Origin of the sequence: Corallococcus sp. CA054B, assembly GCF_003611625.1 — a bacterium.
GTDB classification, from domain to species: Bacteria; Myxococcota; Myxococcia; order Myxococcales; family Myxococcaceae; genus Corallococcus; species Corallococcus coralloides.
The window spans coordinates 57,672-100,977 of record NZ_RAVY01000008.1; the positions used below are offsets into that span (position 1 = coordinate 57,672).

The 43,306-nt window shown below is 70.4% G+C and carries 29 protein-coding genes (1 of these 29 running past the window's edge); 14 read left to right on the plus strand and 15 right to left on the minus strand.

Annotated elements, in window-relative coordinates; translation table 11 throughout:
- Together D7V80_RS03725 and gltB are read right to left on the minus strand one after the other, a co-directional pair.
- Nucleotides 1-210, minus strand: the 5' end (the start) of a protein-coding gene (locus D7V80_RS03725; protein WP_120586840.1) for a glutamate synthase subunit beta. Its footprint begins 1,251 nt before the window's first position; 210 of the gene's 1,461 nt are visible here — the first part of the coding sequence; its start codon is at nt 208-210; its stop codon lies off the left edge, out of view.
- A gap of 3 nt (nt 211-213) precedes the next feature.
- Nucleotides 214-4,785: a glutamate synthase large subunit gene (gltB, locus tag D7V80_RS03730; RefSeq protein ID WP_120586841.1), complete on the minus strand. Its 4,572-nt coding sequence runs from the start codon at nt 4,783-4,785 to the stop codon at nt 214-216.
- A 286-nt stretch (nt 4,786-5,071) separates the two neighbouring features.
- Here gltB and D7V80_RS03735 point away from each other — a divergent pair, with 286 nt between their 5' ends.
- Genes D7V80_RS03735 through D7V80_RS03750 form a run of 4 tightly spaced genes read left to right on the plus strand, consistent with a single transcriptional unit; the run spans nt 5,072 to nt 9,543 of the window.
- Complete coding sequence (locus tag D7V80_RS03735) at nt 5,072-5,671, plus strand: biliverdin-producing heme oxygenase (protein ID WP_120586842.1); 600 nt, start codon at nt 5,072-5,074, stop codon at nt 5,669-5,671.
- Complete coding sequence (locus D7V80_RS03740; RefSeq protein WP_120586843.1) at nt 5,652-7,922, plus strand: ATP-binding protein; 2,271 nt, start codon at nt 5,652-5,654, stop codon at nt 7,920-7,922. Before D7V80_RS03735 ends, D7V80_RS03740 begins: the two co-directional genes overlap by 20 nt.
- Nucleotides 7,919-8,356 carry a response regulator gene (locus D7V80_RS03745; RefSeq protein WP_120586844.1) on the plus strand — a complete coding sequence of 146 codons (438 nt, stop codon included), beginning with the start codon at nt 7,919-7,921 and terminating at the stop codon, nt 8,354-8,356. Before D7V80_RS03740 ends, D7V80_RS03745 begins: the two co-directional genes overlap by 4 nt.
- Nucleotides 8,353-9,543: a hybrid sensor histidine kinase/response regulator gene (locus tag D7V80_RS03750; protein WP_120586845.1), complete on the plus strand. Its 1,191-nt coding sequence runs from the start codon at nt 8,353-8,355 to the stop codon at nt 9,541-9,543. Before D7V80_RS03745 ends, D7V80_RS03750 begins: the two co-directional genes overlap by 4 nt.
- 9 nt (nt 9,544-9,552) lie before the next feature.
- On the opposite strand, the gene D7V80_RS03755 is transcribed toward D7V80_RS03750, so the two are convergent.
- Nucleotides 9,553-10,116 (minus strand): DUF420 domain-containing protein, encoded by a 564-nt coding sequence (locus D7V80_RS03755; protein WP_120586846.1) that lies wholly within the window; start codon nt 10,114-10,116, stop codon nt 9,553-9,555.
- Between the two features lie 334 nt (nt 10,117-10,450).
- Between D7V80_RS03755 and D7V80_RS03760 the strand changes: the two genes are divergently transcribed.
- The 5 genes from D7V80_RS03760 (at nt 10,451) to D7V80_RS03780 (ending at nt 19,802) form a co-directional block, all read left to right on the plus strand.
- Nucleotides 10,451-12,274: a DUF1585 domain-containing protein gene (locus D7V80_RS03760; RefSeq protein ID WP_233585115.1), complete on the plus strand. Its 1,824-nt coding sequence runs from the start codon at nt 10,451-10,453 to the stop codon at nt 12,272-12,274.
- Nucleotides 12,274-12,945 carry a hypothetical protein gene (locus tag D7V80_RS03765; protein ID WP_120586848.1) on the plus strand — a complete coding sequence of 224 codons (672 nt, stop codon included), beginning with the start codon at nt 12,274-12,276 and terminating at the stop codon, nt 12,943-12,945. The genes D7V80_RS03760 and D7V80_RS03765 overlap by 1 nt, the downstream gene beginning before the upstream one ends.
- Nucleotides 12,946-12,962: 17 nt before the next feature.
- A complete protein-coding gene (locus D7V80_RS03770; RefSeq protein WP_120586849.1) occupies nt 12,963-14,381 on the plus strand; it encodes a DUF1501 domain-containing protein in 1,419 nt (472 codons plus the stop codon).
- Nucleotides 14,382-14,402: 21 nt separating this feature from the next.
- A complete protein-coding gene (locus D7V80_RS03775) occupies nt 14,403-15,950 on the plus strand; it encodes a hypothetical protein (RefSeq protein ID WP_120586850.1) in 1,548 nt (515 codons plus the stop codon).
- Between the two features lie 96 nt (nt 15,951-16,046).
- A complete protein-coding gene (locus D7V80_RS03780; protein WP_120586851.1) occupies nt 16,047-19,802 on the plus strand; it encodes a VCBS repeat-containing protein in 3,756 nt (1,251 codons plus the stop codon).
- 1 nt (nt 19,803) lies between these two features.
- On the opposite strand, the gene D7V80_RS03785 is transcribed toward D7V80_RS03780, so the two are convergent.
- Both D7V80_RS03785 and ligD read right to left on the minus strand, forming a co-directional pair.
- A complete protein-coding gene (locus D7V80_RS03785) occupies nt 19,804-20,757 on the minus strand; it encodes a DMT family transporter (RefSeq protein WP_120586852.1) in 954 nt (317 codons plus the stop codon).
- A 72-nt stretch (nt 20,758-20,829) separates the two neighbouring features.
- The gene (gene ligD, locus D7V80_RS03790) at nt 20,830-23,388 is read right to left on the minus strand and encodes a DNA ligase D (RefSeq protein ID WP_199738360.1); all 2,559 of its coding nucleotides are present in this window, start codon (nt 23,386-23,388) and stop codon (nt 20,830-20,832) included.
- Between the two features lie 252 nt (nt 23,389-23,640).
- Between ligD and D7V80_RS03795 the strand changes: the two genes are divergently transcribed.
- The 5 genes from D7V80_RS03795 (at nt 23,641) to argE (ending at nt 29,845) form a co-directional block, all read left to right on the plus strand.
- Nucleotides 23,641-24,129, plus strand: a complete 489-nt coding sequence (locus tag D7V80_RS03795) for a ferritin-like domain-containing protein (protein WP_120586854.1) — start codon at nt 23,641-23,643, stop codon at nt 24,127-24,129.
- Between the two features lie 44 nt (nt 24,130-24,173).
- Complete coding sequence (gene hutF / locus D7V80_RS03800; protein ID WP_120586868.1) at nt 24,174-25,556, plus strand: formimidoylglutamate deiminase; 1,383 nt, start codon at nt 24,174-24,176, stop codon at nt 25,554-25,556.
- 63 nt (nt 25,557-25,619) lie between these two features.
- Nucleotides 25,620-27,083: a hypothetical protein gene (locus D7V80_RS03805; protein WP_120586855.1), complete on the plus strand. Its 1,464-nt coding sequence runs from the start codon at nt 25,620-25,622 to the stop codon at nt 27,081-27,083.
- Nucleotides 27,084-27,171: 88 nt separating this feature from the next.
- A complete protein-coding gene (locus D7V80_RS03810) occupies nt 27,172-28,608 on the plus strand; it encodes a hypothetical protein (RefSeq protein ID WP_120586869.1) in 1,437 nt (478 codons plus the stop codon).
- A 94-nt stretch (nt 28,609-28,702) separates the two neighbouring features.
- Complete coding sequence (gene argE / locus D7V80_RS03815; RefSeq protein WP_120586856.1) at nt 28,703-29,845, plus strand: acetylornithine deacetylase; 1,143 nt, start codon at nt 28,703-28,705, stop codon at nt 29,843-29,845.
- Between the two features lie 12 nt (nt 29,846-29,857).
- On the opposite strand, the gene D7V80_RS03820 is transcribed toward argE, so the two are convergent.
- From D7V80_RS03820 to D7V80_RS03865, 10 genes are all read right to left on the minus strand, one after another.
- Complete coding sequence (locus D7V80_RS03820; RefSeq protein WP_120586857.1) at nt 29,858-30,589, minus strand: DUF2652 domain-containing protein; 732 nt, start codon at nt 30,587-30,589, stop codon at nt 29,858-29,860.
- Between the two features lie 36 nt (nt 30,590-30,625).
- Entirely contained in the window at nt 30,626-34,210 is a 3,585-nt protein-coding gene (mfd, locus tag D7V80_RS03825; protein WP_120586858.1) for a transcription-repair coupling factor, read from the minus strand.
- Between the two features lie 167 nt (nt 34,211-34,377).
- Complete coding sequence (locus D7V80_RS03830; RefSeq protein ID WP_120586859.1) at nt 34,378-35,073, minus strand: Tfp pilus assembly protein FimT/FimU; 696 nt, start codon at nt 35,071-35,073, stop codon at nt 34,378-34,380.
- On the minus strand, nt 35,070-36,296 hold the full coding sequence (locus D7V80_RS03835; protein ID WP_120586860.1) for a PilW family protein: 1,227 nt from the start codon (nt 36,294-36,296) through the stop codon (nt 35,070-35,072). The genes D7V80_RS03830 and D7V80_RS03835 overlap by 4 nt, the downstream gene beginning before the upstream one ends.
- Nucleotides 36,293-36,802, minus strand: a complete 510-nt coding sequence (locus D7V80_RS03840; RefSeq protein ID WP_120586861.1) for a prepilin-type N-terminal cleavage/methylation domain-containing protein — start codon at nt 36,800-36,802, stop codon at nt 36,293-36,295. The genes D7V80_RS03835 and D7V80_RS03840 overlap by 4 nt, the downstream gene beginning before the upstream one ends.
- Entirely contained in the window at nt 36,799-41,190 is a 4,392-nt protein-coding gene (locus tag D7V80_RS03845; RefSeq protein WP_120586862.1) for a DUF4114 domain-containing protein, read from the minus strand. The genes D7V80_RS03840 and D7V80_RS03845 overlap by 4 nt, the downstream gene beginning before the upstream one ends.
- Complete coding sequence (locus D7V80_RS03850; protein WP_158616546.1) at nt 41,190-41,642, minus strand: c-type cytochrome; 453 nt, start codon at nt 41,640-41,642, stop codon at nt 41,190-41,192. Before D7V80_RS03850 ends, D7V80_RS03845 begins: the two co-directional genes overlap by 1 nt.
- Nucleotides 41,643-41,667: 25 nt before the next feature.
- A complete protein-coding gene (locus D7V80_RS03855) occupies nt 41,668-42,369 on the minus strand; it encodes a hypothetical protein (protein WP_120586864.1) in 702 nt (233 codons plus the stop codon).
- A gap of 192 nt (nt 42,370-42,561) precedes the next feature.
- Entirely contained in the window at nt 42,562-42,879 is a 318-nt protein-coding gene (locus D7V80_RS03860) for a hypothetical protein (protein WP_120562061.1), read from the minus strand.
- Between the two features lie 59 nt (nt 42,880-42,938).
- Complete coding sequence (locus D7V80_RS03865; protein WP_120586865.1) at nt 42,939-43,268, minus strand: cytochrome c; 330 nt, start codon at nt 43,266-43,268, stop codon at nt 42,939-42,941.
- Nucleotides 43,269-43,306 lie beyond the last annotated feature (38 nt).

Consider the following 43,306-nt stretch of genomic DNA (forward strand, 5'->3'; position numbering starts at 1 on the left):
CGCGTCGTTGAAGTCCGGGATGAGGTTCCCCAGGGGACACCCCTGGTGGCAGAAGGGGATGCCGCAGTCCATGCAGCGCCCCGCCTGGCGCTTCGCCTCGTCCGCCGCCAGCGGCAGGTGCAGTTCGCGCCAGTCCTCCAGGCGCTCCACCTTGTCCCGCTTGGGGGCGTGGACGCGCTGCCACTCCATGAAACCCGTGGGCTTGCCCATGGTTCAGGTCCCCCCGCCAACGACGTGGAGCTGCTGGACGCTCGTGGCCGGTGGCGGCCTGCGCGCCGCCCTGCGCGCCTGGAGCACGCGCTTGTAGTCGGACGGCATCACCTTCATGAACTGCGGCACCATCAGCTCCCAGTTGTCGAGCACCCGCCGCGCCAGCGCGCTGCCGGTGTGGTGCAGGTGGCGCTCAATCATCCCGTGCACGAGCCAGATTTCGGACTCGTCCACCAGCGACTCCAGCTCCACCATCTCCAGGTTGCAGCGCTCGCGGAAGTTGCGCTCGCGGTCCAGCACGTACGCGGTGCCGCCGCTCATGCCGGCCGCGAAGTTGCGGCCCGTCTGGCCCAGCACCACCACCACGCCGCCCGTCATGTACTCGCAGCCGTGGTCGCCCACGCCCTCCACCACCGCCTGCGCGCCGCTGTTGCGCACCGCGAAGCGCTCACCCGCGAGTCCCCGCAGGTACACCTCGCCGGCCGTGGCGCCGTAGAGCACCGTGTTGCCCACCAGCACATTCTCCTCGGGCGTGAAGCGGCTGCCCTCCGGCGGGTAGACGATGATGCGTCCGCCGGACAGCCCCTTGCCCAGGTAGTCGTTGGTGTCGCCCTCCAACTCCAGCGTCACGCCGGACGCGAGGAACGCGCCGAAGCTCTGGCCCGCGGAGCCCTTCAGCTTCACCCGCAGCTTCCCGTCCGGAAGCCCCTGCGAGCCGTGGCGGCGGGCAATCTCGCCGGACAGCATGGCGCCCACCGCGCGGTGTGTGTTCGCCACCGGCAGCGACAGCATCAGCGGCGGCCCGCCCGCGAGCACGGACTGCGCCTTCGCGAGCAGCTCGTGGTCCAGGTGGTCCGCCACGTCCTTGCGGTGCGGCGTCTGGCAGTGGCGCGGCTCGGTGGCCGGCGCGGCCGGCGCGGTGAGCAGCGCGGACAGGTCCACCTTGCGCGCCTTCCAGTGGTCCACCGCCGCGCGCTGGCGCAAGAGGTCCACCCGGCCCACCAGCTCATCCAGCTTGCGCGCGCCCAGCTTCGCCATGTGCCGGCGCAGGTCCTCCGCCAGCAGCAGGAAGAAGCTGACCACGTTCTCCGGCGTGCCCTGGTAGCGCTCGCGCAAGCTGGGGTCCTGCGTGGCGATGCCCGCCGAGCAGGTGTTGAGGTGGCACTTGCGCAGCATGATGCAGCCCACGGACACGAGGCTCGCGGTGGCCAGGCCGAACTCCTCCGCGCCCAGGAGCGCCGCCACCAGCACGTCGCGCGCGGTGCGCAGGCCGCCGTCCACCTGCACGCGGATGCGCGAGCGCAGGCCGTTGTGCACCAGCACCTGCTGCGTCTCCGCCAGCCCCAGCTCCCACGGCAGGCCCGCGTGCTGGAGGCTGGAGAGGGGAGAGGCGCCCGTGCCGCCCTCGTAGCCCGCCACCACCACGCAGCCCGCGCCCGCCTTGGCCACGCCCGCGGCGATGGTGCCCACGCCCACCTCGCTCACCAGCTTCACGCTCACGCGCGCCTTCGCGTTCACGGACTGGAGGTCGTAGATGAGCTGCGCCAGGTCCTCGATGGAGTAGATGTCGTGGTGCGGCGGCGGCGAAATCAGCGTCACGCCCGGCGTGCTCCAGCGCACGCGGGCAATCCGCTCATCGACCTTGTGGCCCGGAAGCTGGCCGCCCTCGCCGGGCTTGGCGCCCTGGGCCATCTTGATTTGAAGCTCGTCCGCGTTGACCAGGTACTCCGCGGTGACGCCGAAGCGGGCGCTCGCCACCTGCTTGATGGCGCTGCGGCGCGAGTCGCCGTTGGGGTCCAGGGTGTAGCGGCGGGACTCCTCGCCGCCCTCGCCGCTGTTGGACCGGCCGCCCAGCCGGTTCATCGCGATGGCCAGCGTCTCGTGCGCCTCCGCGCTGATGGAGCCGAAGGACATGGCCCCGGTGACGAACCGCCGCGCCAGCTCCAGCGCGGGCTCCACCTCCTCCAGCGGCACCGGCGTGCAGCCGTCCGTCACCACGTCCAGCAGGCCGCGCAGGTTGCTGTGCTCGCGCGTCTCGTCGTCCGCCAGCTTCGAGTACTCCTGGAACCGAGCCGCGTCGTTCGTCCGCACCGCCTCCTGGAGCTTCGCCACGGTGGCCGGGTTCCACTTGTGCCGCTCACCCTGCCGGCGCCAGCGGAACTGCCCGCCCACGGGCAGCAGGTCCTCCTCTCCGTCCGCGCCGGCGCCGAAGCCGCGCGCGTGCCGCTCCGCCACCTCGCGGCCCAGTTCCGGCAGGCCCACGCCCTCCACGCGCGACGACGTGCCGGTGAAGTGCTTCTCGATGAGGCTTCGCTGCAGGCCCACCGCCTCGAAGAGCTGCGAGCCGCGGTAGGACTGGAGCGTGGAGATGCCCATCTTGGACATCACCTTGAGCAGGCCCTCCTCCAGGCCGTGGAGGTACTGCGCCTGCGCCTTGTCCGCGTCCACCTTGAGCTCGCCCGCGTCCGCCAGCGCGCGCAGCGTGTCCAGCGCCAGGTACGGGTTCACCGCGGACACGCCGTAGGCGAACAGGCACGCGAAGTGGTGCACCTCGCGCGCCTCCGCCGTCTCCAGCACGATGCCCGTGTACATGCGCGTGCCGTCGCGCACCAGCCGCTGGTGCACCGCGGACACGGCCAGGAGCGCGGGGATGGCCGCGTGCGCCGAGTCCACGCCCCGGTCGCTCAGCACCAGGATGCTCGCGCCCGCGTCCACCGCGTCCACCGCCGCCGTGCACAGCCGCTCCACCGCGACCTCCAGCGCCGTGGCCGCGCCGCCCGCGTGCGGGTACAGCAGGCTCAAGGGACGCGGCTCGAAGAGGCCGGTGTCTCCGCGCTGGTCCGCCAGTCGCGCCAGCTGCCCGTTGGTGAGGATGGGGCCGGGCAGGGACAGCCGGTGGCACTGCTCCGGCGTCTCCTCGAAGGTGTTGCCCTCCGGGCCCAGCGCGGTGGCCAGCGTCATCACCAGCGCCTCGCGCAGCGGGTCGATGGGCGGGTTGGTCACCTGCGCGAAGAGCTGGTGGAAGTAGTTGAAGAGGGTGGGGGCCTGGTCGCTCAGCACGGCGAGCGGCGTGTCCGTGCCCATGGAGCCCGTGGGCTCCTTGCCCGTCTCCGCCATGGGGACCAGCGTGGTGCGCACGTCCTCGTCCGTGTAGCCAAACGCGCGCTGCAGCCGCCACAGCGTCTCGCCCTTCAGGCGCGCGGGGGCGGAGGCGGCGGGCAGGTCCTCGAAGGTGAAGACGTTGCGCTGGAGCCAGCGGCGGTAGGGCCAGCGCGAGGTGATGTCGTGCTTCACCTCCTCGTCCTCCAGGATGCGCCCCTCCGTGGTGTCCACCAGCAGCATGCGGCCCGGCGTCAGCCGGCCCTTGCGGCGCACCTGCGACGCAGGCACGTCGATGACGCCCGTCTCCGACGCCAGGATGATGCGGTCGTCCTCCGTCACCAGGTAGCGCGCGGGGCGCAGGCCGTTGCGGTCCAGCGTCGCGCCAATGAGCTGCCCGTCCGTGAACGCGATGGCCGCGGGCCCGTCCCACGGCTCCAGCAGGGACGCGGAGTACTCGTAGAAGGCGCGGCGCTCGTCGCCCATCTCCTTGTGACCCTCCCACGCCTCCGGGATCATCATCATCATCGCGTGGGGCAGGGTGCGGCCGCCCAGGTAGAGCAGCTCCACCATGTTGTCGAACTGCGCGGAGTCGCTCTTGCCCGGGATGATGATGGGCCACAGCGGCTCCAGGCTCCCGCCCAGCTTCGCCGTCTGGAGCAGCCCGCGCCGCGCCGTCATCCAGTTGCGGTTGCCACGCAGGGTGTTGATTTCACCGTTGTGCGCGATGAAGCGGAACGGCTGCGCCAGCTCCCACGTGGGGAAGGTGTTGGTGGAGAAGCGCGAGTGCACCAGCGCCAGCGCGCTGACGAACTCCGGGTGCCGCAGGTCCGCGTAGAAGCGCGGCAGCTGCCGGGGCAAGAGGAGCCCCTTGTAGATGAGCGTCTCCGACGAACAGCTGGCCACGTGGAAGCGCCCCTGCGGATCCACGCCGCGCGCCAGCACGCGGTTCTCCACCAGCTTGCGGATGCGGTAGAGCTTGCGCTCGAAGGCGCTGGGCACCACGCGCCTGCGCGCGATGAAGAGCTGCCGGATGACCGGCGCGGCCTCCCGGGCAAGCGGCCCCAGCTCCTCCGGCGCCACCGGCACGTCCCGCCAGCCGAGCAGCCGCTGCCCCTCCTCCTCCACCACGTCCTCGAACAGCGCCTCGCACGCGCGCCGCGCCTCCGGCTCCGACGGCAGGAACACCTGCGCCACGCCGTACTGGCGGCGCGGCGGCAGCTCGAAACCCAGCCGCGGCGCTTCGTGGTTGAAGAAGCGGTGCGGCAGCTGCACCAGGATGCCGGCACCGTCGCCCGTCTCCGGGTCGCGCCCCGCCGCGGCGCGGTGGCTCAGCCGGTTGAGCAGCTCCAGCGCGTCCTCCACGATGCCCCGCGAACGCTGTCCCCGGATGTGGGCCACGAATCCCACGCCGCAGGCGTCGTGCTCGGTCTCCGGCTCATACAGCCCGTAGCGCGGAGGGAGGGTGAACGGCATCGTCGGGACCCCTTTCCCGCATGACGCGGGAAGCCAAGCTGTTGAGCATTCAGGCTAACGCGGCGTGTCGCGGCCCGTAAAGACAGGGTGGTTCAGGGGGTCGAGTCACCGTGCGGAGTGGTGCCGGGGAAACAGGCACTCCGTGGAACCTCACGCTCCGTGCGCCCTCCGCCGCATGCGGGGACGAGCGGACAACAGTCGCCTGCGATGAACGGCTGACATTCAGCGCAATTGGTTCTTTCCAGCCGCCGCGCCGATCCCGATCCTCACGGGCACCTTGGAACTGATGCAGCGGCTGAAGACGGAGACGCGCCCCCACCATGAGCGCACGGAGGGCGTGGTGCGTCTGATGGACGCGCACCTGACGCCCGCGGACTACCAGCGCCAGCTGGAGGACTTCCACGGTCTCTACCTGCCCCTGGAAGCGCTGCTCGCCGGGCCACTGGCGGCCCTGGAGCCGGCGCTGGATTTGAGGGCGCGCTGGAAGACGCCGCTGCTGGAAGCGGACCTGCGCGCCATGGGGCATGACTCGGCCTCGCTCGCGCGGCTGCCGCGCGCCTCCCCGCTGCCGGCGCTGCCGGGGCTGGCGGAGGCGCTGGGCTGCGCATACGTGCTGGAGGGCTCCACGCTGGGGGGCCAGCTCATCCTGCGCCACCTGACGCGCCACTTCGGTCCGGACGCGCGCGTGGGGAACTTCGCCTTCTTCCGGGCCTATGGCGACAAGGTGGGCCCCATGTGGCGTGCGTTCGGTGTAGCCCTCACCCGGGCGTCAGAACAGGCGGCCTCCGAGACCTTCGACGCGGCCGTCGTGCAGGGCGCCCGCGATACCTTCGACACCTTCGCCGCCTGGTTGATGCGAGAGCACGATGTCTCCGCCCGTCTCTGATGCCGACCTCAGCGTCTGTGACCGCGAGCCCATCCACCTGCTGGGCGGCATCCAGCCCCGGGGTGTGCTCGTCGCCTTCCACCCGGACACGGAGGCCGTCGCGCTCGTGAGCGCGAACGTCCAGGCGCTGCTCGGCGCCGGGCCGGACTCGCTCGTGGGCAAGCCCCTCTTGAGCGTGCTGCCGCACGGGCTGCTCGCGCGCGTGGAGGCGGGCACGGGGCCGGGGCCTGTCACCGTGGAGGTGTCGGGACAGCGCTGCTCCGCGCTCCTGCACGACAGTGACGGCCTGCGCGTGCTGGAGCTGGAGCCGCTGGCGGACGAGGACGTGGGCGCGGAGGAGACCGCGCTGGGCGCGGTGCAGCGGCTGGTGTCGCCGCTGTCGCGCGCGAAGGGGACGGCCGCGCTGCTCCAGGAGGCCGCGGACTCGGTGCGGGAGCTCATCGGCTACGACCGGGTGATGGTCTACCGCTTCCACGCGGACTTCCACGGCGAGGTCGTGGCGGAGAGCGTGCGCGAGGGCGTGGACTCCTTCATGGGCCTGCACTTCCCCGCGAGCGACATCCCCGCGCAGGCGCGCGCCCTCTACGCGCGCAACCCCGTGCGCCTCATCGCGGACGTGGACGCGAAGGTCGTGGGCCTGGTGCCTCCGCTGCTGCCGGGCACCCAGCGCCCGTTGGACCTGTCCGGCTCCGCGCTCCGCAGCGTGTCGGAAATCCATCTGGAGTACCTGCGCAACATGGGCGTGGGCGCGTCCTTCAGCGTGTCGCTCCTGAAGGACGGACAGCTCTGGGGGCTCATGGCCTGCCACCACCTGACGCCCCGCACGGTGTCCGCCGCGCGGCGGCAGGCGTGCGAGGTGCTGGCGCGGCTGTTGTCGCTCCAGCTCTCCTCGGAGGAGCGGAGCCTGGAGTCCGCCGCCCAGGCGCGCCGCGCGGCGCTGCTCAACGCGCTGGTCCTGCCGAACCTGGGCGAGCGCAGCCCCGCGAAGGCGCTGGAGGCGCAGGCCCCGCTGCTGATGGAGCTCACGGGCTCCCACGGCGTGGCGCTGGTGCTGGGCGCGAGCGCGGGCCCGGAGGCATCGCCCCTCTTGCTCGGCACCACGCCGTCCGCGGAGGAGGTGCGCGCCCTGGTGGCGTGGCTCTCCGCGCGCGAGCCGCGGGAGGACGCCTTCCATGTGGACCGGCTGGGGGACGTGTACCCGCCGCTGGCCTCGCGCCCGGACGTGGCCGCGGGCCTGCTGGCGATGCGCCTGGACCCTTCCGTGCCGCACTTCGCGCTGTGGTTCCGCCCGGAGGTGGCGCGCACCGTGGCGTGGGCCGGCAACCCGAACAAGCCCGTGCGTCCGGAGCCGGGCCATGCGCGGCTGCGTCCCCGCGCGTCCTTCGACGTGTGGCGTGAGGAGATGAAGGGCGCCTCCGCCCCGTGGTCCACGCAGGACCAGGAGGCGGCGCGCGCGCTCAAGGGCGCGCTGGTGGGCGTGGTGCTGCGGCACGCGGAGGAGCTGGCCCGGCTGTCGCGGGAGCTGGCCCGCTCCAACGCGGAGCTGGAAGCGTTCGGCGGCACCGTGGCGCACGACCTCAAGGAGCCCCTGCGCGGCATCCTCCAGTACAGCTCCTTCCTCCAGGAGGACTTCGGTCCCACGCTGGGCGCGGACGGACGCCAGCAGCTGGAGGCCCTAGCCTGGCTGGCGAAGCGCACGCACGACCTGCTCGACAGCCTCTTCGAGTACAGCCGCCTGGGCCGGCTGGATCTGTCGTGGGTGGAGACGGATCAGAATGTCCTGCTGGAAGATGTGCTGTCGACGCTGGGCGCAAGGCTGGAGGAGGGCAGGGTGGAGGTCCGCCTGCCCCGCCGCCTGCCCTCGGTGGCGTGTGACGCCGTCCGCATCCGCCAGGTGTGGGCCAACCTCATCAGCAACGCGGCCAAGTACCAGACAGCCGAGCCGCGCTGGGTGGAGGTGGGCTTCGTGGGGCCGGGAGAAGCGCGCCCGGAGGCGGCGCGGCACGCCGCCGCGCCCTACCTTTTCTACGTGAAGGACCCGGGCATCGGTATCGCGCCGCAATTCCACGAAGCCATCTTCGAGCTGTTCCGCCGCCTGCATCCCGCGCAGGCCTATGGCGGCGGCACGGGGGCGGGGCTGGCCATCGCGCGCCGGCTGGTGTCGCTGCACGGCGGCGCGCTCTGGGTGGACTCCGCGCCGGGACAGGGCTCCACCTTCTTCTTCACGCTGGGCGAGGGACCGCGACCATGAAGCCGCTGCTGCTGGTGGAGGACAGTGATCCGGACGCGGAGGCGCTGATGCGCATCGCGAAGCGGCTGCCCCTGCCCGTGCCGGTGGTGCGCGTGCGCGACGGCGAGAACGCCCTGGACTACCTCTACCGGCGCGGGGCCCATGCGAACGCGGAGCGCCCGGTGCTCATCCTGCTGGACCTGCACATGCCCGGCATCGGCGGGCGCGAGGTGCTGGCCACGCTGAAGGCGGACCCGGACCTGCGCTCCATCCCCGTCATCATCTTCTCCTCCTCCGTGGTGGAGGGGGACGTGGAGGGCGCGTACGCGAACGGCGCCAACAGCTACCTCTTCAAGCCGGAGGTCGGTCCCCAGCTGCAGGCCACCGCGGAGGCGCTCCATGCCTTCTGGTTCAAGGCCGCGCGCCTGCCCGAGGCGCAGGAGCCGGAAGCATGAGCCTGCGCGTGCTGCTGGTGGACGACGGCATGGCGGACCGCCTCGCGGTCAGCCGCGCGCTGGCGCGCGACCCGGACATGCAGTGGGAAGTGGTGCCCATGTCCAACGCGGAGGACGCGCTGGCGTACCTGTCCGGCAACTCGGTGGACGCGATGCTGCTCGACTACCACCTGCCCGGCATGAACGGCGTCAGCCTGCTCCAGAAGCTCACGGCGCTGGGCCTGCCCAGGGTGCCCGCCGTGGTGGTGCTCACCGGCAGCGGCAACGAGCGCGTGGCGGTGGACGCCATGAAGGCCGGCGCCCAGGACTACCTGGTGAAGGAGGCCTTCAGCCCGGAGCGCCTGCGCCGCAGCCTGCGCGCCGCGGTGGACACGGTGCTGATGACGCGCGAGCTGGAGGAGCGCCGCCTGCGCGCCGAGCGCGCCGAGGCCGCCGCCCGCGAGGCCCTGGCCGTGCGCGACGAGCTCTTCTCGCTGGCCACGCACGACTTGAAGGGCCCGCTTCAAATCATGACGCTCAACGCCCAGGTGCTGCGCCGGCAGATTCCCGCCGCCGCGATGACGCCCTCCCTGGAGACGCGCCTGGGCCACATCGTGCGCGCGGCGCACCGCATGGGCGAGCTCATCGACCACTTCCTGGAGGTGACGCGCGGCCAGGAGCGCCCGCTCCAGCGCGAGCCCCTGGACCTGCTGGCCATGGTGCGCGGCAAGGTGCGCGAGCTGGAGGCCAACGCGTCACGCCACCACTTCGTCCTGGAGGTGCCGGACGGGCGCGACTTCACCGGCGATTGGGACGCGCACGCCCTGGAGCGCGTGCTGGAGAACCTGATGGGCAACGCGGTGAAGTACAGCGCCGCGGGCTCCACCGTCACCGTGCACCTGACGGTGGAGGAGGCGGGCGCGCAGCAGTTCGTGCTGCTCGCCGTGACGGACCAGGGCATCGGCATTCCGGCGGAGGACCTGCCCTTCGTCTTCGAGCGCTTCCACCGCGGACGCAACGTGTCCCGGGACGTGTCCGGCAGCGGCGTGGGCCTGGCCAGCGCGCGCCGCATGGTGGAACTGCACGGCGGCACGCTCGCCGTGCGCAGCGTGGAGGGGCAGGGCTCCACCTTCACCGTGCGCCTGCCCCGGGGCATCGTGCTCCCCGCGGGGCCCGCGCGGTCCTCGTCCGAGCACACCGCGCCGTAGCGCGGCGCTTCAGGACACCGCGGGCACGCCGCCGCGCAGCATGAAGAACACCACCACGCCCGTCACCGACACGTAGAGCCAGATGGGCGCCAGCCACCGCGTCACCTTGCGGTGCCGGGCGAACTGCTGCCGCCAGGAGAAGTAGAAGGCCACCAGCGCCATGGGCAGCACCGGCATGGACAGCAGCACGTGGCTGGCCAGCAGCGTCAGGTACAGCCCGCGGAAGTCGCCCACGTAGCGCGTGTCCCCGTGCACGTAGTGGTAGGCGAGGTAGCCCACCAGGAACAGCGCGGACGCGGCGAACGCGCTCACCATCAGGTTCTGGTGCGCCTTCCGCGCGCCGCGCTTGATGGCCACCCAGCCGCCCAGAAGCAGCGCCGCCGCCGTCGCGTTGAGCCCCGCGTTCACCGCCGGCATGAAGCGCAGGTCCACGCCCATGCCCGCGCCTCCGCGCCGGATGAGCAGCAGCCACGCCAGCAGCGCCAGCGCGCCGGCTGACACCACGCCGATCGCGATGAAGAAGGAGCGGTCGTTGGTGGACGACGGGGAGAGCCCGGAAGCGGCGTTGGACATGTCCCCCTTGTGGACCGCGTCCGGACGGCTTGCAACAGGGGCTCCCAGTGGAATTCCGCTAGCGCCTACATGTCGGTTGAATGGAATCGGTTAGCCCAACTGGATCTCAAACCGGAAATTCCTTCATACTTCTGTTCACTGCGTCACCCCCGACCCCCCCTCTCGGAGGTTCCCCGTGTTCAGCGTGCGTTGCCTTGCCCCCCTGGCGAGCGCCGCCCTCCTGCTCGCCCTGCCCGCAGCCGCTGAAGAAGCGGTGTGCGCGCCTGTGGCAAAAGTTCCCCTGGAGCGGCACCTCCGTCAGCTTTCTCTTGATTTGCTGGGACGTCCTCCGACCATGGAGGAGTACAAGGCGTTCCAGGCCAAGGGCTCCGTCACCGCGGAAGATGTCCGCGCGATGATGAAGGACGAGTCCTTCTACGCGCGGATGCGCAACTACCACCGCGCGCTGCTGCGCTCGAACATCAGCTCGAGCGTGCAGGGCAACGGCGACTACCGCGTGTCCGGCACGCCGCTGAGCTTCGCGGGCAACAACTCCAACAACCTGCGCGGTGGCCAGAGCCAGCGCTGTGATGGGGAGATTGCCCAGGACAGCTGCAAGGCCAACCCGCAGGACGCGCACCAGAGCAACTCCACGGCCCCCGCCTGCCGCGACGAGCAGGGCATCCCGCTGCCGGTCAGCTACGACTACGACACGAACTTCTACCAGTGCCGCCAGCTGGACGTGGCCGCCACGGAGCCGGAGCTGAAGTTCGCGGACTGCAACGCGCTGAAGGCCGACGCGACGTACGGCAAGTACGTGAACTTCTGCGACAACCGCTATCTGGCCTCCGCGGGCAAGTCCGTGGGCTACCTCTGCCTGCCGGACCCGAACAAGAACACCACCAACGTGCTGGTGGCTTCGCCGGCCACGGGCGTCATCACCGCCTGGGTGAATCCGGATCAGAGCGCGAACCTGAAGCGGCTGGACCGCTGCGGGTTCGACATCAAGACGGACGTCAACGGCAGGCCGACCCGGGACGGCGTCTGGGCGACGCAGCGCGGCTGTGTGCAGCGCGAGGGCTACGTCACCACCACGGTGCAGCCCTACTGGTCCACCACCACGGAGACCGTGAAGGTGTGCGCCGTGGAGGCGCAGGACCGCGCGATGAACCCGTACACGGGCGAGTCCTGTGAGACGTCGCGCTTCAACAGCGACCGCAGCTGCGGCTGCGGCGACAAGATGCGCCGCTGCGAAATCACGGACGTGCACACCGCGCGCGTCGCCGCCTTCAACGAGGAGCCGCTCTACATCACGGACTCCGTGGTGCGGAACGACGAGCCCTACTTCAACATCCTCACCACCCGCCGCTCCTTCGTGAACGGCCCGCTGTCGGAGTTCTACAAGCAGCGCCAGGGCGCGGGCGTCTTCAGCATCAAGTCCCCCGCGGACGCGGCCACGCTGCCCGCCGTGACGTACGCGAACGCCACCCAGTGGAGCGAGTACGTCCGTGACAGCACCCACTCCGGCGTGCTCACCACGCCCGCGTTCCTCTACCGCTTCCCCACGCAGCGCGCCCGCGTGAACGAGTTCTACGAGGCGTTCCTCTGCAAGCACTTCGCCCCGGCCGCGGACGCGAACCTGCCGCCCCCGGACGACGCCTGCAACCGCGAGAACAACCTGGCCAGGCGCTGCGGCTGCAACTACTGCCACGCCACCATCGAGCCCACGGGCGCGCACTGGGGCCGCTACGCGGAGCGCTCCGCGCTGTTCCTGTCCCCGGACCAGTTCCCCCGCCTGGACGTGAAGTGCCGCGACTGCGCCATCAACGGTGACACCAGCTGCGGCGGCGAGTGCAGCCAGTACGTGATGCAGGCCTTCGACGGCGACGGCGCCAACTCGCTGGGCCTCCTGAAGACCTACCTCTACCGCAGCGCGGACGAGGAGAAGAACATCGAGGGCGGTCCGCAGGCGCTGGTGAAGCGGATGATGGAGACGGGCGACCTGGAGCGCTGCACCGTCAAGCGCGTCTGGAACGAGTTCCTGGGCCGCGCGATGACGGCCGAGGAGCAGCGGATGTACCTGCAGACGCTGTCGCAGGACTTCGCCAAGAACAACCACAGCCTCAAGGGCCTCATCGAGCAGGTGGTGATGTCCGACGCGTACCGGAGGATCGACTGATGCGCCGCCTTCTGCTGACCGCGCTGCTCGCGCTCGCCACGGGCTGCACCCAGGGCTCCGTGGACGCCCCCTCCAAGCCCGTTCCGTTGGACGCCCAACTGGACCCCGTGCCCAACCCGCACGGGAACACGGACCAAATCGACCCGCTGCCGGACCCGGAGGCCCAGGGTGGCAGCGTGGGCCGCGCGCCCCGCCGCCTCACCGTCGCGCAGCTCAAGGAGTCCATCCGCATCGCCGTGGGCATGGAGTGGGATGAGCTGGAGTCGCGCGCCCAGTCGCTGGGCCGCGCCGACTACGCGCTCATCACCTCCGAGAACACGGAGCCCAACCTCGTCTTCGCCCGCTTCCTGGACGACGGCGCGCGCAAGGTCTGCATCGCCCAGGCGCAGAAGGACATCGCGCAGGTGGACGTGAGCCTGCGCACCCTGGGGCGCACGCTGCCTTCGCCCATGAGCGACCTGACCAAGCTCACGGACGCGCAGGTGAATGAGACGCTCGTGTACCTCTCCACCCGGTTCTGGGGCGCGCCCCTCTCCGGAGAGGAGCTCACGCGCTACGCGACGTTCTTCCGCAAGGCCGCGGCCCGGGCCGAAACCCTCAAGAAGCGCGACCAGGCGCTGGCGGTGGTGTGCATCGCCATGCTGACGGACTCGCGCTTCATCACCTACTGACCTTGACGGTGCCTGCGATGAAGAAGACACGCCAAGACGACCTCAGCAGCCCCGAGCGCCGCACCTTCCTCAAGGCCGGAGCCGGCTTCATGGGCTCCCTGCTCCTGGGAGGCATCCCCTTCAAGGCCGTGGCCCAGGCCACGAACATGGCCCCGCCCGACCGCTGCTTCGTGTTCGTGTATTTCAGCGGAGGGTGGGATCAGCTGCTCGCGTTCGACCCGCGTGACCCGGCGGTGTTCACCGCCGACCGCGTCTCCGAGACGCGCATCATGCCGGGCTACAGCCTGCTCACCGACGGGGCCTTCGCGCAGACTCCCGTCGTCCCCAAGACGCGGGCGGGGGCGGCCCCGTCGAACATCGCGTTCGGGCCGGCCATCGGCGACCCGCGCGTGGCCAACCTGTCGGACCACTACGACCTGATGACGGTGGTGCGCGGCATCAACATGAGCACGCTCACCCACGAGGTGGGCTACCGCTACTTCCTCACCGGGAAGATGCCCATCGGCAGCGCGGCGCGCGGCTCCTCCACCGCCACGGAGATCGTGGGCCAGATGAAGCCCACGGTGCCCATCCCGTCCATCGCCCAGGGCGTGGAGTCCTACAACGACCGCTACGGCGGCTACGCCAACGCGCTGCGCGTCAGCGGCCTGGCGGACCTGGTGCTCACGCTGGATCCGCCGGTCGCCTCGCGCCAACTGGACAGCGAAATCGAGAAGAGCCTCATCGACCTCAACGGCCAGCCCATCACCTGCGAGGAGCAGGCGCTCACCGCGCGGGGCGTGGGCACGGCCTATGAGAGCAGCCGCGGTCAGATGCAGACCGTGATGGAGAACAAGCTGTCGGACTCGTTCCGCTTCCAGCTGGCGGCCAATGAGTCCGTGCGCGCCTTCTACGGGCTCAACGGCCAGTCCTACCCGTACAACAGCGCCGCGGGCCGCGCGGCCATGGTGGCCACCGCCCTGAAGAAGGGCATCAGCCAGTGCGTGTCCATCAACCTGGCGGGCGGCCTGGACACCCACTTCGGCACGCAGCAGACGCACGCGACCAACCAGCGCGCGGGCTTCAACGCGCTGAACCTGCTGGTGACGGACCTGCGCGCCACCCCGCACCCGGGCGGCGGCAACTTCATGGACCACACCACCATCCTGGTGTTCAGCGAGTTCGCTCGCACGCCCACCATCAACGCCACGGGCGGCCGCGACCACCACCTGTCCAACAGCTGCCTGCTGATGGGCGCGGGCATCAAGCACAACCAGGTGGTGGGCCGCAGCGGTGACATCGGCATGTCGCCGGGCCTGGTGGACCTGCGCACGGGCGCCAATGATCCAAACGGCTCCAACATCTTCCCCGAGCACATCATCGCCACGGTGCTGGCCTCGGCGAAGCTGGACTACAGCATCACGCGGGTGGACCCGCTGCGGTTCATCCTTGCCTGAACCTTGATGAGCACTCCCCTCATGCGTCCCCGTCCGCGCCACGGTTCCCCCGCCGTGGCGCGCTTCCTCCCCACCTCGCTCCTGCTGATGTCCGCGGTGCTGTCCGCCGCGTGCGGCGAGGACGCACCGCCGGGCAGCGACCCGGCGAAGCCCGCGGTCTTCACGGCCACCCAGGTCACCACGGCGCAGTCCCTGGCCGCGGTGCCCGGCTTCGCGGACCAGTCCGGCGGCGGCATCTTCGCCACCGCGACGGGTGAGGCCGTGCGCCTGCGCCTGGATGGCACCAAGGCCGCGCTCGCCGCCCACCCGCAGAACACGGCGGCGTTGGGCGCCGTGCGCGCCACCTTCCGCCTGGGGCCGCACAGCGCCCTGGTGGAGACCGACCGTGGCCTGTTCCTCGCGGACCAGGGCTGGCTCATCGAACCGCTGTGGCAGGAGGTGCTGGGCACCGGCATCGTCGCCACCGCGCAGACCGCGGACGGCGCCGCGTGGATTGCCCACCCCAAGGGCCTGTTCCAGATTCAAGGCGGCGTGCTCGCGTCGCTGAAGCTGTCCGGGCAGGCGCTCACCGGCATCACCACCATGACGGCCGCGCCCGCGGAGGACGGCCTCGCGGGGCTGTGGTTCGCGCGCGAGGGCAAGCTGAACGTGGTGGTGGCGTCCGCGCCGGGCGTCTACCAGGTGCGCGGCACGGACGCGCCGCTCGCGGGCGGTGAGACGGTGCGCGCGCTCGCGGGGCTGGGCGCGGGCACGGGCGCGGCGGGGGAGGTCTGGGTGCTCACCAGCACCCGCCTGCTGCGCCGGAACACGGACGGCTGGAGCACGGTGTCGCTGCCGGCCCTGCCCGAGCAGCTCTTGAGCGCGGGGCGCTACCTCTGGGCCCGCGCCGGGGACCGGCTCTTCACCTACGACGCGGACGCGAAGGTCTGGGGCTCCGCGGAGGGGCTGCCGTCCGGCGCGGTGGTGCTGCTGGCCGCGGACGAGAGCGGCTGCGCGTGGGTGCGCGTGGGCGAGCAGTCCCTGGCCATCAGCCAGACGCCGGCGCCGCGCGTGACGGGCATGCACCAGGGCATGCTGGTGGTGGAGGACGGGCTGGTGGTCCAGGCCCGCCTGCCGCCGGGCACTCCGCCCAAGAGCGTCCACTTCCAGCTGGAGGGCCAGGAGGTCCAGGCCGCCGGGCCCGCGTTCAGCATGGGCGGCCTGGAGGCGGACGGCGAGACGCTCAAGGCGTTCTCCTTCTCCGCCCTGGCGCCGGGCGGCCACACGCTGAGCGTCGTGTCCCGCTTCGACGACGGCTCGGAGGCGCGCCGGCAGCTGCCCTTCGTCTACCAGCCGCTCACCACGGTCCCCAGCTGGGCGCGCGACATCCGCCCGGTGCACGAGGCCCGCTGCGCCAAGTGCCACACCACCAGCCCTGGCCGGCCGCTGAACACCTACGAGTTGTGGAAGTCCAACGCCCAGCTCATCAACGCGGCGGTGCGCGACCTGCGCATGCCCGCGGACGGGCCGTTGGATCAGCAGGGCATCGCGCTCATCCAGCGTTGGGTGTCTTCCGGCGCGCTGCCCTGAAGTCCCTGCTTCAAGACTGCTTCTTCGTCCGTTGCATGCGCCCGTCTTCCTTTCGTCCCGCAAGGAGGACGGGCGCCCCCTTCCGAGGCACCCCCCATGAAACGTCTCCTCCGCGCGACCCCCCTCGCCGCGCTGCTGACCCTGGCCTGTGACGGTGAGCTCAAGCCCGCCGACCAGCTTCCCTACGTGGGCCCCTGCGAGGGCCTGGCCCCGCTGACGCTGTCGGCGGAGCCCACGACGGTGCGCTCCGGCAGCGTGGCCACGCTGACGGCCGGCGGCGGCAGCGGCCACTACTCCTTCCGCGCGGAGGCGGGCGGCTCCTCCGGCGACATGCGCGGCAACCGCTTCGTCGCGGGCGCCACGCCGGGCGAGGACACGCTGACGGTGGTGGACGAGCAGTGCGGCGGCGCCACCAGCGTGCGGGTGAAGGTGATTGCCGGCTTCGGCGTCGCGCCCGCGCGCGCGGTGCTGCGGCCGGGCACGTCCTTTCAAATCCGCATCGACGGGCTGGTGGGCACGGCGGCCTTCACGCTCACCACCAACGGCTCCGGCGCCACGCTCACCGACGCGGGCGTCTACACGGCGGGGCAGGTGGAGGCGCAGGACGTCATCACGGTGCGCGACACGAAGTCCGGCGACACGGTGGCGCTCCAGTACACCGTGAGCAAGGCCGCGAAGCTGGTGGGCGACCCGCTGTACCTGGGCGTGCCGTCCGGCAGCTCCGCGCCGCTGGGCACGGCGGGCGGCTCGGATACCGTGACGTGGACGAAGAAGTCCGGTCCCGGCTCCGTGGTGAACGGCCGCGTCGTGGTGGAGGCGGGCGCGGCCGGCACCATCGTGCTGGAGGCGAAGGACACCTTCACCGGCGACGTGGCCCCGGTGTCGGTGCGCGTGCTGGATGAGCTGACGCGGCCCCTGCTGGCGCACGGCAAGCTGTCGGACGTGGCCACGCTGGTGACCGCGGACTTCGACGGCGACGGCATCCAGGACCTGGCGGTGGGCCAGCGCGAGAGTGAGCTGGCGCGCCCCACGGGCGGCGCGGTGTTCATCTACAAGGGCAGCATGTCCGGCCTGCCCGTGAAGCCCACCTGGGTGCTGACGGGAGAGACGGAAGGCGCGCTCTTCGGCGACATGATGGCCGCGGGTGACCTGGACGGCGACGGCATCGCGGACCTGGCGGTGTCCTCGCCGGCCGCGGACGTCACCATCGGTGACTCGGGCGCGGTGTACCTCTACACGTTCAAGCCGGGGCAGGCGCCCGCGCTGCTGAGGCCCGCGCTCACCGGCCTGGGCCGCGGCGGGTTCGGCACGGGCCTGGCCATCGCGGACGCGGATGGCGATGGGGACATGGACCTGTTCGTGGGCTCGCCCGGCGCGGACCTGTCCACCCTCTCCGGCATCAGCCGGCGCGGCGTCATCGACATCTTCATCCTCACCAAGGGACAGGCCGTTCCGGACCTGCCGGTGGTGCGCCTGGGCGGCCAGGACCTGGAGGCGAGCGGCAAGTTCCTGTTGAAGAGCACCACGGAGCTGGGCCGGGCGCTCGTGGTGGCGGACCTCAACGACGACGGCCGCCCGGACCTGGCGGCGCTGCACCGGCTGACCCGCTACAACGCGGACGGCACCACCAACGGGCAGCAGATGGCCGTGGCGGTGTACTTCGCGCGCGACACGGCGCCTCGCTACCGCTCCGCGGCGGACCTGTACGTGCTGGTGTCCAACACCGCCGTGGAGACGATGGCCAACGAGGGCACCTTCCGCCTGGGCGCCATCCCCGGTGAGGGCAACCGGCCCCCGTTCCTCCTGGTGATGGCGGACAAGGCGGACGCGCCGGACCTGCGCACGTCGGGGGGCGTGGCGGCGGCGCAGGACGCGGGCGGCGCGTACCTGTTCGACCTGCGCGGCGCGACGCTGGCGGCGGATCCGTCGATGGTGAATCCGCCGACGGTGCCGCTGGCGAACGCCTACGCCCGCTTCTACGGCGACACGCGAAGCATGACCGCGACCCGGAGCTGGGCGGTGATGGACGTGGACGGCACGGCGGGGCCGGAGCTGCTCCTGGGCGCGCCCTACGCGTCGGTGACGTCGGGCACGACGACGCTGGGCAACGCGGGCAAGGTGCTGGTGTATCCGCTCACCGGCCTGTCGAAGGACACGGTGATGAACAAGCCGCTCGCGGCGCTGGGCGGCGCGGCGAAGGCGGAGGTGCTGGGCGCGGGCCTCGCGGCGTGGAACCTGCCGTCCGGCCCGGTGCTGGCGGGCTTCTCCGGCCGCGCGTCCTCCGCCGCGGGGGCGTTCGTCGGACGCGTGGATGTCTTCTCCAAGGCCGGCGCGTCCATCGCGGAGTGGTCGCGCAGCGGCATGGACGTCACGGCGAAGGCCAGCGTGGAGCGCTTCGGTGAGACCGTGGCGGTTTCACGCCTCAACGGCAAGGTGATGGCCCTGGTGGGCTCGCCGGGCTTCTCCGGCCCGGGCCCCAACAACGACGGCGCGGACATGACCGTGGGCCGCGCGTACACCTTCGACACCGCGGAGCCGGGGAAGGCCATCGTGTCGGGGGAGGGCGCCAGCTCCCCGTGGTACGGCGGCCGCAACGTGGGCGTGGACGTGGCGTTCACGGACTTCAACGGCGACGGCCGGCCGGACATGGTGGCCGCCGCCACGGCGCTCACCATCCCGGCCACGAGCTCCGCCGCGACGGAGCGGGACCCCTACGTGGCGAACGCCTGCATGACGACGGCCACGCAGTCGCTGGGCGGACTGCTGGTGTCGCTGGGCCAGGCGGACGGCACCTTCAAGCAGGCCTACCGCGTGTTCGCGCCGTCCGTGGTCACCGACTGCCACGACGCGGCGAACACCCGCTGCAAGCGCACCACCATCGGGCGGGGCGTGGTGGGCGGCTTCGACTTCAACGGCGACGGCAAGCAGGACCTGGCCGTGCTGCGCGACCGCGGCATGGACGTGTTCCTGGGCCGCGCGCCCGAGGACGCTTCGCTCGCGAAGATGACGCTGGCCTGCGACCCGGTCTGGTCCTGGCCGACCGACCCCATGCCCGCCACACCTCCAGCGGACCAGGGCGGTTGGGCCAATACGACGATGCCGGCGACCTCCGCCCTCGCCACGGTGGGCGACATCAATGGGGACGGCTGTGACGAGGTGGCGTGGCGCTACTCGGACAACGCGCACTCGGGCATCGTGATTGCCTACGGCTTCGACGCGAGCGGCTCGAAGTGTGGTGGCCGCACGACGTCCTCCATGGTGCGCATCGCGGGGGATCCGGAGAAGAAGATCGCGCTGATGAACCTGGGCATCGCTACCACGCGCGCCGGGAAGTTCCTGGGGGACTCGCGCGACTTCCTCGCGGTGACGGCCAACAACTACCTGTTCGAGGGCGTGAACCAGCCCACGGTGCTGCTCTTCGACGTGGCCGCCATCAACGCGAAGCGCCCGGCCTCCGGCGAGACCGTGGTGGGCGCCATCAACGACGGACTGACGCCCATCCCCGTGACGTACCGCGCCCGCGCGGTGAGCTTCGGCACGTCGCTGTCGGGCGGTAGGGACCTCAACGGCGACGGCGTGCCGGACCTGTGGGTGGGCGCGCCCAACGCGTCGGTGGCCTCGGACGGCGACGGCGCGGCGTTCCTCTTCGCCGGTGGCGCGAAGTCCACCGGCGCGCTGTCGCCCTTCCTGCTGGTGGTGGGCGACGGCGCGGAGCGCTCCTACCTGGGCCAGTCCATCGCCGTCGTCCTGGGCTCCGGAGGCTCGCCGCCGTCGGTCGTCATCGGCGCGCCGAGGAGCTACCGCACCGGCACGCAGAACGGCACGGCGTACTCGCTGCCCCTGCCGTTCTGATTCACCCCGCGGCCGGGGCTTCCGGAGGCGCCTTCGCCTCCGGGGCCTCGTCGCGGTTGGCGAGCGCCGCCGCCGTGAGGATGAGCGCGCCGCCCGCGAGCAGCGACGGCGTGAGCGGCTCCCCCAGGAGCGCCACGCCCAGCGTCACCGCCACCAGCGTGTCCAGCAGCGCCATGGCGCCCAGCGCCGCCAGCGAGATGCGCGGCAGGAGCCAGTACAGGCACTGGTAGGTGAGCACCGTCCCGCCCAGCGCCAGGTACAGGAGCGCGCCAATCGCCTTGGGTGTCCAGTGCGTCGGCTGGTTCCACTCGAACACCGCGGACGCGGAGAGCAGCAGCACCGCGCTGCTCAACGTCTGCACCAGCGTCAGCAGGTGCGGCGGCACGTGCGTCATGTGCCTGCGCACCAGCACGTTGGCCACCGCCACCACCGACGCCGCGAACAGCGTCATCGCGCAGCCCAGCAGCACCTGCCCGGAGAAGCTGAGCGACACCAGCTCCTGGTGCTGGAGCGCCACCACACCCGTCAGGCCCAGCGCCGCGGCGAAGAGCTTGCGCCCGGTGAGCGGCTGGTCCGGGAAGACGAAGCGCCCCACCAGCAGCAGCCACACGGGGAAGGTGGAGAAGAGCAGCGCGGACCAGCTGGAGGGAATCCACTGCTGCGCCACGAAGAGCAGCCCGAAGGGCACCGCCAGCTGGAGCACGCCCAGCCCCGCGATGCGCCACCCGGTGCCGCCCCCCAGCGCCGTCCCGCGCGAGCGCGCGAAGGGCAGCAGCGCCACCCCGGCCAGAAGCATGCGCGCACCCACGAAGCGCAGGGGCGGCAGATCCTCCAGCCCCACCTTCACGGCGGCCCACGTGGAGCCCCAGAGGATGAAGCAGGTGGCGTAGGCGAGGGACACCTTCCACCGCGGCGCGGGCAACGCGGCCGGGGTCACGACGGTCACGGACGACATGGCGGCGCCGCACTAGCACGCGCCGCCCCTTCGGGAAACATCCGTTCAGGGCGCGGCGCGTCAGCCGCATGCTCACTCGTCTGGCAGCACCTGCTTCACCCGGAGCACGGGCGCGAACAGGTCACCCACGGCATCCAGGCGCTTCTTCAGCGTCTTCAGGCGGAAGCGGTGCGGGTCCAGGCGGCCGTTCACCTCGCTCCATTCGAGCGGCGCGGAGAAGGGCGCGCCCTCCACGGCGCGCAGGGAGTAGGGCGCCACCACCGTCTTGCCGCGCGCGTTCTGGCCCGCGTCGATGTAGAGCCGCCCGCCGCGCTCGCGGATGGAGCGCTCCGTGGTGGCGATGTCGCCCAGCTCCTCCTCCAGTTCGCGGGCCCGCGCGTCCGCGAACGCCTGGGTGCGCGCGTAGGTGTGGCCCGGCGCCAGGGGCACCAGCACGTGCAGGCCGCGCTTGCCGGACGTCTTCGGGAAGGACTTGAGCCCCAGCTCGTCCAGGCGCGCGTGCAGCAGGGTGGCCACCTTCACCACGTCCTTCCAGCCGCCCTCGCCAGGGTCCAGGTCGAACACCACGAAGTCCGGCTGCGCCAGCCGGGGCGCGTGGGACAGCCACATGTGCAGCGTGAGCGCGGACTGGTTGGCGAGCCACAGGAGCGCGGACGTGTCCTTCACGTTCACGTGGCGCAGCGTCTTGTCCTCGTGGCGCACGCGCAACGTGGGCATCCACGCGGGGATGCCGGACAGCTCGTGCCGGAAGAAGCCCGGGGCCTGGATGCCCGCGGGCCACTGCTGGTGGGCCAGGGGCCGGTCCGCGAGCACGGGCAGCAGCAGCGGCGCCGCCTGCTCGTAGTACGCGAACACGTCCGCCTTCGTCAGGCCGGCCTCGGGGAACAGCACGCGGTCGCCGTGCGTGAGGGCCACCTCCGGCGCGTGTTTGGATTTCCCGCGCGGCGTCTTCACGGCGGGCGCCTTCGCGGTGCGGGCGGCGGCCTGCACCGGCGCGCGCCGCGAGCCCCGGCGCGCGGCGCCTTCGATGGGGGCCGGGCGTTCGCGCACGACCTCCTGCGGCACCTTGTCGCTGCGCAGGCCCTGGAACACGGGGTGGCGCAGGCGGCCGTCCTTGGTCCATTCGGTGAAGTTCACCTGGGCCACGTACTTCGGCTTCACCCAGACGGTGTCCGTGTTCGTGGGCGCGTCCACGGCGGCGGGCTTCTTCACGCGCGTGGCGTCCAGCAGCCAGCGCAGCTCGCGGCGGTCCTTCGACGTGTAGCCCGTGCCCACCTTGCCCACGTCGCGGAAGCCTTCCTTGCCGCGCACGCCCACGCGCAGCGCGCCAATCTCCGACTTCGCCTTCTCGTTCTTGATGGGCAGGTAGCCCAGGATGACGACCTCCTGGCCCGCGACCACCTTCAGCTTCAGCCAGTCCCCGGAGCGCGTGCCCGTGTACGGCGAGTCCTTGCGCTTGGCGATGAGCCCCTCCCATCCCTTGCGCCGCGCCTCCAGCAGGCCTCGCGACAGCGGCAGGTCCACCTTCTCGGAGAGCTGGAGGGGCAGCTGCGCCCCGGCCATCAGCTTCTCCAGCCGCGCGCGGCGCTCCTCGTAGGGAAGCTCGCGCAGGTCCTCGCCGTCCAGCCACAGCAGGTCGAACACCATGAAGCGCTGCTCCGCGCCCTCTTCCGTGTTCTGCAAAATCTGGAAGCGCGAGCGGCCCTTCGCGTCGAGCGCGACAATCTCTCCATCCACGACGACGTCCTTCACGGGCAGCTCCCGCAGCGCGGCGGTGAGCCGGGCGAAGCGGCCCGACAGGTCGTTGCCCCGGCGGCTCTGGAAGGCGATTTTTCCGTGCGTGAGCGCGCACACGGCGCGGAAGCCGTCGTACTTCACCTCGTAGGCGTGCGTTTCGTCGTGCACCTCGTCGGACACGGCCAGCCGCGCCAGCATGGGCGGCCACACGCGCTCCAGCAGCTTCTCCGGCGTCGAGGGGAGACGGGCCGGCTTCTTCGCGGCCTTGCGCACGGGCGCCGCGGGCTTCTTGTTGCGCAGCACGCCGGGCTTGCGAGGCCCTTGCGTCTCCACCTGTCCGCTCTTCACGGACTCGGGGCGCTCCACGGTGACGTCGTAGCCGGCCTTGGCGTACTCGTCCTTCGCCTTGAAGAAGAGCCACTGCGCCTTGCCGCCGCGCGGCCGCGTGCGGATGAGGTGCCAGCGCCCCTTGAGCTTCGCGCCGTGCAGCACGACCTCCAGGTGCCCGCGCTTCAGCTGCGCCGCTGCGTCGCCGGGAGGCACGACCTCGAAGGTGCCGGACTCCCAGAGCAGCGAATCCCCGCCGCCGTACTGGTCATCCGGGATGTGGCCCTCGAAGTCCGCGTAGGAGCGAGGGTGGTCCTCCGTCTGGACCGCGAGCCGCTTCACGGAAGGGTCGTGGCTGGGGCCCTTGGGGATGGCCCAGCTCACCAGCACGCCGCCAATCTCCAGGCGCAGGTCGTAGTGCAGCCGCGTGGCGTCATGTTTGTGGATGACGAAGACGGGCGCGCCGGACTTCGGGGCCTTCGCGTCCGGCGACGGTTCGGGCGTGAGCTGGAAGTCGCGCTTCGTCCGGTAGCGGCGCAGCCGCCTCTGGGTGTCGGAGGTCTTCACCCTCCAACGCTCTGCACAGGAGGGCGGGCGCGCAATTCCTCCCATCGGCTGGTGGGCAGGCAGGAGGGCAGGCGCTCCCCGCGGACCCGGTCCGTGATTTTTCGGCCACAGCCTCCGACGGAGGCCCAGTCCGTCCGCCCGCCCTGGGTGCGGCAGCGGGAGGGAGCGGGGAAGGGCGGTTGGAACCGGGAGGAGGAATCCCCACATTGTTCGGGCCCGAGCACTCGCCGTACCCGGTTGAAGGAGGCACCCATGGCCGACAAGTCCGAAGTGGCTCGCCTGCACAGCCTGGCCCAGCTCGATGCCGACGCCGTGGGCGCGTATGACGTGGCCATCGCTCGCATCGGGCCTGCCCTGGTGCGCGAGCGCCTCAACAGCTTCCGCGCGGACCACCTGCGCCACGTGCAGGACCTCAACGCGCTCATCCAGCACTTCGGGGGCGAGCCGGTGACGCTGCGCCCGGACTTGAAGGGCTCCGCGATGAAGGGCCTGACGGCCATGACGGGGCTGATGGGGACGGAGGCCACGCTGTGGGCCATGCTGGGCAACGAGGAGCTGTTCGACCGGGCCTATGAGCTGGCGCTCCAGTTCGAGTGGACCCCGGAGGTGAAGGTCCTCATCCGTCAGCACCGCGAGGACGAACGGCGCCACGGCACGTGGATCCGCGACGCGGTGCGCACCCGCCCCTGGGCGGACAGCCGTCTGCCCTTCATGGGCGGCCTCGCCGAAATGGGCGCCTGAAGCCGCTACCGCGCGCCGGAGTGAAGTGGCATACGCTGCCGCGCGTGAGCGACATCACTGTCTACCAACCCGACTTCCTCTTCACGGAAGGGCGTTTCCACGAAGGCCGTGCGCTGGCGGTGAGCGCGGAGGGCCGGGTCCTCGGCGCGGTGCCTGAAGGCGCGCGCGTGGAGCGGCTCGCGGGGCGGGCGCTGTTGCCGGGGCTCGTCAACGGCCACTCGCACGCGTTCCAGCGGCTCATCCGCGGGCGCACCGAATACGTGGCGTCCGCTGGCGGGCAGGACGACTTCTGGTCCTGGCGCGAGGCGATGTACCGCGCCGCGGAGGTGCTCACGCCGGAGGAGATCCACGTCGCCTCCCGGCAGGTGTTCCTGGAGATGGTGCTCGCGGGCATCACCACGGTGGGCGAGTTCCACTACCTGCACCACCAGCCGGACGGGACGCCCTACGCGGACCGCAACGCGCTGGCGCACGCGGTCATCCGCGCGGCCACGGACGTGGGGCTGCGCATCTGCCTGCTGCGGGTGGGCTACGCGCGCGCGGGCTTCAACGTGGCAGCGAACCCGCGCCAGCGCCGCTTCATCGACGCGGACGTGGACACGTTCCTGTCCACCACGCAGTCGCTGGCCCAATCGGTTCGCGGCGACGCGCGGGTGAGCGTGGGGTTCGCGCCGCACAGCGTGCGCGCGGTGTCGCGGGACTGGCTGACGCAGGTGGCTCGCGCCGCGCCCGCCGGCATGCCCATCCACATGCACGTGGCGGAGCAGCCGAAGGAGATTGAGGCGTGCCTCGCGGAGCACGGCCGCCGTCCGGTGGAGCTGGTGTCGGACGTGGGCCTGCTGGGGCCGCGCTTCACGGCCGTGCACGGCGTGCACCTGACGGAAGAAGAGGTGGCGCTGCTGGGCCGCGCGGAGGCCACGGTGTGCGCGTGCCCGTCCACGGAGCGCAACCTGGGGGACGGCATCGTGCCGGCGGACGCGCTGGTGAAGGCCGGGGCGCGCGTGAGCTTCGGCTCGGACAGCCAGACGGTGGTGGACCTGCTGGACGAGGCGCGGCAGCTGGAGCAGCACCTGCGGCTGGTGCGGCTGCGCCGCGCGGTGCTGGACCCGGGAACGGGGACCCTGGACGGACTGGCGGCGCGGCTCTTCGACATGGCCACGGTGCAGGGCGCGCGAAGCCTGGGGATGGGCACGGGCACGCTGTCGCCGGGGTCGCCCGCGGACTTCTTCACGGTGGACGTGAATCACCCGTCGCTGGTGGGCGCGGGAGCGGCGTCGCTCCTGCCGGGCATCGTCTTCGGTGCGGCGGGAGGCGCGGTGCGCGAGGTGGCCGTGGCGGGCAGGCTCGTGGTCCGGGACGGCCGCCATCCGCTGACGGAGCAGAGCGGCAGGGCGTTCCAGCAGCTCGCCCGGCGCCTCTATCCATAGAGGCGGGGACCCGGTTCGATATGGGGGCGCCGTCGGCGCGTTGTGGGTGCGGGAGGAATGCGGATGCGTTCTGGTATCTGGTTGTCGCTGGTGGTGCTGATGGGACTGGCCGTGGGGGGCTGTGCCGGGCGGCAGGACCTGGAGACGCCGGACTACGAGGCCATCTACGACATGCCCCTGGAGGAGATGTGGCCGTCGGTCCGTGAGTACTTCACGGCAGCAAACCTGCCCTACCGGGAGGACCGGGGCAGCCTGGTGCTGGAGACCGAGTGGAAGCAGGAGTTCGGCGGCTCGAAGATCGCCGGCTACTGGCACCGGTACATGGTCATCGGCAAGCGGGAGACGCCGACCAAGAGCAAGCTGTGGATCATCCGCATCACCAAGTCGGTGAACAAGGCGCTGGCCCTGCCCGGCAGGCAGCTGGATTGGGGCGCCAGCCGCGGGCTCGGCGGACCTGACGGTGAGGTGGGTTCGGGAGCCCCAAACGATGCGTCCGCGAGCGTCGCGTACGGTGTCTCCGTGGAGGACGACGCGGACCGGTTCGCCTTCCCGGTGGGAGAGAACGCCTTCTATGTGGACTCGGGGCAGGGGACTCGCGACCTGACCATGGAGTGGCGGGTCTTCCGGGGCATCATGCCGAAGCTGGCCAAGAAGCAGGCGGTGCGCGCGGAGCAGCAGGTGGCGAAGGCGCCGGGCGCGAAGGAGGCACCGACGTTCACCGAGTGCGGCCAGTCCATCCTCGGCCTGAAGAAGCTGGCGAAGGCGGGCGGGGTGCTGTTGCTGGGCGAGCTGCACGGCACGCAGGAGGTGCCGCGCTTCATCGCGCAGTCGGTGTGCCAGTTGGTCACGGCGGGCATGCCGGTGACGGTGGGCCTGGAGCTGCCGGTGGAGAACGAGGGGCGCATCGCCACGTTCCTCCAGAGCCAGGGCGGCGAGGTGGACTGGCTCAAGCTGATGGAGGCCCCCTTCTGGCGCAGCCCGTATCCGGATGGCCGCGGCAGCGAGGCGGTGGCCAACATGCTGGAGCAGCTGCGTCACCTGCGAGCGCAGGGCCTGGACGTGGCGGTGTTCGTCTATGACCACCCGAAGCTCTCCGGCCAGCAGCGTGAGGACGCACTGACGAAGACGGTGCTGGCGCGCGTGAAGGAGTCCCCGCAGCGCTTCCACCTGGTGGTGAGTGGCAACGTCCATCCGCGCACGGCGAAGGGGCTGCCCTGGGACAAGCAGTACAAGCCCATGGGCTATCTGCTGAAGGACCAACTCGACGACGTCACGGCGTTGGACATGGCCTACGACAGCGGCACGGCGTGGATCTGCGCGGCGGATACGCAGGGACGCAAGCTGGACTGCGGCGTGAAGGAAGCGAAGGGGAAGGACAACGGCGACCGCTTCTTCGTGCACACCTGGAACTCGGCCAACAACGAGGGCTACCACGGCGTCTTCTACGTGGGCCACGTGACGGCGTCCGAACCCGCCATCAACAAGGGCCTGGGGAACCCGGACGCGGCGCCCGCGTCCGCTCCGTAATCCGTATCCGAGGGAGCAACCCAGGGGCTCCGATATGCCCACCGCTCCCGCGACGTTGTTCAGCGCATCGGAGAAGGAGGCACTGCGGATGCGCTCGATGGTGAAAGTGGGATGGCTGGCGTTGCTCCTGGCGGTGGGTTGCGCCGGACGGCAGGACCTGGAGACGCCGGACTACGAAGCCATCTACGACATGCCGCTGGAGGAGATGTGGCCGTCGGTCCGTGAGTACTTCACGGCAGCGAACCTGCCCTACCGGGAGGACCAGGGCAGCCTGGTGCTGGAGACCGAGTGGAAGCAGGAGTTCGGTGGCTCGAAGATCGCCGGCTACTGGCACCGGTACATGGTCATCGGCAAGCGGGAGACGCCGACCAAGAGCAAGCTGTGGATCATCCGCATCACCAAGTCGGTGAACAGGGCGTTGTCCCGGCCGGGCAAGGAGCTGGACTGGGGCATCGCCGCTGCCCGGACCCCTGACTCTGAAGGTAGCGGTTCCTTGAACCTGAGCCCTGAGGACGATGCGGACCGGCTGTCCTTCCCGATGGGAGAGAACGCCTTCTACATGGAGTCGGGGCAGGGCACGCGCGACCTGACCATGGAGTGGCGGGTCTTCCGGGGCATCATGCCGAAGCTCGCGAAGAAGCAGGCGGTGCGCGCTGAGCAGCAGGTGGCGAAGGCGCCGGGCGCGAAGGAGGCACCGACGTTCACCGAGTGCGGCCAGTCCATCCTCGGGCTGAAGAAGCTGGCGAAGGCGGGCGGGGTGCTGTTGCTGGGCGAGCTGCACGGCACGCAGGAGGTGCCGCGCTTCATCGCGCAGTTGGTGTGCCAGCTCGTCACGGCGGGCATGCCGGTGACGGTGGGCCTGGAGCTGCCGGTGGAGAACGAGGAGCGCATCACCACGTTCCTCCAGAGCCAGGGCGGCGAGGTGGACTGGCTCAAGCTGATGGAGGCCCCCTTCTGGCGCAGCCCGTATCCGGACGGCCGCGGCAGCGAGGCGGTGGCCAACATGCTGGAGCAGCTGCGCCATCTGCGAGCGCAGGGCCTGGACGTGGCGGTGTTCGTCTATGACCACCCGAAGCTCTCCGGCCAGCAGCGTGAGGACGCACTGACGAAGACGGTGCTGGCACAGGTGAAGGCAAAGCCGGAGCGCTTCCACCTGGTGGTGAGCGGCAACGTCCATCCGCGCACGGCGAAGGGGCTGCCGTGGGACAAGCAGTACAAGCCCATGGGCCATCTGCTGAAGGCGCAGCTCGAGGACGTCACGGCACTCGACATGGCCTACGACAGCGGCACGGCGTGGATCTGCGCGGCGAACAAGCAAAGCAGCAAGCTGGACTGCGGCGTGAAGGAAGCGAAGGGGAAGGACAACGGCGACCGCTTCTTCGTGCACACCTGGAGCTCGGCCAACAACGAGGGCTACCACGGGGTCTTCTACGTGGGCCACGTGACAGCGTCCGAACCCGCCATCAACAAGGGCCTGGGGAACCCGAACGCGTCGGCCGCGCCGTCGCCCGGGTCGGGTCTGTAACCCGCGGTGGCCTCCGCGCGACGCTGAGGGCACGGGCCCACTGGCGTCGCGGCGCGGGCGGTGGCATGGAGGTGGCCTGACTGGAGGCCGTCCCATGAGCGACACGCTGCCCGCGCTGCGGGCCACCCTGGCGGAACTGGTGGCACTGGACACCACGTCCTCGCGCCCCAACGCGCCCCTCATCGACTACGCCCAGGCGCGCCTGGAGGCCGCGGGCTTCACCGCCGAGCGCCAGCACTACACCGACGACGCGGGCGTGGCGAAGGTGAACCTCGTCGCGCGCAAGGGTGACGCGGACCGCGCCGCGCTGGCCCTGGTGGGCCACTCCGACTGCGTGCCCTATGACGCAGCCTGGACGGACGCGCTGCGCCTCACGGAGCGCGACGGCAAGCTGTACGGCCGCGGCGCCTGTGACACCAAGGGCTTCATCGCCTGCGCGCTGCACACCGCCACGCGCAAGGACCTGCCGAAGCTGGACTCGCCCCTGCTCGTCATCCTCACCGCCGATGAAGAGGTCGGCCTCGTGGGCGCGAAGAAGCTGGTGTCCGCCGGCCTGGGCCGCGCGAGGCACGCCATCGTCGGCGAGCCCACGCGCCTCATCCCCGTGCGCGCCAACAAGGGCTACTGCCTGGCGGAGGTGGAGGTGCTGGGCAAGGAAGGGCACAGCGCGTACCCGGAGCTGGGCGCGTCCGCCATCTTCCGCGCCGGCCGCTTCCTGCACCGGCTGGAGACGCTGGCGAACACCGTCCTGCGCGAGGACCGCGACGAGGGCTTCCAGCCGCCCTTCACCACCGTGAACGTGGGCCTCATCCAGGGCGGCAAGGCGAAGAACGTCCTGCCCGGCTCCTGCCGCTTCACCGTGGAGTGGCGCCCCATCCCCGGACAGGCCGCGGAGCGCGTCCCGGAGATGATGGAGCACATCCGCCAGGAACTCACGCGCGACGAGCCCGCCTACGAGGCGCGCATCAAGGTCCTGCGCATGGACCGCGGCGTCCACACGCGCGGCGACGCGGACGTGGTGCGCTTCCTGGAGCAGGTCAGCGGCAACGCGTCCGAAACGGTGTCCTTCGGCACGGAGGCCCCGCAGCTCACGGAGCTGGGCGCGGAGGCCGTGGTGTTCGGCCCCGGTGACATCCGCGTCGCGCACCAGACGGGCGAGTTCGTCCCCATGGAGGACCTGGTGCGCTGCGAGGCCGCGCTCACGCAGGCCGTCGCGCGCTTCTGCACGGGAGGCTGAGCGCGCGGCGCTTCAGGGCTTACCGGGTGCGGCGTCTTCAATGACCTCCACGTTGCGGAAGCCCTGGCACGCCTCCTTGAAGCCGAGCACGTACTTCAGCGAGCGCAGCTCCATCGTCAGCTTGTTCCACAGCTTGCGCAGCAGGTTGGGGCGCGGCGCGGGCACGCTCGTCACCAGCGAGCTCAGCTCGATGTAGTGCGTCGGCGTGCGGCCCATGCCCTCGAAGTCGTGCTCCAGCCCCTGGCTGAGCTGGCGCAGCTCCGGCTCCAGGCGCTGGTGCACCGCGTCCGTCATCAGGACGTACTCGGACACGGGCACGTCGTTCTTCAGCATCCGGTGCAGGAGGATGACGTCCACCCCCGCCAGCTCCGTGAGGTGCTTCACCTTCTGGAAGGCGACCTCCCCGGCGTGGGCCACGAACTTGAGCGTCAGGTTGCCCACCTGCGTGCACCCGTCGCACTTGCACATGCGGTCGATGACCAGCTGTTCCCGGCGCTCCAGGAAGGCACGGCGGATGGCCGCGACCTGCTTCGCGACCGGCGAGGTGTCCTCGCCCACGGCGTAGAAGAAGGCCGCGTCGCCTTCGAGCTTCGCCAGCTTGAACCGGCCGGACGCGTCGATGACGGCTTCCAGCAGCTGGGCCACCGTGTCCTGCGCGTGCGCGAGACCGAAGCGGTGCTGCCGCATGAAGCGGGTGTAGCCGCCGATGTCCGCGATGAGCAGCAGCGCCTTCTCAATCGCCATTCGGCGGCCAGCCTATCTCAAGTCCCCGGACGTGCGTCAGTGCCGGGGCAGCGCGCAGGTGCCCACGTCACGCAGCAGCTTGTGCGCCTCCGCCAGCAGGGCATGCCCCTTCACCTCCGGGGGCACGCGGGCGATGAGCTTCATGTCCGGCGTCAGCCGGTAGAAGCCCTTGGAGCGCTGCACCAGCGCCGCCACCTTCGCGCCGTCCAGGAGCGCGTCGCCGCCCAGCGCCAGCGACAGCCGGGCCGGGCCTCCCTCCAGCGCGCGCAGCCGCAGCTCGCGCATGTCGATCTTGAGGAGCGTCACCTCGGAGAGGGCGTCCACCTCGTCGGGCGCCTCGCCGTAGCGGTCCACCAGCTCCGCGCGCAGGTCCGTCACCTCGTCCGGGTGGCTGGCCTGGCTGAAGCGCTTGTAGAACACCAGCCGCTGGTGCACGTCCGCCACGTAGTCGTCGGGGATGAGCGCCGGCATGGGCAGGTTGATGTCCGGCTCCACGTGCACCTTGGGCGGCTGGCCCTGGAGCTCCGCGACGGCCTCCTCCATCAGCTGCGCGTACAGGTCGAAGCCGATCTCCGCGATGGCGCCGGACTGCTTCTCGCCCAGCAGGTTGCCCGCGCCGCGGATCTCCAGGTCGTGGCTGGCGATGGAGAAGCCCGCGCCCAGCTCCGTGAAGTTCTGGAGCACCTCCAGGCGCCGCTGCGCGTCCTTCGTCACCGGACGGCGGGTGGGCACCAGCAGGTACGCGTACGCGCGCTCCTTGCTGCGGCCCACGCGTCCGCGCAGCTGGTAGAGCTGCGCCAGACCGAACTGGTCCGCGCGGTTGACGATCATCGTGTTGGCGCTGGAGATGTCGATGCCGCTCTCGATGATGCTGGTGCACAGGAGCACCTGGAACTTGTGCTCCGTGAACTGGAGCATCACCTTCTCCAGCTGTCCTTCACCCATCTGGCCGTGCGCCACGCCGATGGAGACGTTCGGCAGGAGCTTCTTCAGCTCCTGCTCCATGGACGGCAGGGACTCCACGCGGTTGTGCACGAAGAAGACCTGGCCACCGCGGGCGATTTCACGGTCCACGGCCTCCTTGATGACGGCCTCGTCGTACTTCATCACGAAGGTGCGGATGGCCCGGCGGTCCTGCGGCGGCGTGGCGATGATGCTCATGTCGCGCACGCCGGACATGCTCATGTGCAGCGTGCGGGGGATGGGCGTCGCCGTCAGCGTCAGCACGTCCACCTGCGTGCGCAGCCGCTTGAGCGCCTCCTTCTGCTTCACGCCGAAGCGCTGCTCCTCGTCCACCACCAGGAGCCCCAGGTCCTTGAAGGCCACCTCGCCCGCCAGGAGCTTGTGCGTGCCGATGACGATGTCGACCTTGCCCTCCTTGGCGCGGCGGAGGATGTCGCGGATCTCCGGCGGCTTGCGGATGCCGGAAACCACCTCCACCGTGACGGGGTAGTCCTTGAAGCGCTTCTTGAAGGAGTGGAAGTGCTGCTGCGCCAGCACCGTGGTGGGCACCAGCACCGCCACCTGCTTGCGGTCCAACGTGGCCTTGAAGGCGGCGCGCATCGCCACCTCCGTCTTGCCGTAGCCCACGTCGCCGCAGACGAGCCGGTCCATCGGCTGCGCCTTCTGCATGTCCGCGAGCACGTCCTCGATGGCCTTCGCCTGGTCCGGCGTCTCGTCGAACTCGAAGTCCGCCTCGAACTGGGCGAAGTAGCGGTCCGGCGGCGCGAACGCATAGCCCGGGTGCGCCTTGCGCGCGGCGGCCATCTGCAGGAGCTCCGCCGCCATCTTGAGCAGCTGCTCCTTGACGCGCTTCTTCGTCTTCTCCCAGCTCGTCGTGCCCAGCTTGTCCAGCTGGACCTTCTCCGGGTCGCCGCCGGTGAACTTCTGGATGAGCCGCATGCGGCCCACCGGCAGATAGATTTTGTCCCGCCCCGCGTACTCCAGGACGAGGAAGTCCCCCGGCACGCCCTGCACCTCCATCTTCGTCAGGCCCGCGTAGCGCCCGATGCCGAAGTCGGTGTGGACGATGAGGTCGCCTTCCTTCAGGTCCTTGAAGCCCGCGGCGAACGCATCCAGCTTCTTGCTGCGCTTGACGCGGCGGCGGGAGCGGACGCCGAAGATCTCCTCGTCCGCGAGCACCGCCAGCCGGCCTTCCGGGTCGATGAAGCCGTGGCTCACCTCGCCGGTGAACAGGTGCGCCCACACCGCCGGCTCGTAGAGCTTCGCCGCGTCCTGCAGGGGCTCCGTGTGCACCTTCACCATCACGGAGCGGTCCAGCAGCAGCCGCTTCAGCCGGTCCGCCTGGCTGAGCGTGCCGCACGCCACCGCGCACGCCACGCCGGTGTCGCGCCAGCGCTGGAGCCGCTCCACCAGCGGGGTGAGCGCGCCCTCCTCACCGTGGTGCGCGAGGATGGCCTCGCGCAGGTCCTGCGTCGTGCCGAAGGTGAAGGCCACGGGCACTTCGGACTGCGTGAGCGACAGGCCTCCGCCCTCCACCACGCGCAGGGCCTTGAGCCCCTCCACCACGCCCTCGCGCGTGAGGAAGTGGTGCTCCGGCGGATAGGTGAGGTCCTGGCGCGCGTCCGCCTCCTCCACGCCCTTCGCCAGCTCCGCCGACAGTTCCTCCAGCGCGCGGTCCAGGCCCACCGGGTCGTCCAGGTAGACGACGGGCTCCGGGGCCCACGCGCGCAGGTAGTCGAACACTGACGCGAGCCCGCCCTCGAAGAAGCCGGGCAGCAGCCCCTCCAGGCCGAAGCCGGGCAGCCCTTCACGGAGCGCGTCCAGCCGCTCGCGCAGCTTGATGGTGGGCAGGTTGATGCGGTCCGCGACCGCGCGGGCGGCGGCCTCGGCGCGCGGGCGGGTGTCGTCGGTGAGCAGCAGCTCGCGCGCGGGCACCAGGTCCACCGTCTTGAGCGCGTCCACGGTGCGCTGCGACTCCGGGTCGAAGACGCGGATGGACTCGATGGTGTCCCCGAAGAACTCCAGGCGCACCGGCCGCTCGTACAGCGGGCTGAAGACGTCCAGCAGGCCGCCGCGCACGCTGAAGGTGCCCTTGTCCTCCACCAGCGGGCTGTTCTGGTAGCCCATCAGCGCCAGCTTCCGCGCCAGCGAGTCGCGGTCGAAGTCCTGGCCCACCTCCACGCGCTGGGCCAGCCCCTCCATCACCCCCAGCGGCAGCACGCGGCGGTGCAGCGCGCGCAGGGACAGCACCAGCGCGGGGAACGGCGTGCCGCGCGCCAGGTGGAACAGCGCGCCCAGGCGCTCCGTGATGGGGCCCGCCTCCGGCGACAGCTCGTCGTACGGGAGCACCTCGTCCGCGGGCAGCCGCAGCACGCGGGGCTCCAGCAGGCTGCCGGTGCCTCCCAGGAAGAAGGCCAGGTCGTGCGCGAGCGCGTCCGCCGCTTCTTCGTCCACGGCCACGCACACCAGGGGCGCGCGCAGCTCGCGGTGCAGGCGGGCGAGCAGGTGGCCGCGCGCCGCGCCCTTCACCCCCTGCGTCCGCGCGCGGTGCCCCACGCGCAGGGAGGAGAGGAGCCGGGCGAAGGCATCACCGGAGGGAGGGGGAGCGCCGCCGGGCCAGGACGTGCCGTCGGTCTTCGGGGGGAGAGAGGTATCCATTCGAGGGCCCGGGTGGGGCCCTCGGCTAATTAGGGTGCGCCTTCTCCCAAATCAACGCTGGATGCGGACACCTGTCGTGTCCATGGGAACAGCGGGACGGCCGCTGGGCGGGGAGGCTCACGCGCGCCCGGGACACGGAAGGGTCCCCGGGCGCGCGGCAGGCCCACTCAGGGCTCGTTGCAGGCGTCCGCCAGCCGGACGTCCTTCCGGGTGACGTCCGTGGTGGTGGCGGCCACCGAGTCGCAATCCATCACGTTGGACAGGCCCGTCAGCGGCTCCACCATCAGCACGCTCTTGGGGCGGCCGGAGGTGAACCGGAACTGGATCTGGTGGTCCTTCGGCGCCGCGGCGGCGACGAGGGCGGCCTGGCCCAGCTGCCCCTGCATGCAGTCCATCTTGTTCAACACCGGCCGGCCGGAACCCGGCAGGAAGCACAGGTTGTTGATGTCCGTCGCGGTCATGCTGTCCGGGATGACGATGTCCGGCCCCGTGGTGCTGCAGCAGTCGGGCGTGGTGCGGCAGGTCTTGTCCACGCAGGCCGTGCTGGGACACTCATCCATGGACCACTCGTCCGGGTTGGCCAGGTCACTGCCGCACTTCAGCTGTTCCCAGCGGGCCACGGTGCGCCGGGTGCCATCCGGCAGCTCGACGTCGTTCTCCACCACGATGCGCACGGGCTGGTTGGTGCTGATGGCCAGCTGGCGCGCTCGCAGCGCGCCCGACCACAGCTCGCGCGTGGCCATGCTCTCGCGCTGTCCGCCAATGCGCCCCTGCAGCCCCCCCACCGCCAGGGCGATGAAGACGGACACCACCGCCAGCGCGGTCAGCACCTCCAACAACGTCATGCCACGCGTCTGCTTCATGGAGTCACCGAAGCCGTAACGGGCCGGGTCAGGCCCACGGTCATGTTGCGCGCCGCGACGCGGAACGTGTAGCGACGGCGCGTGTAGCCATCCTTCGCCTGGCCCTCTTCATCCGTGCCCGTGGTGTCCGCGTCGCGGTTGATGCGCCGCGTGCGGATGACCAGCGTCACCTCCAGCTCACGCACCCGCTGGCGGAGGCGCTTGATGACCTCTTCCTTCGTGGTCGCGGCCGGAAGGGGACCTCCCCCGAAGGCGATGTCGTCCGTCTTGCAGGAGCCCAGGGTGTACTTGGCCACGTCGCAGTCGGAGATGGCCGGACGCGGGGTGCCCGAGGGATCGTCGTTGGGGTACCAGTCCAGCGTGTTCAGGGGATTGGCGAGATTGACGACGCCCTCGCGCACGGTGAGCTGCTCCACGTCACGGCTCAACACCGACCAGTCCTCCTGGTTCGGGGCGCGGTACTCCAGCGTGGGGATGCCGCCCTTCCAGTTCACCCGGTAGGCCGCGCCGTTCAGCCGCAGGGCCACCCAGTTCTCGACGTCGCCGGACGCCTTCGTCCACAGGTCCTTGCCGGCGCAGACATCCGAGCGCGGGAACTCGGGGGTCGGCCCCTTGATGACGAGCTTCCCGGAGGCCTCCTGCACGCTGTCCACCAGGACGGGACAGGCCTTCTTGTTGCCCCCGCTGGCGATCACGGCCAGCGTGGGGACGGCGGGATCCGCCAGCGCCGTCGGGGGGTTCGGGCGCGTGCAGAAGGTGCCCGCCGTGGTGGTCTCCTCCTCGCGGATCCGCGACAGCGTGTCGCAGGTCCTCAGGGTGATCATCCCGTTCGTGTCCCCCCAGTAGAGCTGGAGGGCGTCCGACGCCGGGAACCCCACGGGCGGCGGCGCGTAGTCCGTCGTGTCCGCGCCCAGCGTGGTCCCGATGCCCGTCGTCAGGTCCGGCTTGGACCAGACCGTGATGGCCGAGCGCTCGTCGTCGTTCGCGAAGGAGATGGGCGTGTTGCCCATGCCGGTGCCCGCGCGGGACACGTCCAGCGTGATCTGGTCCTTCACGGCCCGCCCGGTGACCTGGGCGGTCATCGTCTGTTCCTCGAACAGGGCGCGCTTCTGCATCTGGGCGCCCACCACCAGCCCCGTGGTGAGCACGATGACCCCGATGGCGCTGGCGATCATCACTTCAAGGAGCGTGAAGCCCCGGTTGCGGAGGGAGGACGGTTTCATGGCGCCATTCGACTCTGGAGGACCACCATCTGCCGGCCCTCGCGGATGCCCGGTTCATCCCAGGACACGGAGACCCGCACGTTCACGAGCGTGCCCGTCGTGGTCCCCACGAGCGGGCGGGTGATGGCCGGCTCGCCCGCCTTGCCATCCTCGATGCTGCCGGGGACCACGGAGTTGTCCACGTCCACGGTCACCGTGTACTTGCGCGCGACGACGTCCGGATCCGTGGGGGCCGTAGCCCGCTGGAACCCCTCCGACGTCTGGTACACGTCGAAGGTCTCGCTCGACGCCGTCTCGCACGTCACCGAACCCTGGCAGCCCACCTGGAGGATGTTCTCCAGGGTCTGCTCCGCGATGATCTGCGCCTGGTTGGCGGTCAGGGTCCGGCGATTGGAGCGGGTCGTCTGGCTCACCACGGTCATCGCCGCCGCGACTCCCAGCAGCATGACGGCCATGGTGGCCATGACTTCCAGCAGGGTGACACCCCGTGAGGCGCGCTGCTTCATTGCGGCAGTCTCCCGTCAGGCAGCGGTTCCCACAACATGATCTGCGAGCGAGGCACTCCGCTCGTGCCCGCCTTGTTGTTCCAGTCCTCACCGCCCTTGACCTTCATCTTACCCGTGGCCGTGAGCACGAAGAGGTGCTCGTCGTGGACCACCGGCGCGGAGATGGCGTGTCCCTCCAACTCGCTCGCCCCGCCGCCGACGAGCGCGCCGCTCGACTGGCTGGCCATGTAGGCCTCACCCTTCGCGTCCGCGTTCAGGCTGCAGATGTCCGCCGCCGTGCCCACCGCGGTCGCCGCGTAGATGTTGTCCGAGCTGAGCGCCACGCCGCCCCACAGCTTCTGACCCGGGCTCATCTTCTGCACCCACAGGGGCTTGAGCTCCTTGCACCCGTTCTTGTTCGTGGGGTCCGGGTCCTCGAAGGCGAGCAGGTGGTACTGGTACGTGGGGTTCAGGGGATTCTGGACATCCGGGAGGTAGCCGTCCGTGTACTTGTCGGGGCTGTCGCTGGTGCCGAAGTAGAAGCGCACCGCCGGGCCCGCATCCGTCGCGACCAGCTTCACCGCGATGTTGGAGTAGAGTTCCTGCAGGTCCAGCTGCGTCTGGCTCGCATCCGCGCGGCCCTCCAGCGCGGACGCCGCGTGGGCCACCATGCACTTCTGCACCTGGCTGCCCAGCTTCCGCGAGGTGTTCACGTCCTTGAGGTTGACGCGCCACACGCTGCCGGCCGTGGTGGGCACGTACAGGACGTCGTAGGAGCCGTCCTGGTCCAGGTCCAGCATCGCCGTCTCCGCCGCGATGCCCGAGCCCTGCTCGAAGGTGACGACGCCCGCGTACTTGCCAGGGTCGCCGCTTCCGTACTCGAGCGGCTTACCCGTCTTCATGTCGAGGATGTAGATGGCGCCCGCGCGCGCCTCGCCCGGGTCGTAGTCGGTGCCCACCACCGCCACCCAGCGCCGGTCCTTGTCCTGCGCGGAGCCCCAGGAGATGCGTCCCACCGAAGGCGCGTGCCGGGAGCCCGAGTTGTCCGGCAGCTTCACGGTGCCGGTGCTGTCGTCCTTCACGGCCTTGGTGAAGGCGGACGCCACATCCATGTCCGCCAGGCTGAACTCCCACATCGGCAGCGGGTAGCGGTCCGTCTTCTTGGGATCCGTGATGTCCAGCGCGAAGACCACCGGGCTGGTCTTGCCCGTGGCGGAGACGAGCACCGTCTTGGCGCCCTGCTGCTTCTGCGCCGTGGTCGCGGGCGTCCAGGTGTACTTGATGTTGTCGTTCCAGTCGTTGCGGTCACCCAGGTCCACGTTGGCGATGCTGGGCGAAGCGTCCATCTGCGGCTTGGGCAGGGTGCCCGAGCCGCGGAAGCGCACGTACTGGTTGCGGTACTGCTCCAGCATCAGGTTGGGCATGTAGGCGAACTCTTCCTCGCCGGTCCCGTACTGGCGCTCCGCCTTCTTCGGGTCGGCAGGGCACGACTTCGGGAGGAAGTAGCCGCGGAACTGGGGATCCGCCACGCAGTCGTCGTTCAGGGCGTTGCGGAACTCACCCGCGTCGAAGGCGTGCAGCACGCCCGACATCGTCCCCACGAAGGCCTTGGTGCTTCGATCCTGGAGCGGCGTCATGAAGTTCTTGCGGTAGGTGTCGCGCTCGGTGCCCTTCGCGTTCTGGTACCAGTTGTCCTGGTACGGGGGCACGGCCACCGCCACGGTGGAGAGGTTGATGCCGCCAAAGGCCCAGGGGCGGAACTGCGAGGTCCTCTTGTTGTCGTACCCGTACAGCCAGTCGATGAGGAACTGGCGGTCGCTGTAGGGGTTGGTGGCGGGATCCGCCTGCGCGGTGACGCTGCAGGTCTTGTCGTTGTTCAGGTCGTACAGGTAGCGGCCGTCAATCTCGCTGTACGTGTTGCAGTAGGAGGAAGGCAGCAGCGTGTTGCCCAACGCGGCCACGTCACTGAGCTCCGTGCGGACCCCCGAGCCGTTCATCGTGTAGAGCTTGCGAGCGGAGCCGGCCAGCGACAGCGCCATCACGCGGCCGGCTTCCCAGCGCAGCTTCGGGTCGGTCTTGGCGACCCCCGGCTCGTAGAGCGACTGCATGTACAGGCGGCCGCGGATGGTGAAGTCCTTGGAGTCGTCATAGGCGCGCGTGCCGGCCGGAGGCAGGCTGCCCTCGGTGCTGCTCCAGCCCTTGCCCCAGTTCTGGCCCGGCGTTTCGTTCACGCCCCAGACCGCGACGTTGCCCAGGGTGCTGGGGCTGGAGCGCGCGTAGGAGCCGGAGCGCACCGCCTGGTAGCCGATGTCGACCTCGTCGATGATGGGACGGCACAGCTCGCTGGGGCTGCTGATGTCCACCTTCCAGCACAGCTGCGACCCGGTGAGGCCCAGCGCCAGGATGTCGATCTCCACCTCCTGGTCGGGGTACTGCTTGTCGTTGTTGAACGGCACCGGCACCCACGCGGGGTTCTCGTTCTTTTCGTAGACGCCCGCGGCGTTCAGCACGCGGCAGTCCACGGCGATGGAATAGGTGATGGTGGGCTTCACGCCGCTCGCGGTGCAGGCACCCGCGACCTCCTCGGTCCAGCAGGGCGCCTTCGTGCAGGCAGGGGCGGGCTTGCAGGACGGATCCTCCACCATGTTGCAGGAGGACTTGGTGCGGATGTTCGTGGGCGGGTTGCCCGGGGTCTTGTACGGGGCGACGTCGTCCTGGCGGCGGAAGCGGACCTTGGTGATGGTGAAGTCCGGGCCCAGCTTGTCGCCCGTGTCGCTCATGACGTCCGAGGTGATGGTGGTGGACTTGGCGCCACCGCCGTTCTCCTTGTTGATCATGAACACGATGTCGTTGAAGTCGCGGTCACCGCCGCCGTTGAGGTCCTCGAAGCCGAGGATCCACCGGAAGGGGTCCGTGGTGGGCGCGCCCACGATGACGTGGGGCATGAAGTTCATGCTGGCCATCGCCTTCGCCTTGTCCGGGTCGGTGATGTCCTTGCCCGGAGCCGGCACGACCACGCCTTCCATGGGCATCTTCAGGTTCTTGTAGGCAGGCGAGTCCAGGCGCTTGAGCGTGTCATTCTCCAGCCAGCCGCAGGCCTTCTTGACCGGGCTCGTGCCGTCAATCTTGCAGGCGGAGGCGTCCGAGGGGGAGTTGCAGCTCTCGGAGTACTTGCAGCCGATGTTGCGCTCCGCCACCACGTTGTCCGTGGGCGCCTTGAAGTTCTGGTCCAGGTTCCAGGTGGCCTTGGAGAAGAACACGGAGACGGACGTCTGCAGGTGCAGCAGGCACTTGCCGTCCTCGTCGGGGTTGCCCGTATAGGGCTGGCGCTTGAGGCAGGGGGCGACCGTGTCGTTGTCCGTGTTGTGGCGGGCCTCGTAGTAGACGACGGCGAAGAAGATGATCTCCTTGCCACCCGCGACGAGGCCCAGGTTCACCCGGCGGTCGCCGGTGTTGATCTTCTCGTAGTTGTCCTTGTCCGCGGCGTACTGGTCCTTTTCGGACTTGGGCGCCGAGTCAGGGGGCTTGATCGGCGCGGGGAGCTTGATGCCCCGGAAGTCATACTGGGAGACGTTGTAGTCGGGCACGCCGTTGAAGGTGTCGTCGGCGTCCGCGACGGGGCCCAGGTTGCGCGTGACGGTATAGTCGCTGTCGTCGTCCACGAGCAGGAAGACCATTCTTCCAATGCCCAGGTTGTCGTTCTCCGGCACGGCCGGCTCGAGCAGGTTGGGGATGTAGTTGAACAGACCCCGGTCGCCCTGGGCGTCGTTGACGTTGTTGACGCCCACCCAGTCCGCTTCGATGTTGAATGCGCTGGAATGCCCGCGGCCCGGGCGCGCGTCCGTGACGTCATCTTCGTGGCGGAAGGTGCTGCCGCAGGCGCCCATCGCCAGCTCGGGCTCGTTGTACTTCTTGCCCCCGGACGTGAAGGTGTTGTTGCAACGCCGCGACTTGCCCACGTACTTGATGGGCAGGACCGGGTCGTCGTCCGGCGTCAGGTTGTAGATGGCCTCGTGCAGATCGAGGATGCCGTTGTCGTTCAGGTCGACCAGCTCGTGGGTGACCTTGTCCGCGTAGCCACGCTTCACCACGTCTTCCATGTACATGTAGCCGAGCGAGTGCGACGCGCCGGCGGACTCGTACACGTAGTCGATGGTGACCGTCTGGTCGAACGGGAAGATGATGTTCTCCGCGTCCAGCTTCTTGAGGTTGGTGTTGAGCTGGAGCCGGCCGTCCTTGCGCAGGAGGATGGTGTCGTTGGCGACGGTGAGGCCGTCAGGGCCCAGCTTGAAGGCGCCCTGCTTGTCGTTGGACAGGTCGTCCTGGCAGAGCTGCTGCGCGTGGGTCAGCGAGGGCGTCGCGACCGCCAGCACCAGCGCCGTGAGGGTTCGTTGAAAGAGCGTGCGCATCACTGCTTCCCCTGATTCTTCGGCTGGGACTTCGCCTTCGCTTCGGCCTCGGCCTTGTCACGCGCCTTGCGTGCCGCCACCTGCTCCGTCATCTGCTTGCGCAGCATCATCCGGCGAGAGGGCGGGGGAGCCACGACCACGGTGGACAGGTAGCTGGTGAGGGCGTCCAACTCGTCGGGGGGCAGCAGGCGCGTGTCGCAGTCCGTCTTCGGGTTGATCCGGTGGGGGGACCGCACCCACGTCTGGACCTCCGCCAGGGTCTTCTTGTCCAGCACCTGGTCCATGTAGGGACCCACGGGCTTGCGCACGCCGAGCGGCCCCACCGGCTGCTTCTCCGTCGGGGTCCTGGCTTGGTGGCACTGCGCGCAGGCCTTGTTGAAGGCCGCCGCGCCTCGGTCCTGGGCGCTGGCGAGCACCGGCAGCAGGAGCAGCAGGGGAGTCAGGCGTTTCATGGGGGGCTCGTGGGAGAAGACGAGGTCACGGAAGGGTGATGGTGGTTCCCGCGGGCGCATTCTGGTCCGTGGGATTGTTGTAGGTCATGTCCGGGCCGCAGCCCTTGGTGATGCAGCCGGGCGCGAAGATGGATTCGCCAATCGCGTTGGTGACCAGCGCCTGGACCATGGAGCGCGTCGGACGACGGCCGTCCTCCATGAACACCTCGCCCACGGCGAGGATCCACAGCTGGCGGTTGCTGTCGACGGTGTTCTGGTCGTCATCCAGGTCATCCCGGACGAAGACGCGGTAGCGCACGTTGCGCTGCTCCGGGTAGTCCACGCCCACGGGGACTTCGGACGCGCTCAGGTTGGTCGTGGTCACCGTGTACGGGTTCCACCCGTCCTCCGGTCCGGGCAGCAGCTCGTACCAGGGGGGATTGGCGGCGGCCAACGCGGGGATGTCGGCCACCGGAGCGGCCCCTCCCAGGGCGGCGGACAGGCCCATCGTGGAGTTGTTCCCGTTGTTGTTCAGCAGCAGGCGCACCGTCTCGCGCCCTTCCGCGAGGCCCGCCTCGGCGGCGAAGAACGCCTGCTTCTGGCGGCGGGTGTCCGCCTGGGTGTCGGCCTCGCGGCCCACCACGCTGTAGCTGAGCATCACCGCCATCGTCACGACCGCGACCACGCCCAGCGCGAGCAGGAGCGTGAAGCCACGGGACTGACGGCGGGAGGTTGGGCGACGCACCATCGGGGGGCTCCTTCACGTACCCCTGGGGGGAGGTACGGCTTGGGAGCCACTGAACAGCAAGGTTCGTGCCGGGAATTCCGGCGCTCAAACCGCCGGAATAAGGGATGTCCGTGATGCGGGGGGGTGCCGTCTGACGTCAGGGGGCTGCGCAAACTTTGCGAGCCCCCTCATTCTTGCGATGTCGCCCGGCCGTCAGCGCTGGCCGCCGCGCACGGCGGCGCGCAGGCGGAGCATGTCGTCCAGCACGCCGGGGTCCACCAGTTCCAGGGCGGCCTTCTGGGAGAGGGCGCGGGTCTGCCGGCGGTACTCCTCTTCATCCTCCTCGCCGCCCTTGCCGCCGTCGCTGCCGCCCTTGCCACCGCCCTTGCCGTCGCCGCCCTTGGGCATCAGCGCCACCGGCTGGGAGACGCCCGGCTCCAGGCGGGGGAAGGCATTGGCGTCGGCGCGCACCGACGTGAAGAGGCTGACCATGGACAGGCAGAACACGATGGCGACGGTGAGGGTCTTCATGGCGGCTCCAATTCTCCCAATGCCCACGACGCCCGGACGCGAAGGGTTATTCACGAGCGCTACTCCTTCGCCTTGAAGGTGCGGATGTATCGCACCAGGGCGTCCATCTGCTCCGGGGTGAGCCGGTCCTTGTAGGCCTTCATCTTGGGGTTGTGGGACGAACCGTTGGCGATGACCTCGCGCAGTTCGGTGTCCGACTCCGCCTTCTGCCAGGCGGCCCGGCTCATGTCGGGGATGGACTCCTTCTGGCCCATGCGCGTCTGGGCGCGGCCGTCCGGACCGTGGCAGTTCTTGCAGCTCTTGTCCCAGAGGGCGGCGGCGTCCTCGGCGTGGGCGAGGGCCGGGGCGCACAGCAGGAGGGTGGACAGCAGGCACCACCGCGAGGTCATGCACGGTCTCCGAGGGGAGGGGGACGCCAGTATAGCCA

Coding starts and splice junctions, on each gene's coding strand:
- D7V80_RS03735 (WP_120586842.1), top strand. CDS start 5,072: ATGCAGCGGCTGAAGACGGAGACGCGCCCCCACCATGAGCGCACGGAG.
- D7V80_RS03785 (WP_120586852.1), bottom strand. CDS start 20,757: ATGTCGTCCGTGACCGTCGTGACCCCGGCCGCGTTGCCCGCGCCGCGG.
- D7V80_RS03765 (WP_120586848.1), top strand. CDS start 12,274: ATGCGCCGCCTTCTGCTGACCGCGCTGCTCGCGCTCGCCACGGGCTGC.
- D7V80_RS03860 (WP_120562061.1), bottom strand. CDS start 42,879: ATGAAGACCCTCACCGTCGCCATCGTGTTCTGCCTGTCCATGGTCAGC.
- D7V80_RS03745 (WP_120586844.1), top strand. CDS start 7,919: ATGAAGCCGCTGCTGCTGGTGGAGGACAGTGATCCGGACGCGGAGGCG.
- D7V80_RS03740 (WP_120586843.1), top strand. CDS start 5,652: ATGTCTCCGCCCGTCTCTGATGCCGACCTCAGCGTCTGTGACCGCGAG.
- D7V80_RS03805 (WP_120586855.1), top strand. CDS start 25,620: ATGCGTTCTGGTATCTGGTTGTCGCTGGTGGTGCTGATGGGACTGGCC.
- D7V80_RS03810 (WP_120586869.1), top strand. CDS start 27,172: ATGCGCTCGATGGTGAAAGTGGGATGGCTGGCGTTGCTCCTGGCGGTG.
- D7V80_RS03855 (WP_120586864.1), bottom strand. CDS start 42,369: ATGGTGCGTCGCCCAACCTCCCGCCGTCAGTCCCGTGGCTTCACGCTC.
- D7V80_RS03845 (WP_120586862.1), bottom strand. CDS start 41,190: ATGCGCACGCTCTTTCAACGAACCCTCACGGCGCTGGTGCTGGCGGTC.
- D7V80_RS03820 (WP_120586857.1), bottom strand. CDS start 30,589: ATGGCGATTGAGAAGGCGCTGCTGCTCATCGCGGACATCGGCGGCTAC.
- D7V80_RS03750 (WP_120586845.1), top strand. CDS start 8,353: ATGAGCCTGCGCGTGCTGCTGGTGGACGACGGCATGGCGGACCGCCTC.
- D7V80_RS03795 (WP_120586854.1), top strand. CDS start 23,641: ATGGCCGACAAGTCCGAAGTGGCTCGCCTGCACAGCCTGGCCCAGCTC.
- D7V80_RS03760 (WP_233585115.1), top strand. CDS start 10,451: ATGGAGGAGTACAAGGCGTTCCAGGCCAAGGGCTCCGTCACCGCGGAA.
- D7V80_RS03830 (WP_120586859.1), bottom strand. CDS start 35,073: ATGAAGCAGACGCGTGGCATGACGTTGTTGGAGGTGCTGACCGCGCTG.
- D7V80_RS03840 (WP_120586861.1), bottom strand. CDS start 36,802: ATGAAGCAGCGCGCCTCACGGGGTGTCACCCTGCTGGAAGTCATGGCC.
- D7V80_RS03780 (WP_120586851.1), top strand. CDS start 16,047: ATGAAACGTCTCCTCCGCGCGACCCCCCTCGCCGCGCTGCTGACCCTG.
- D7V80_RS03775 (WP_120586850.1), top strand. CDS start 14,403: ATGCGTCCCCGTCCGCGCCACGGTTCCCCCGCCGTGGCGCGCTTCCTC.
- argE (WP_120586856.1), top strand. CDS start 28,703: ATGAGCGACACGCTGCCCGCGCTGCGGGCCACCCTGGCGGAACTGGTG.
- mfd (WP_120586858.1), bottom strand. CDS start 34,210: ATGGATACCTCTCTCCCCCCGAAGACCGACGGCACGTCCTGGCCCGGC.
- D7V80_RS03850 (WP_158616546.1), bottom strand. CDS start 41,642: ATGAAACGCCTGACTCCCCTGCTGCTCCTGCTGCCGGTGCTCGCCAGC.
- gltB (WP_120586841.1), bottom strand. CDS start 4,785: ATGCCGTTCACCCTCCCTCCGCGCTACGGGCTGTATGAGCCGGAGACC.
- D7V80_RS03770 (WP_120586849.1), top strand. CDS start 12,963: ATGAAGAAGACACGCCAAGACGACCTCAGCAGCCCCGAGCGCCGCACC.
- D7V80_RS03835 (WP_120586860.1), bottom strand. CDS start 36,296: ATGAAACCGTCCTCCCTCCGCAACCGGGGCTTCACGCTCCTTGAAGTG.
- D7V80_RS03755 (WP_120586846.1), bottom strand. CDS start 10,116: ATGTCCAACGCCGCTTCCGGGCTCTCCCCGTCGTCCACCAACGACCGC.
- D7V80_RS03865 (WP_120586865.1), bottom strand. CDS start 43,268: ATGACCTCGCGGTGGTGCCTGCTGTCCACCCTCCTGCTGTGCGCCCCG.